Source organism: Reinekea marina (genome assembly GCF_030409715.1).
GTDB lineage: Bacteria > Pseudomonadota > Gammaproteobacteria > Pseudomonadales > Natronospirillaceae > Reinekea > Reinekea marina.
In genome coordinates, this window is the sequence record NZ_JAUFQI010000001.1 from 515,678 (window position 1) to 573,348 (window position 57,671).

Annotated in this window: 58 protein-coding genes and 2 pseudogenes (1 of these 60 cut by a window edge); 43 read left to right on the plus strand and 17 right to left on the minus strand. The window is 44.0% G+C overall.

Going from position 1 to position 57,671, the window contains the following annotated elements; all coding sequences use genetic code 11:
- Nucleotides 1–210: 210 nt before the first annotated feature.
- From QWZ13_RS02850 to glpK, 7 genes are all read left to right on the plus strand, one after another.
- Entirely contained in the window at nt 211–1,311 is a 1,101-nt protein-coding gene (locus tag QWZ13_RS02850) for an ABC transporter ATP-binding protein (RefSeq protein ID WP_216001024.1), read from the plus strand.
- Nucleotides 1,304–2,404 carry an ABC transporter ATP-binding protein gene (locus tag QWZ13_RS02855; protein WP_290280450.1) on the plus strand — a complete coding sequence of 367 codons (1,101 nt, stop codon included), beginning with the start codon at nt 1,304–1,306 and terminating at the stop codon, nt 2,402–2,404. The genes QWZ13_RS02850 and QWZ13_RS02855 overlap by 8 nt, the downstream gene beginning before the upstream one ends.
- Complete coding sequence (locus QWZ13_RS02860; protein ID WP_216001026.1) at nt 2,401–3,267, plus strand: carbohydrate ABC transporter permease; 867 nt, start codon at nt 2,401–2,403, stop codon at nt 3,265–3,267. Before QWZ13_RS02855 ends, QWZ13_RS02860 begins: the two co-directional genes overlap by 4 nt.
- A gap of 8 nt (nt 3,268–3,275) precedes the next feature.
- Nucleotides 3,276–4,082, plus strand: coding sequence for a carbohydrate ABC transporter permease (locus QWZ13_RS02865; RefSeq protein ID WP_216001027.1), 807 nt, complete (start codon nt 3,276–3,278; stop codon nt 4,080–4,082).
- Between the two features lie 31 nt (nt 4,083–4,113).
- A complete protein-coding gene (locus QWZ13_RS02870) occupies nt 4,114–4,386 on the plus strand; it encodes a DUF2160 domain-containing protein (protein WP_216001028.1) in 273 nt (90 codons plus the stop codon).
- 195 nt (nt 4,387–4,581) lie between these two features.
- A complete protein-coding gene (locus QWZ13_RS02875; RefSeq protein WP_290280451.1) occupies nt 4,582–6,306 on the plus strand; it encodes an ABC transporter substrate-binding protein in 1,725 nt (574 codons plus the stop codon).
- 112 nt (nt 6,307–6,418) lie between these two features.
- On the plus strand, nt 6,419–7,921 hold the full coding sequence (gene glpK, locus QWZ13_RS02880; protein ID WP_290280452.1) for a glycerol kinase GlpK: 1,503 nt from the start codon (nt 6,419–6,421) through the stop codon (nt 7,919–7,921).
- Here the strand turns inward: glpK and QWZ13_RS02885 are convergent.
- Nucleotides 7,918–8,796: a LysR family transcriptional regulator gene (locus QWZ13_RS02885; protein ID WP_290280453.1), complete on the minus strand. Its 879-nt coding sequence runs from the start codon at nt 8,794–8,796 to the stop codon at nt 7,918–7,920. The two genes, glpK and QWZ13_RS02885, sit on opposite strands and share 4 nt — an antisense overlap.
- Before the next feature lie 80 nt (nt 8,797–8,876).
- Here QWZ13_RS02885 and QWZ13_RS02890 point away from each other — a divergent pair, with 80 nt between their 5' ends.
- Nucleotides 8,877–9,473 (plus strand): FMN-dependent NADH-azoreductase, encoded by a 597-nt coding sequence (locus tag QWZ13_RS02890; protein WP_290280454.1) that lies wholly within the window; start codon nt 8,877–8,879, stop codon nt 9,471–9,473.
- Between the two features lie 10 nt (nt 9,474–9,483).
- On the opposite strand, the gene QWZ13_RS02895 is transcribed toward QWZ13_RS02890, so the two are convergent.
- A complete protein-coding gene (locus tag QWZ13_RS02895) occupies nt 9,484–9,972 on the minus strand; it encodes a TetR/AcrR family transcriptional regulator (protein WP_290280455.1) in 489 nt (162 codons plus the stop codon).
- Nucleotides 9,973–10,051: 79 nt separating this feature from the next.
- Between QWZ13_RS02895 and trpB the strand changes: the two genes are divergently transcribed.
- The 7 genes from trpB (at nt 10,052) to QWZ13_RS02930 (ending at nt 17,502) form a co-directional block, all read left to right on the plus strand.
- Nucleotides 10,052–11,314, plus strand: a complete 1,263-nt coding sequence (gene trpB, locus QWZ13_RS02900) for a tryptophan synthase subunit beta (RefSeq protein WP_290280456.1) — start codon at nt 10,052–10,054, stop codon at nt 11,312–11,314.
- Nucleotides 11,314–12,081 (plus strand): tryptophan synthase subunit alpha, encoded by a 768-nt coding sequence (gene trpA / locus QWZ13_RS02905; RefSeq protein WP_290280457.1) that lies wholly within the window; start codon nt 11,314–11,316, stop codon nt 12,079–12,081. The genes trpB and trpA overlap by 1 nt, the downstream gene beginning before the upstream one ends.
- Before the next feature lie 23 nt (nt 12,082–12,104).
- Nucleotides 12,105–12,398: a DUF3817 domain-containing protein gene (locus QWZ13_RS02910; RefSeq protein ID WP_290280458.1), complete on the plus strand. Its 294-nt coding sequence runs from the start codon at nt 12,105–12,107 to the stop codon at nt 12,396–12,398.
- Between the two features lie 13 nt (nt 12,399–12,411).
- Nucleotides 12,412–12,885 (plus strand): NUDIX hydrolase, encoded by a 474-nt coding sequence (locus QWZ13_RS02915; protein WP_290280459.1) that lies wholly within the window; start codon nt 12,412–12,414, stop codon nt 12,883–12,885.
- A 121-nt stretch (nt 12,886–13,006) separates the two neighbouring features.
- The gene (locus tag QWZ13_RS02920) at nt 13,007–14,836 is read left to right on the plus strand and encodes a diguanylate cyclase (protein WP_290283255.1); all 1,830 of its coding nucleotides are present in this window, start codon (nt 13,007–13,009) and stop codon (nt 14,834–14,836) included.
- Between the two features lie 107 nt (nt 14,837–14,943).
- Nucleotides 14,944–16,095 carry a cytochrome-c peroxidase gene (locus tag QWZ13_RS02925; protein WP_290283256.1) on the plus strand — a complete coding sequence of 384 codons (1,152 nt, stop codon included), beginning with the start codon at nt 14,944–14,946 and terminating at the stop codon, nt 16,093–16,095.
- Between the two features lie 24 nt (nt 16,096–16,119).
- A complete protein-coding gene (locus QWZ13_RS02930; RefSeq protein ID WP_290280460.1) occupies nt 16,120–17,502 on the plus strand; it encodes a parallel beta-helix domain-containing protein in 1,383 nt (460 codons plus the stop codon).
- Between the two features lie 74 nt (nt 17,503–17,576).
- Here QWZ13_RS02930 and hutH read toward each other — a convergent pair whose 3' ends face one another.
- Nucleotides 17,577–19,106, minus strand: a complete 1,530-nt coding sequence (gene hutH / locus QWZ13_RS02935; RefSeq protein WP_290280461.1) for a histidine ammonia-lyase — start codon at nt 19,104–19,106, stop codon at nt 17,577–17,579.
- 1 nt (nt 19,107) lies between these two features.
- Complete coding sequence (hutU, locus tag QWZ13_RS02940) at nt 19,108–20,763, minus strand: urocanate hydratase (protein WP_290283257.1); 1,656 nt, start codon at nt 20,761–20,763, stop codon at nt 19,108–19,110.
- Between hutU and QWZ13_RS02945 the strand changes: the two genes are divergently transcribed.
- Nucleotides 20,687–20,851, plus strand: coding sequence for a hypothetical protein (locus tag QWZ13_RS02945; RefSeq protein ID WP_290283441.1), 165 nt, complete (start codon nt 20,687–20,689; stop codon nt 20,849–20,851). The two genes, hutU and QWZ13_RS02945, sit on opposite strands and share 77 nt — an antisense overlap.
- Here QWZ13_RS02945 and hutC read toward each other — a convergent pair.
- Nucleotides 20,818–21,561, minus strand: coding sequence for a histidine utilization transcriptional repressor HutC (gene hutC / locus QWZ13_RS02950; protein ID WP_290280462.1), 744 nt, complete (start codon nt 21,559–21,561; stop codon nt 20,818–20,820). The two genes, QWZ13_RS02945 and hutC, sit on opposite strands and share 34 nt — an antisense overlap.
- 104 nt (nt 21,562–21,665) lie before the next feature.
- On the opposite strand from hutC, the gene hutI reads away from it, so the two are divergent.
- The 4 genes from hutI to QWZ13_RS02970 all read left to right on the plus strand — a co-directional run bounded on the left by hutI (nt 21,666) and on the right by QWZ13_RS02970 (nt 25,748).
- A complete protein-coding gene (hutI, locus tag QWZ13_RS02955) occupies nt 21,666–22,949 on the plus strand; it encodes an imidazolonepropionase (protein WP_290280463.1) in 1,284 nt (427 codons plus the stop codon).
- Nucleotides 22,946–23,923: a formimidoylglutamase gene (gene hutG / locus QWZ13_RS02960; protein ID WP_290280464.1), complete on the plus strand. Its 978-nt coding sequence runs from the start codon at nt 22,946–22,948 to the stop codon at nt 23,921–23,923. The genes hutI and hutG overlap by 4 nt, the downstream gene beginning before the upstream one ends.
- A 460-nt stretch (nt 23,924–24,383) precedes the next feature.
- A complete protein-coding gene (locus QWZ13_RS02965; RefSeq protein WP_290280465.1) occupies nt 24,384–24,584 on the plus strand; it encodes a hypothetical protein in 201 nt (66 codons plus the stop codon).
- Between the two features lie 225 nt (nt 24,585–24,809).
- Nucleotides 24,810–25,748 (plus strand): hypothetical protein, encoded by a 939-nt coding sequence (locus QWZ13_RS02970; RefSeq protein WP_290280466.1) that lies wholly within the window; start codon nt 24,810–24,812, stop codon nt 25,746–25,748.
- Nucleotides 25,749–25,870: 122 nt separating this feature from the next.
- Here the strand turns inward: QWZ13_RS02970 and QWZ13_RS02975 are convergent, their stop codons facing one another.
- From QWZ13_RS02975 to QWZ13_RS02985, 3 genes and pseudogenes are all read right to left on the minus strand, one after another.
- Nucleotides 25,871–26,080, minus strand: coding sequence for a hypothetical protein (locus QWZ13_RS02975; RefSeq protein WP_290280467.1), 210 nt, complete (start codon nt 26,078–26,080; stop codon nt 25,871–25,873).
- Nucleotides 26,081–26,100: 20 nt separating this feature from the next.
- Entirely contained in the window at nt 26,101–26,769 is a 669-nt protein-coding gene (locus QWZ13_RS02980) for an RloB family protein (RefSeq protein WP_290280468.1), read from the minus strand.
- 248 nt (nt 26,770–27,017) lie between these two features.
- Nucleotides 27,018–28,049: pseudogene (locus QWZ13_RS02985) on the minus strand (AAA family ATPase); the annotation flags it as partial.
- A 247-nt stretch (nt 28,050–28,296) separates the two neighbouring features.
- Between QWZ13_RS02985 and QWZ13_RS02990 the strand changes: the two are divergent.
- From QWZ13_RS02990 to QWZ13_RS03040, 12 genes and pseudogenes are all read left to right on the plus strand, one after another.
- Nucleotides 28,297–28,719 carry a nucleotidyltransferase domain-containing protein gene (locus QWZ13_RS02990; protein ID WP_290283258.1) on the plus strand — a complete coding sequence of 141 codons (423 nt, stop codon included), beginning with the start codon at nt 28,297–28,299 and terminating at the stop codon, nt 28,717–28,719.
- A gap of 58 nt (nt 28,720–28,777) precedes the next feature.
- Nucleotides 28,778–29,215: a hypothetical protein gene (locus QWZ13_RS02995; RefSeq protein WP_290280469.1), complete on the plus strand. Its 438-nt coding sequence runs from the start codon at nt 28,778–28,780 to the stop codon at nt 29,213–29,215.
- 119 nt (nt 29,216–29,334) lie between these two features.
- Complete coding sequence (locus QWZ13_RS03000; protein WP_290280470.1) at nt 29,335–29,958, plus strand: hypothetical protein; 624 nt, start codon at nt 29,335–29,337, stop codon at nt 29,956–29,958.
- 127 nt (nt 29,959–30,085) lie between these two features.
- Nucleotides 30,086–30,247, plus strand: a complete 162-nt coding sequence (locus QWZ13_RS03005; RefSeq protein ID WP_290280471.1) for a hypothetical protein — start codon at nt 30,086–30,088, stop codon at nt 30,245–30,247.
- A gap of 177 nt (nt 30,248–30,424) precedes the next feature.
- Entirely contained in the window at nt 30,425–30,772 is a 348-nt protein-coding gene (locus QWZ13_RS03010) for a hypothetical protein (RefSeq protein WP_290280472.1), read from the plus strand.
- A gap of 76 nt (nt 30,773–30,848) precedes the next feature.
- A complete protein-coding gene (locus QWZ13_RS03015; protein WP_290280473.1) occupies nt 30,849–31,070 on the plus strand; it encodes a hypothetical protein in 222 nt (73 codons plus the stop codon).
- Nucleotides 31,054–31,185 carry a hypothetical protein gene (locus QWZ13_RS03020; RefSeq protein ID WP_290280474.1) on the plus strand — a complete coding sequence of 44 codons (132 nt, stop codon included), beginning with the start codon at nt 31,054–31,056 and terminating at the stop codon, nt 31,183–31,185. Before QWZ13_RS03015 ends, QWZ13_RS03020 begins: the two co-directional genes overlap by 17 nt.
- Before the next feature lie 6 nt (nt 31,186–31,191).
- The gene (locus QWZ13_RS19890) at nt 31,192–31,590 is read left to right on the plus strand and encodes a glycosyl-4,4'-diaponeurosporenoate acyltransferase CrtO family protein (protein ID WP_353958965.1); all 399 of its coding nucleotides are present in this window, start codon (nt 31,192–31,194) and stop codon (nt 31,588–31,590) included.
- Nucleotides 31,591–31,626: 36 nt separating this feature from the next.
- Nucleotides 31,627–32,130: a 2'-5' RNA ligase family protein gene (locus QWZ13_RS03030; protein WP_290280476.1), complete on the plus strand. Its 504-nt coding sequence runs from the start codon at nt 31,627–31,629 to the stop codon at nt 32,128–32,130.
- Nucleotides 32,131–32,227: 97 nt separating this feature from the next.
- The gene (locus QWZ13_RS03035) at nt 32,228–32,770 is read left to right on the plus strand and encodes a GNAT family N-acetyltransferase (protein ID WP_290280477.1); all 543 of its coding nucleotides are present in this window, start codon (nt 32,228–32,230) and stop codon (nt 32,768–32,770) included.
- Nucleotides 32,771–33,107: 337 nt separating this feature from the next.
- Nucleotides 33,108–33,305: pseudogene (locus tag QWZ13_RS19895) on the plus strand (hypothetical protein); the annotation flags it as partial.
- 39 nt (nt 33,306–33,344) lie between these two features.
- Nucleotides 33,345–33,596: a hypothetical protein gene (locus QWZ13_RS03040; RefSeq protein ID WP_290280478.1), complete on the plus strand. Its 252-nt coding sequence runs from the start codon at nt 33,345–33,347 to the stop codon at nt 33,594–33,596.
- On the opposite strand, the gene QWZ13_RS03045 is transcribed toward QWZ13_RS03040, so the two are convergent.
- Nucleotides 33,532–33,687, minus strand: coding sequence for a hypothetical protein (locus QWZ13_RS03045; RefSeq protein ID WP_290280479.1), 156 nt, complete (start codon nt 33,685–33,687; stop codon nt 33,532–33,534). The genes QWZ13_RS03040 and QWZ13_RS03045 overlap by 65 nt on opposite strands.
- A 13-nt stretch (nt 33,688–33,700) precedes the next feature.
- Here QWZ13_RS03045 and QWZ13_RS03050 point away from each other — a divergent pair, with 13 nt between their 5' ends.
- Both QWZ13_RS03050 and QWZ13_RS03055 read left to right on the plus strand, forming a co-directional pair.
- Nucleotides 33,701–34,249 carry a GNAT family N-acetyltransferase gene (locus tag QWZ13_RS03050; protein WP_290280480.1) on the plus strand — a complete coding sequence of 183 codons (549 nt, stop codon included), beginning with the start codon at nt 33,701–33,703 and terminating at the stop codon, nt 34,247–34,249.
- A gap of 42 nt (nt 34,250–34,291) precedes the next feature.
- Nucleotides 34,292–34,594 (plus strand): DNA polymerase beta superfamily protein, encoded by a 303-nt coding sequence (locus QWZ13_RS03055; protein WP_290280481.1) that lies wholly within the window; start codon nt 34,292–34,294, stop codon nt 34,592–34,594.
- Here the strand turns inward: QWZ13_RS03055 and QWZ13_RS03060 are convergent.
- The 4 genes from QWZ13_RS03060 to ptsP form a co-directional block, all read right to left on the minus strand.
- The gene (locus tag QWZ13_RS03060) at nt 34,591–34,722 is read right to left on the minus strand and encodes a hypothetical protein (RefSeq protein WP_290280482.1); all 132 of its coding nucleotides are present in this window, start codon (nt 34,720–34,722) and stop codon (nt 34,591–34,593) included. The genes QWZ13_RS03055 and QWZ13_RS03060 overlap by 4 nt on opposite strands.
- Before the next feature lie 199 nt (nt 34,723–34,921).
- Nucleotides 34,922–36,307: a fructose-specific PTS transporter subunit EIIC gene (locus tag QWZ13_RS03065; RefSeq protein WP_290280483.1), complete on the minus strand. Its 1,386-nt coding sequence runs from the start codon at nt 36,305–36,307 to the stop codon at nt 34,922–34,924.
- A gap of 125 nt (nt 36,308–36,432) precedes the next feature.
- Nucleotides 36,433–37,395 carry a 1-phosphofructokinase gene (pfkB, locus tag QWZ13_RS03070; RefSeq protein ID WP_290280484.1) on the minus strand — a complete coding sequence of 321 codons (963 nt, stop codon included), beginning with the start codon at nt 37,393–37,395 and terminating at the stop codon, nt 36,433–36,435.
- Nucleotides 37,392–40,277, minus strand: a complete 2,886-nt coding sequence (ptsP, locus tag QWZ13_RS03075; RefSeq protein WP_290280485.1) for a phosphoenolpyruvate--protein phosphotransferase — start codon at nt 40,275–40,277, stop codon at nt 37,392–37,394. Before ptsP ends, pfkB begins: the two co-directional genes overlap by 4 nt.
- Before the next feature lie 18 nt (nt 40,278–40,295).
- On the opposite strand from ptsP, the gene QWZ13_RS03080 reads away from it, so the two are divergent.
- The 4 genes from QWZ13_RS03080 to QWZ13_RS03095 all read left to right on the plus strand — a co-directional run bounded on the left by QWZ13_RS03080 (nt 40,296) and on the right by QWZ13_RS03095 (nt 43,438).
- The gene (locus QWZ13_RS03080) at nt 40,296–40,442 is read left to right on the plus strand and encodes a hypothetical protein (protein WP_290280486.1); all 147 of its coding nucleotides are present in this window, start codon (nt 40,296–40,298) and stop codon (nt 40,440–40,442) included.
- 81 nt (nt 40,443–40,523) lie between these two features.
- Nucleotides 40,524–41,531: a LacI family DNA-binding transcriptional regulator gene (locus QWZ13_RS03085; protein ID WP_290280487.1), complete on the plus strand. Its 1,008-nt coding sequence runs from the start codon at nt 40,524–40,526 to the stop codon at nt 41,529–41,531.
- Nucleotides 41,532–42,436: 905 nt separating this feature from the next.
- On the plus strand, nt 42,437–42,592 hold the full coding sequence (locus tag QWZ13_RS03090; protein WP_290280488.1) for a hypothetical protein: 156 nt from the start codon (nt 42,437–42,439) through the stop codon (nt 42,590–42,592).
- Nucleotides 42,593–42,913: 321 nt separating this feature from the next.
- Complete coding sequence (locus tag QWZ13_RS03095; protein WP_290280489.1) at nt 42,914–43,438, plus strand: OsmC family protein; 525 nt, start codon at nt 42,914–42,916, stop codon at nt 43,436–43,438.
- Nucleotides 43,439–43,484: 46 nt separating this feature from the next.
- Here the strand turns inward: QWZ13_RS03095 and QWZ13_RS03100 are convergent, their stop codons facing one another.
- Nucleotides 43,485–43,625 carry a hypothetical protein gene (locus QWZ13_RS03100; protein WP_290280490.1) on the minus strand — a complete coding sequence of 47 codons (141 nt, stop codon included), beginning with the start codon at nt 43,623–43,625 and terminating at the stop codon, nt 43,485–43,487.
- Nucleotides 43,626–43,676: 51 nt separating this feature from the next.
- Here QWZ13_RS03100 and QWZ13_RS03105 point away from each other — a divergent pair, with 51 nt between their 5' ends.
- A complete protein-coding gene (locus QWZ13_RS03105) occupies nt 43,677–45,878 on the plus strand; it encodes a pilin (protein WP_290280491.1) in 2,202 nt (733 codons plus the stop codon).
- A gap of 365 nt (nt 45,879–46,243) precedes the next feature.
- On the opposite strand, the gene QWZ13_RS03110 is transcribed toward QWZ13_RS03105, so the two are convergent.
- Complete coding sequence (locus tag QWZ13_RS03110; RefSeq protein ID WP_290280492.1) at nt 46,244–47,452, minus strand: YbfB/YjiJ family MFS transporter; 1,209 nt, start codon at nt 47,450–47,452, stop codon at nt 46,244–46,246.
- 270 nt (nt 47,453–47,722) lie between these two features.
- Between QWZ13_RS03110 and QWZ13_RS03115 the strand changes: the two genes are divergently transcribed.
- Both QWZ13_RS03115 and QWZ13_RS03120 read left to right on the plus strand, forming a co-directional pair.
- Nucleotides 47,723–48,292 (plus strand): P-loop NTPase family protein, encoded by a 570-nt coding sequence (locus tag QWZ13_RS03115; RefSeq protein ID WP_290280493.1) that lies wholly within the window; start codon nt 47,723–47,725, stop codon nt 48,290–48,292.
- Between the two features lie 250 nt (nt 48,293–48,542).
- Nucleotides 48,543–49,343 (plus strand): class I SAM-dependent methyltransferase, encoded by an 801-nt coding sequence (locus QWZ13_RS03120; protein ID WP_290283259.1) that lies wholly within the window; start codon nt 48,543–48,545, stop codon nt 49,341–49,343.
- A gap of 231 nt (nt 49,344–49,574) precedes the next feature.
- Here the strand turns inward: QWZ13_RS03120 and QWZ13_RS03125 are convergent, their stop codons facing one another.
- Nucleotides 49,575–50,273 (minus strand): CPBP family intramembrane glutamic endopeptidase, encoded by a 699-nt coding sequence (locus QWZ13_RS03125; protein WP_290280494.1) that lies wholly within the window; start codon nt 50,271–50,273, stop codon nt 49,575–49,577.
- A 471-nt stretch (nt 50,274–50,744) separates the two neighbouring features.
- A complete protein-coding gene (locus QWZ13_RS03130) occupies nt 50,745–52,916 on the minus strand; it encodes an alpha-amylase family glycosyl hydrolase (protein WP_290280495.1) in 2,172 nt (723 codons plus the stop codon).
- A 282-nt stretch (nt 52,917–53,198) separates the two neighbouring features.
- Between QWZ13_RS03130 and QWZ13_RS03135 the strand changes: the two genes are divergently transcribed.
- Complete coding sequence (locus QWZ13_RS03135; protein ID WP_290280496.1) at nt 53,199–55,154, plus strand: family 14 glycosylhydrolase; 1,956 nt, start codon at nt 53,199–53,201, stop codon at nt 55,152–55,154.
- Between the two features lie 169 nt (nt 55,155–55,323).
- On the plus strand, nt 55,324–57,671 hold the 5' portion of the coding sequence (gene malT / locus QWZ13_RS03140) for an HTH-type transcriptional regulator MalT (protein WP_290280497.1). 319 nt of this gene lie beyond the right edge of the window; 2,348 of the gene's 2,667 nt are visible here — the first part of the coding sequence; the start codon lies at nt 55,324–55,326; its stop codon lies beyond the right edge, outside the window.

Genomic DNA, 57,671 nt, shown 5'->3' on the forward strand with positions numbered 1-57,671 from the left:
CGTCTGAACAGACTGAACATAACAACACTAGTTTTCTCTCAGTGAACAGTGTGTTCATTTTATAGATATCCCTTTAAAAACAATAGCTTATAATTTCTTATGCACACCTTTTTTAGGTTGGCACAGTTATCGCTATCCTTCAAAGACAAAAATAAAAAGTGTTCAGTGTTCAACACTGTGCAAAAACATTAAAAATCACAGGACGGTATTATGTCCCTCAAATTAGAAAATGTCAGTCTCGTGGTAGAAGGGTGCGATTACTTAAGTGACGTCAACCTTAATCTAGAGCCTGGCTCATTTAACGTGTTACTGGGCCGGACCGGCGCAGGCAAAACGTCATTGATGCGTGTCATCGCGGGTTTAGATAAACCGACGCGCGGACGACTAATCATGAACGGTGCCGATGTAACCGGTATGGCTGTTCAAAAACGCAACGTATCAATGGTTTATCAGCAGTTTATTAACTACTCCAACTTAACCGTGCGAGAAAACATTGCTTCGCCACTGCGGCTGGCCAAAATATCCGAAGCAGAAATCACCAAGCGAGTGGGTGAAACAGCCGACATGTTGCAAATCTCGCAATTCCTAGATCGCTACCCGTTAGAGTTATCAGGAGGGCAACAACAACGTACCGCTATGGCAAGAGCTCTAGTGAAAGATGCCAGTATCTTGTTATTTGATGAACCGTTGGTGAATTTAGATTACAAGCTCCGTGAAGAGTTGCGCGTAGAATTACGTGAATTGTTCAAGGCACGAAATGCCATTGCCGTGTATGCCACTACCGAGCCAAATGAAGCCTTGGCGTTGGGAGGCACCACCTCTTTATTGCACGAAGGCAAGTTAATTCAAAGCGGACCATCGGCCGAAGTTTATCGTGAGCCTGTCGATGTTGATGCCGCCGACCTGTTCAGTGAGCCGCCCATTAACTTGATTGCAGGGGAAGTGACCGAAAACGAAGTCACCTTCGATGAAACGGCGCATTTCCCACTGAACCAAGATTTAAGAGGTTTAACTCCGGGCGGTTATAAATTTGGTATCCGCCCTAGCCACATTGGCTTAGTACCGCACAACGATGATGATCTTGAATTATCAATGAAAGTGGAGCTCGCCGAAATCAGTGGTTCTGAAACCTTCATCCATGCCAAGAACAACCACTTTGAAATAGTGATGCAGCTTTCTGGCGTTCATGCGTATAAAACAGATTCCACGATTAACGTGTATCTACCAACCCACAAGCTTTTTGTCTTTGATCTTAACGGCAAGATGATTCAATCCCCTTCTCGGTTAGTAAGAGGTCAAACCAATGGCTGAAATACATTTGAAATCATTAGCGCACAGTTATGCTAAAAACCCGCAGGGTGAAGACGATTATGCGTTAAGGGAAATGAACCATGTTTGGGAGCAAGGTGGTGCGTTTGCTCTACTAGGGCCTTCAGGCTGTGGCAAAAGTACACTGCTCAATATTATTTCCGGGCTTTTAACGCCTTCTGATGGCGAAGTGTTGTTTGATGGCAAACCTGTAAATCATTTACCGCCACAAGAGCGCAACATTGCGCAGGTGTTTCAGTTTCCTGTTATCTACGATTCGATGACGGTATTCGATAACCTAGCGTTTCCGCTGCGTAACATGAAAGTTTCCGAAGCAAAGGTGATTAGCAAGGTTCATGAGATTGCCGAAATTTTAGATTTACACCCAGTGCTGAAGAAAAAGGCGAAGAATTTATCAGCTGATGAAAAGCAAAAGGTGTCAATGGGTCGTGGCTTGGTACGTGATGATGTCTCGGCGATTTTATTTGATGAGCCGCTCACGGTGATCGACCCTCAATTAAAATGGAAGTTGCGACGTAAGCTAAAGCAGATTCATGAACAATTTAGCATCACCATGATTTACGTAACACACGATCAGCTAGAGGCGTCTACCTTTGCCGACAAAATTGCTGTGATGTATGGCGGCCAAATCGTTCAATTTGGTACGCCAAGAGAGCTATTTGAAAACCCAAATCATACCTTTGTTGGTTTCTTCATTGGCAGCCCAGGTATGAACTTTTTTAACGTGACGCCAAATAAAACAGGCGTGGAGTTCGAAGGGTTTAATATTCCGTTAGAAGAAAATGTTAAAAAAATAGTCGATCAAAGTACCAGTGAAAACATCAAAGTTGGTATACGCCCAGAGTTTGTTCACGTTTGGAACAAGCCAACGGAAGATGCCTTCGCATGCGATGTGAAGCATGTTGAAGACTTAGGCACCTATAAAATTCTTACCTTAGCCTTAGGCAGCTATGTCATCAAAGCTCGCTTAGACGAAGACGATTTTATTCCAGAGCGAAAAGCTTACGTCAGCTTCCCTGAGCAGTGGTTAAAAGTGTACATCGATGAGTATTTGGTTGGGGGGTTAGAAGAATGAGAAAAGTAGAAAACAATAAAGCATGGTGGTTAGTACTGCCGGTATTTATTTTGGTTGCTTTTTCAGCTGTGATCCCGCTGATGACGGTGGTGAACTATTCCGTTCAAGATATCTTTGACCAAAACAACGCTTACTTTGTGGGCGTGGAATGGTACAGAGAAGTATTGCTGGACACGCGTTTACAAGAATCACTGATTCGCCAATTTATATTTTCGTTCACAGTCCTTGCCATCGAAATTCCATTGGGAATCGCCATTGCCCTAATGATGCCAACGAAAGGCCGCATGGCATCGGTGAGCTTAATCATTGTGGCAATTCCGCTATTAGTACCAGGAAATGTGGTCGGGACGATTTGGAAAATCTTTGGTCGTGCCGATGTGGGTTTACTCGGCTGGGCACTGAACAGCCTGGGGATCGACTATAACTACGCCGCGAACCCAATGGACGCTTGGTTTACAGTGGTGCTTATGGATGTATGGCATTGGACTCCACTAGTGGCGTTGCTGTGTTACTCCGGTTTGCGTGCTATTCCCGATGCTTTCTATCAAGCAGCAGCGATCGACCGAGCCTCGAACTGGGCGGTGTTTCGATACATTCAATTACCGCGCCTTAAAAGTGTTCTCGTCATTGGTACCTTGTTGCGTTTCATGGACAGTTTCATGATTTACAGCGAGCCCTTTGTATTAACCGGTGGAGGTCCAGGTAGTTCAACAACCTTTTTAAGCCAGACCCTAACGAAAATGGCCATCGGTCAATTTGATTTAGGACCTGCGGCCGCATTTTCACTGGTCTATTTCTTAATCGTGCTACTGGCGTCGTGGTTGTTCTTTACCACGATCACCGAAATGGATAAGGATAAATAAGGGCATTTATGATGAATAGTAAACGAAAAATAATTGGTTTAAGTGTCTACGTTGTGTTCTTGTTGGTGCCTATTTATTGGTTGTTGAACATGTCGTTTAAGCACAAAGATGAAGTGCTCAGCGGGCTAACCTTATGGCCAAAAGATTTTACCTTTTCTAACTACGTGACCATTTTTTCAGATCCGAGTTGGTATATGGGTTATGTGAACTCGCTGATTTACGTCGGCCTAAACATGATCATCACATTAACGGTAGCGTTACCGGCGGCTTATGCCTTTAGTCGTTATAAATTTATTGGTGACAAGCATTTGTTCTTTTGGTTGTTAACGAATCGAATGGCTCCGCCAGCGGTATTTTTATTGCCATTTTTTCAGCTGTATTCATCGGTGGGTTTATTCGATACACATTGGGCCGTTGCACTATCGCATTGTTTGTTCAGTGTTCCGTTAGCGGTTTGGATATTAGAAGGCTTTATGTCGGGCGTGCCGCGAGAGATTGATGAAACCGCCTTTATTGATGGCTACAGTTTTCCGAGATTTTTCATCCGAATTTTCTTACCGCTGATTCGTTCGGGCATTGGTGTAACAGCGTTCTTTAGCTTTCTGTTTTCTTGGGTTGAGTTGCTGCTGGCAAGAACACTAACCTCTGTAGAGGCCAAGCCCATTGGCGCTGTGATGACACGAACCATCTCGGCCGAAGGTATCGATTGGGGCTTGTTAGCCGCCGCGGGAGTGCTCACTATTTTACCAGGCTTGATGGTGATTTGGTTGGTTCGAAATCATGTAGCGAAAGGCTTTGCACTCGGTCGAGTGTAAGCGTTAAGACGACTGTATTAGGAGATTAACAATGGGCTGGATGGCATGGACCACCGTTACCGCAGGTTTTTTTATATCGATCGCCGTCATTCTAATAGGTATGACGATATGGGAAATCAAGAGTCCTAACGTTGAACGTAAAGGCTTTTTACCCATCGCCACAACACGGGGCGATCGCCTGTTTATTGGCTTACTCAGCAGTGCATATATTCATTTAATGTACGTCGGCTTCTTTGAAGCAACGCTGATCATACCCTTAGTATTTTGTATCGCTTGGGTGGCAAGCCTGATTCGTTGGGGATAAAAACTTTTTTAACAGTGAGCTCAAGAGTTCGCTAAACAGAATCTTAAATGACCGCGTTAGATGAATTGCTAGGTGCGCAACTAGTGCTCATTAGCTAGGCATTTGAGCTAAACGTCAGTTCGCTGACAAAACGCAATTGGGACTACCTAGGCACAAACGTAGATCACCATTACGGTTAACCAAAAGAGGTTGAAGATGAAAAATAAGAAAAACCAACCAGCTAAGATACTGCTCACAGCAGCTATCTCTCTGGCAACTTTAGGTGTTGTGCAAGCCGATCAATATTCGGACGCGGCACAAAAATGGATTGAGCAAGAGTTCAGCGTTTCGACACTGACCAAAGCTCAACAAGAACAAGAAATGGCATGGTTTGCAGAAGCGGCCAAACCGTTTCGTGGTATGACCATTAATGTAGCATCAGAAACGATTGCCACGCACGAATATGAATCGAACGTTCTTGCAAAAGCATTTACAGAGATTACCGGCATTAATATCGTGCACGATCTGATTGGCGAAGGCGATGTCGTTGAAAAACTTCAAACGCAAATGCAATCAGACCGTAACATTTACGATGCATACATCAATGACTCTGACTTAATTGGTACTCACTTCCGTTACGGTAAGGTTGTGCCAATTTCTGACATGATGGCCGGCGATGGTAAAGACTACACGCTTCCAACATTAGACTTAGACGATTTCATTGGCCTAAGTTTTACGACAGGTCCAGATGGAAAAATTTATCAGCTACCCGATCAACAGTTCGCTAACCTTTATTGGTTCCGTGCCGATTGGTTTGAACGTGCCGATCTTAAACAGCAATTTAAGTCAATCTACGGATATGATTTAGGTGTGCCGGTTAACTGGTCTGCCTATGAAGATATTGCTGAGTTCTTCTCAGTGCATGTAAAAGAGATCGATGGTGAACGTGTATACGGCCACATGGATTACGGTAAAAAAGACCCGTCTTTAGGCTGGCGTTTCACCGATGCCTGGTTCTCAATGGCGGGAGCAGGCGACAAAGGCATTCCAAACGGTTTACCGGTTGATGAATGGGGCGTGCGTGTAGAAGGGTGTAATCCAGTAGGTTCAAGCGTAACGCGTGGTGGTGCAACTAACGGCCCAGCGGCCGTGTACGCAACCACTAAGTACGTTGATTGGTTGAAAAAATATGCGCCACCAGAAGCGCAAGGCATGACATTCGGTGAAGCTGGTCCTGTACCTGCTCAAGGTGCCATTGCTCAGCAAATTTTCTGGTACACCGCATTCACAGCGAGCATGAACTCAGAAGGTTTACCGGTCGTCAATGAAGACGGCACGCCAAAATGGCGTATGGCGCCTTCGCCTAAAGGCCCATACTGGGAAGAAGGCATGAAACTTGGTTACCAAGATACGGGTTCTTGGACTTTCCTAAACTCTACGCCAGATAAGCGTCGTTTAGCCGCTTGGTTGTATGCACAGTTCACGGTATCTAAGACAGTTTCTTTGAAGAAAACATTGGTTGGTTTAACGCCAATTCGTGAATCGGATATTAACTCTCAAGCCATGACCGATGCCGCACCTAAGTTAGGTGGTTTGGTAGAATTCTACCGAAGCCCTGCACGTGTTCAGTGGACACCAACTGGTACTAACATTCCTGATTATCCTAAGCTAGCTCAGTTGTGGTGGCAGTATATTGCTGAAGCCGCAAGTGGCGATTCAACGCCACAAGAAGCGCTAGACGGCTTAGCTAAAGCACAAGATAAAGTTCTGGCACGTTTAGAGCGCTCTGGTGTGCAAGGTGAGTGTGGACCGAAACTTAATAAAGAATCGGACCCAAGCTTCTGGTTAAATCAGCCAGGTGCACCGAAGGCTAAGTTGAAAAATGAAAAGCCACAAGGTGTAACGATAGACTACGCAACTTTATTAGAAAGCTGGAAGTAGTTTGCTTTAACCGCTCACCATAATTTATGAGCGGTCGTTCATTGAAAGCTGAGGGCACCTTATGCCTCAGCTTTTTTTATAGATTTAGATTTCAGTTGTAAAGGGCAAAACGATGACCGATTACATTTTATCCATTGATCAAGGCACTACCAGCTCGCGTGCTATCTTGTTTAATCGCGACGGAGAATTGTGTGCAACTAGCCAGCAAGAGTTTCCACAGCATTTCCCTAACGATGGCTGGGTAGAACATGAACCGGATGACATTTGGAATAGCGTGTTATCAACCTGCCAAGGCGTCATTAAGCAACACAACATTAACGCAAATCAGATTGCAGCCATTGGTATAAGTAATCAACGAGAAACAACGATGATTTGGGACCGCACAACCGGAGAGCCCATTCATCGCGCCATAGTGTGGCAAGACCGTCGCACCGCAGCAACCTGCAGCGAATTAGAATCGGCAGACTCAAAAAACGAACAAACCATAAAAGATAAAACAGGGCTCTTAATAGACCCGTATTTTTCAGCCACAAAAATTAGCTGGATATTAGACAACGTACCGGGCGCACGTGAAAAAGCGGAACGTGGTGAACTTGCCTTTGGTACGGTCGACACCTTTTTAATATGGAAACTCACCAACGGTGCATCGCATACAACCGATGCCACCAATGCAGCCAGAACCAGTTTATTTAATATTCATACCCAGCAATGGGATGATGACCTGTTGGCACTGTTTAATGTGCCCAAATCTATATTGCCCACCGTGCTTGATTCTTCCGCAAACTTCGGCACGGTAGATCCGCAATGGTTTGGTGAATCAATTTGCATAGGTGGTGTGGCAGGTGATCAACACGCCGCTCTATTCGGCCAAGCCTGTTTTGAAGCCGGCATGGCAAAAAGCACCTACGGTACTGGGTGCTTTTTAATGCTCAATACGGGTAAAAAAGCGTTGTCTTCGCAAAACCGATTATTAACAACGGTCGCGTATCGGTTAAATGGCGAAGTGACTTACGCGTTAGAGGGCAGCATTTTTGCCGCTGGCACCACCATTCAATGGTTAAGAGACGGGTTAAAGTTAATAGGGGATGCCAAAGAAACAGAAGCTCTGGCTTTGCAAACACCTAGTGAGCATGGCGTCTATTTAGTGCCAGCCTTTATTGGGTTAGGAGCACCCTACTGGGACCCAAATGCAAGAGGCGCAATTTTTGGTTTAACACGAGACACAGGCATTAAAGAAATTGTCACGGCTGGTTTGCAATCGGTTGCCTACCAAACAAAAGACCTACAAAAAGCGATGGAGCTGGATGGCGTTCGTCCAACCGCATTGCGGGTAGATGGCGGCATGGTTGCCAACAATTGGTTGATGCAGTTTTTATCCGACATGTTAGGTGCCACGGTAGATCGCCCTACCATTACCGAAACCAGTGCGCTGGGAGCTGCCCAATTGGCGGGGTTGCAGGTAGGCTTTTACGATTCTTTAAGCCAGCTCAGTGATTTATGGCAACGAGATCGGTTGTTCGAGCCGAGCTGGGCAAAAGAAAAACGTGATACCTATTATGATGGTTGGTTAGAATCGATCGAAAAGGTTAAACAAGGTGAAACCAGCAGCCTTTAACGCATTTGCTCTCGAACATATTGCATAAAAGCTGAAATACGAGCGGCGTGAATTAGGTCTGGGTGCGTCAGTATCCACAAGCCGCTTTCAAACTGAATTTCCGGGAAGCGCAAGGTCACTAAGTTTTCGCCGCCATCGTCGAAGGGCAGTAAGCCCAGCCCTAAGCCTTTTCGCGCGGCGTAACGAACCGCCTCTAAATTATCGACTTCAATGGCAAAGGTTCTGTTTGGCAAGTAACGTTTATACAGCTCCGCTAAAATGCTGGGTTTACTGCCGTTGTAACCAATCCAAGGCAATTGCAGCGCCTCTTCAAAGGTATCAGGAACGCCAAATCGCTCCAATAAATCAGGGTTCGCGACAACGCCCCAGTTCATTCTAGACAGTTCCGAGCCTACTAAATGTTCGGGCGGTGTCATGGTGGCTCTAATGGCAATGTCGGCTTCACGTCGATTCAGGTCGGCGTGGCGCAAGCTTGAATCAATACTGAAGTGAACGTTGGGATGAATGGCCTGAAAGCCAACAATCCAATCCACCACCTGTGTTTCAATGCGTGCGCCAGGAACGGTTATGCGAATATTGCCTTCCAGATTTTGCTCTTTCCCCATCAGCTTTAGGCTAATGGCTTGTATATTCTCTTCTGTTTTATCGAGATAGCTGAGTATCTCTAAACCCGTTGGGCTTAATTCATAGCCATTGTTGTTACGAATAAATAGGTTTGTACCGCAACGTTTTTCAAACTGATTCAATCGTCTAAACACGGTGCTGTGATTAACACCGAGCTTACGCGCGGCGGCGGCTATCGAGCCTTCTTTTGCCACATGGTAAACATACCGTAGGTCTTCCCAATCAAAATTCAGTTCTTTGCTTTTTTGCATAGAAGGCTTGCTTATTTTGCTAGTTTATTTGCGAATTAGCATAGCCTATAGTGGGTTTATATCAAATAGGAAGCACCGAAATGAAATCATTACTTATTATTAAAAGCTCAGTTATGGCTGGGCAATCTAAATCGGGCGCATTGGCCGATGAATATCAACGTATTTGGTTAGAGAACAACCCAGGCGGTAAAGTGACTCAGCGAGATCTAGCGGCAAGCCCCATTGCGGCACTCGATGGCCATTTAGCTGGCGCGTTTTTTACGCCTGAAGACCAGCGAACTGCGGAGCAGGAGGCGTTAGTGGCGCAATCGGATGCACTCATTACCGAGCTAAAAGCGCACAATGACATCGTGATTACCGCACCCATGTATAACTTTACCTTCCCGGTGCAGCTAAAAAATTACTTTGATTCTATTGCCCGTGCAGGAATCACCTTTAAATACACCGATAAAGGCCCCGTGGGATTATTAACCGAAAAGCGCGCCTTAGTCATTGCTTCACGCGGTGGCATTTACCCAGAAGGTGCCGATAACCAAACGCCGCTACTGCGTCAGTTCTTGGGCTTTATAGGTATTCAAGATGTTGAGTTTGTGTATGCCGAAGGGTTAAACCTTGGTGAAGAATCAGCCAATGCCTCTATGGCGCAAGCCAAGCAAGCGCTCACAGAGTTAGCATAAGTACTAAAAGCTAAGCCATTAACTTATTCAGTAAGTAATGGCTTACTTTGTCTTCTACGCGCAATGCGTCTATGCCTTGCTGAGCACACCAATCTTTTAAGTCGGCTCGCCACACAGCATCGTAATGTTGTTTAAACAATTGAGTTGCTTCAACGGCTCGATTCCCTTCACCAATGATTAGCCTGTAAAAAGTAATCGCTTCTGAATGCAACCAAGCGTTTTGTAGTTCCTCAATGAGCGCTTGCTCGGAGCTCGATGTTAGCGAAACCGCACTTTGCTGCGCCAACCAAAGCGACACAACGTGATAAAACAAAGCGCTTTTATCGGGAAAGTGGTTGTAAACCGTAGGTTTAGATACCTTGGAAGCTTTGACAACCATGTCGACAGACGTACCCTTTATGCCGTGCTCAAAAAACAGGGGTCGAGCGCTTAAGGCAATGTGATCTTTTTTAGAAGGCTGAGCCATAAAATACTTGATTCTATCAGTTGATTGCAGCAAACTTTACTAAACCGTTTAGTTTATGTCTAGTTGAAGTTATCTAAAGGGTTCCCTAATTAGATTAGCAAGAGGATTCATCATGATACGCAGTGACAATGGATATTTCGGCGAATTTGGCGGCCGCTACGTTCCTGAAATTTTATTACCCGCATTAACCGAGCTCGAAGACATGTTCTTCGCATTGCGTGATGACCCAACTTTTTGGCAAGAATATTTAACCCTTACGCAAGAATTCAGTGGTCGCCCAACGCCACTCACACCGCTGCGTCGATTATCTAAAGAACTGGGTGGCGCGCAAATTTGGCTCAAGCGAGAAGACCTAAACCACTCCGGTGCGCACAAGGTGAATAACGTGCTAGGCCAAGGGTTGTTAGTGCAACGTATGGGTAAAAAGCGCGTCATTGCCGAAACGGGTGCCGGCCAGCACGGCTTAGCCACCGCCATTATGGCTGCGCGTTTGGGTTTAGATGCCACCATTTATATGGGCGCCGATGATATTGAACGTCAGTATTCGAATGTATTTTGGATGCGTCAGCTAGGCTCCAAAGTCGTCGGCGTTGAAACCGGCGCTCGTACTTTAAAAGAAGCACTCGATGAAGCCCTGCGTGATTGGGCGGGCAGTGTGGAAAACACCCACTACGTATTAGGTACGGCTTGTGGCCCTGCGCCATTCCCTGAATTGGTGAGCTATTTCCAAGGCGTTATCTCGCAAGAAATTAAGCAGCAAGCCATGGCGCAAATAGGCCGATTACCCGATGAAATCGTGGCCTGCGTAGGCGGCGGTTCTAATGCCATGGGCGCGTTCGGAGCCTTTTTAGAAGATGACAAGGTCGGGTTAGTGGGTGTAGAGGCCGGTGGCTTAAGCTTTAAAGAAGGTGAACACTCGGTTCGTTTATTACCCGATACCGCCACTCCTGGTATTGCTCAAGGCTACAAAACCTTGTTCTTACAAAATGAAGACGGCCAGTTAGGCGATACGCATTCAATTGCGGCCGGGCTAGATTATGTCGGCGTTTCGCCAATTTTGGCGCACCTGACTCAAACCGGGCGAGTGACACCAGAATCGGCGCAAGATCACGAAGTGACCGATGCCTTTAAACTCCTGATGAAAACTGAAGGCATTATTCCAGCACTGGAATCTTCGCACGCCTTAGCCGGTGGTTTTAAACGTGCGAAAACCATGCGCCCTGATCAACACATTGTGATTAACTTAAGCGGCCGAGGCGATAAAGACATTTTCAACATTGCCCGAGCCTTCCCACAACCCGAGTGGTCAGATTTCTTACAGCGTGAATCTGAGCGAGCCAAAGAACTGTTTGAAGCGACTCAAGGAGAGAAATAATGTTTCCGACGTTAAATGATAAATTACAAGTGATGTCGCACGCGGTTGTTGGCTTCCCAAACTTAGAAGAGAACGAAAAGGCCATTGCAGGGCTAGTTGAGTCGGGCGTTAAGCTGATTGAGTTGCAGGTTCCGTTCAGCGACCCAGTGGCCGATGGCCATACTCTAGTGAACGCCTGTTACGATGCGTTAAAACAAGGCGGTTCAGTACGAGCCACCTTAGCGTTGGCCGAAAAAGTTTCCAAGAACCACCCAGATGCGACCTTTATATTAATGAGCTACTTAAACCCATTGTATAAATACGGCTTAGAGCAACTGTTTGAAGACGCCGCCGCCGCCGGAATTAAAGGCATGATTATACCAGACATGCCGGTAGAGCAGTTTGAGCCATTTATGCCTAAGCTAGACGAGCTTGGCATAGCGCCTATCTTGATGGTCACGCCAAATACTCCCGATGAACGGGTAGAGCGTATTGCGAAATCAGCACGTGGAATGATATATGTGGTATCACGCATGGGCGTTACTGGGTCGCAAACGATGTGGGGTGAAGAGTTTCATGCTTACATTAAGCGCATTCGTAGTCATACCGATTTACCGCTGTCGGTTGGGTTTGGTATTCGCGGCGCAGAAGATTTAAAAGCCTTAACGGGCACTGCCGAGGTTGCAGCCTTCTGCTCAAAATACATAGAATGGCAGCGCCATGAAGGCAGTGATGCCGCCGCGGCGCATATGAAAGCACTGTTAGCCGATGCTAATTTAAGTGATTAACTCACCAACGACATAGGTAAAAAATGTTAAAAGCGTTCCGAGCCATCAGTGTTCTCGAAGGGTTATCTTATTTAGTCATTCTAGGCGTAACATTTGGGTTTATCAGCCGCGAATGGGTGATGGTTCTAGGGTTAACGCACGGTGCTTTGTTTACCTTGTATTTTGTGGCTTCTTTGATTGTTACGCATAAAATGGCTTGGCCAGTTTGGGGTTGGCTGCTTTTGCTATTGGTTTCTATTGTGCCGTTTGCGTTTATTGCGCTTGAATGGTTTTTACGCCAACGAGAGCACAAGCTGGCTAGCACGGTCAAACCCTAATGTGGCCAGCTAAATGAGCCTAAATAGCTTAAGCAAATTAAAGCCATGCGATCTTTCAGCGATAGAGTTAGCCCAATACCCGGCTAACAACATGGCGAATTCACAACTGCATTGGGCGGTTATTGTTGCTCGATACCAAAACCAATGGGTGTTTGTAAAACACAAAGATCGCACTACGTTAGAGTCGCCTGGTGGCAAGCGAGAGCCAGGTGAAACCATTGGCGAATGCGCTCATCGAGAGTTATTTGAAGAAACGGGTGCAACCAACTTCAACTTAGAACCCATGGCCACCTATGCCATAAAATTACCCCATGGTGAACTCAGTTACGGTCAGCTGTTTTTTGCCAGTATTGATTCATTGGGACCTCTACCCAGCAGTGAGATTGAAAAAGTGGTGTGTTCTTCGAAGTACCCAGATGCGCACACCTACCCGAATGTTCACCCCTTTTTACTGGATCAGGTAAAAAACAAACTCAACCTGGCTTGAATGTTACAAAATGTATCTTAAGGCCTGCTTTTCACATCGAAATACTTTCCTACACAATTCGCGCAATGATTGAAAATTGAACTAAGCTCTTAAAAATAAACACCTACTTGAGAGTTAATTGGTGAAGGTAATTGTTCGGAATTTGGCTGGGTTAATTCTGTGGCTTTTTTTTTCAACCACAGTGTCTGCGTTAGACGTAGGGTCAGATTTTAAGCGCATCAACATTAAAGATATATGTGAAGCCTTTGTAGCGAATGAGTCTTTTCTCAATTCGCCTGACGTTGCGCGTGAGTTAATAACGTCTCAACAATGGCAGCCTTGTTCCGAGGTCAAATTATCCAGAGGTTATACCAAAGACAGGCTTTGGATTAAAATTGATTTCACTAATCATAATCTAGAGGTTGAGACGGCCTACCTAAATTTATTCCCAAGTTGGATTTCCGAAATTAGCCATTATCACTTTGAAGGTTCAACATTGAAAAGATGGAAAAATGATGGCATCGCCTTCCCATTTCATCATCGTGAAATACCTTCTTCAAACATAGTACTGCCATTAATCAACGAACCTGGTAAGCCAGCAACAACGCTGTTACATGTTCAAACAGACCTAGCATTTCTTATTGGTGGAACCCTTCTAAGTGAAACAGAAGCTTTGAAGTCTGGTGTAACCGTAAATCTCATTAATGGTATTTTAATCGGCGCTATAGTGATGATTGGACTCTATAATTTGTTCATATACTTTAGCCTTCGAGACAGTAACTACCTCTATTATTTTTTATATAATGCCTCCATGCTTCTCATGCTATCTGTGATCTATGGCTTTGGTTATCAATTTATATGGCCAGACGCCGTTAAATTTAATACTTTTTTAGAATCCGCAGCTGGACCGTTTTTGGGTATTTTTATGTCGCAATTTGTAAGGCGATTTTTAGATTTATCAAACGTGTCTAAAGCGCTCGATAGAATATTAGTGTTTTTTATTGCGGGCTCGGCACTGGTTGTCGTGTTAACGATGTTGCCCTCACTGAATGACAAAACATCGGTCTGGTCTGGTGTTCTGGCTATCATCGGCGCACCGGTGGTTTTGCTAGCCGGTGTAAGGGCGCTGTTAAAAAAACAAGTGTCGGCTGGCTATTTTTTAGTTGCTTGGGCGTTATCTCTCATTTCAATAACCCTGTTTGGGTTAATGATCACAGGTTTGTTAGAGTTTAACCTTATTTTGTTCTATAGCTTTGGTATCGGGGCTGTATTGGAAATGTTGCTATTGTCTTTTGCTCTAGCCAACAAAATTCACGTATTGCAAATTGAAAAAGCGCAAGCCATTGATGCCGTGCTACAAGCTGAAAAAGAAAAATCGCGAAGTATCGCTTTGGCCGCCGCACAGCTCGAACATAAAGTGTCAGTGCGGACTCATGATCTAGCACAAGAAAAAAGGCGTGCCGAAGTGCTAGCGAGAACCGATCCACTCACAGGGCTAAATAATCGTCGGGCATTTTTTGAAAAAGGTGAAAAGATGTTTTCCGGCGTCCGGTTAAGTGCAGGCGGAAAATCACTAGCGGTCATCATGGCTGATATTGATCATTTTAAAAAAATTAATGATCGTTACGGTCACAGTGTTGGTGATGTAGTGATCACCTCTGTGGCGCTAAAATTGCTTCCATGCTTTTTAGGAAATTCTGTAATTGGTCGAATAGGCGGTGAAGAATTTGCCATTGCTATTGAAGGGTTCCACTTCGAGGAAGTTGTAGCTAAGGCAGAGCACGCGCGCCAAATGATCAGTCAAACCTTAACCGAAATCGCAAACGGAAAAGATGTTACTGCGACCATTAGTCTAGGCGTGGCACAGTTCAGTAGCGAAGACCAAAATATAGATGAAACCTTAGCTCGGGCTGATATGGCTCTATATCAAGCAAAAGAGCAAGGCCGTAATCGGGTCGTATCGATCCCCTAGTTGCAGTCCAATTTTATTTTTTGTTTATGCATTGGTAGTTTTCACTTTCTATTTGACCATCAGTCAGTTAATGTGAGCTGAGTGACAGACTTGATCGATAATTGACCATGATGAAGATACTAATAATAACAACCGCTGTGATGATGTATGCTTTGTTAGTTGGCTATGCGACGGCTGACTCTTGGGTGCTTTCAACCCAATGCCCACCCAGTTTTGAACTCACCAAACAAAACCAGTGCAAACTGGTGTCTCTTTACCAGCAGTATGAATCGTTACAGGACCAAGGTGTTGGTGGGCTTAAAACAGCATTGCCTGAAAACCGTGATGGCTTTAGCCCCCAGCAAATAGATCTTGGCCGCTATTTGTTTTTTGATCCGTACTTATCGAAAGACAACACCATTTCCTGTGCTTCGTGCCACAACCCCGATTTAGGCTTTGCCGATGGCGCCGCTTTAAGTGCCGGAGTAGGCGGGCAACTTGGCACACGTTCTGCGCCCAGCTTGTGGAACGTTGCCTTTAAAGAACGCCTGTTCTGGGATGGCCGCGCCGACTCGTTAGAAGCACAAATAGAAGGGCCCTTGTATCACCCGACCGAAATGGGGCTTACCCGAGTAGAGCTTTTAAATAAGCTCAACGCATCAGAAACCTATGTATCTTTATTTAAACAAGCTTTTGATATTCAAAGAACTGGCTTAATACAACTGCCCGATATTTACAGCGCAATTATTGCCTTTGAAACCTCGCTCATTTCGCTCAACAGCCGTTACGATTGGTACGCACACGGCTATGCCGATGCACTCACTCAGCCAGAGCTAGAAGGGTTAAACATTTTTAGATCGTTTGTTGCGCGCTGTGCCGAATGCCATACACCGCCCTTGTTTACCAACCAACAATACGCTGTTATAGGCTCACCCGAGTTAAAAGGCATGCCCTTTGATATTGGCGCGCAAAGCCATTTAGAGTTGCCCGACTTACGCGGCGGCTTCCAAGTGCCTAGCCTAAGAAACATTGAGCTAACCGCGCCTTATATGCACAACGGCGCCTTTAGTGATTTACGCAGTTCTGTAGTCTTTTACACCGAAGGCCGTGGCCATGCAGTACCAGAAGATGAAAACTTAAAATTACATTGGCACATTTGGGAGCCAAACTTAACCGAAACCGAAATCGATCGCTTAGTCGATTTCTTAAAAACGCTGACCGATGAAAGTTTAAAACCGGTGAAACCAGAGGCTGTACCTTCTGGCTTAGCGGTACCTTAAATCGTGCGCAGACCAGGGGGAACTATGCGAATACAAAAACAACTCATAGCCGCATTGGCCTTTAGCTTAATCGGGTTTTCCGCTTACGCCGAGGTGATCAACGTAAAAAAAGGCAAGTCTATTCAACGTGCCGTGCATGAAGCACAACCGGGTGACATTATTGAAATTCAACCGGGTGTGTACAACGAAACGGTGTTTATCGATAAAGACGACATCACCATTCGAGGCATCGTCAAAAAAGGTAAGTGGCCTATTTTAGATGGTGAGAAAAAACTCAACGACGCTATTTTATATTCAGGCAACGGTATTACCATTGAGAGCCTAACCATTATTAACTACAAAGGTAATGGCATTATGGGGCAGGCGGGTAACAACTTTACTATCCGAAATAACTTTATTCACGATGCCGGTGTGTACGGCATTTTCCCTCAGTATGGTCAAAACGGTCTCATAGAACACAATGTGTTAAGCGGTATAGAAGACGCGGCTATTTATGTGGGCATGAGCGATAACATAGATGTACGCCACAACGAAGTGTATGAATCGGTCGCCGGTATAGAAATTGAAAACTCGCGCCATGCGTTAGTAGAGAGTAACTACGTTCACGATAACGCCGGCGGTATTTTAGCCTTTGCACTACCTGGCTTACCGATCAAAACCGCATACGACATTATTATTCGAGATAACTTTGTTGTAGATAATAACCACGAAAATTTTGCTCCCGAAGGCGCGATAGTAGCGACGATTCCATCGGGCACCGGCATCATGATCATTTCAGCCGATGACGTCGTGCTAGAAAACAACATCATCACCAACAACGGCAACGCCGGCATTACCATTGTGGATGCAAAGATTTCTGGCATAGGCAGTGACCCAGATCATGATCCAGACCCAGACGGCATTAAAATTTACAACAACCTCATGAAAAATAATGGTCACTCGGTAGCCGGTGACATGAAAGCCCTAATGAAATTGAAGTTTACCAGTACAGGCCCCGATATTTTCCAGTTTGGCGGGTCTGAAGGCAGCTGCATTTTAGATGAAAAACGCTACACCGTGTTTGGCTTAAACAAGTTTGATGAATGCGAACCGGGCAGCAATACCGATGATATTCTGACTAAAATGTTAGACGAACCCGTACCGCCAAGAGACACCACAGGCCAAGAACTTGGTAAGCGCACCTTCTACGCTGTGTGCTCGGGTTGCCACACTTATGAAAACCGTATTATTGGTCCACCGATTACGCAAATTCAAGAGCGTTGGGGTAATAATGCTGAAGCCGTAGCCGCCTATATTATTGCACCAGGCCGCATAAACGAAGGCTACCCAGAAATGCCACCGCAGTATTACTTATCAGAAGAAGTTCGATTAGAGGTGTCTAAATATATGCTGGAATTTAATAAGTAAAACGTAAGTTTTTTTAAACAGCCCTAAACTAAAAAGCACCGAATTACGGTGCTTTTCTATTGCGGGAAAAACCCTTAAGCGCTGATGCGAATAGCGTTATCGACAAAGCTTTGCAATGCATCTTCACGAATAAGTTGCGCGGCCTTTTCAATATCGGGCGAGAAGTAACGGTCTTTATCGTAAAAGGGTACTTCACTGCGCAATACGGCTTTGGCTTTTTCTAACGTTGCTGAACTGGTGAGCGGTGCTCTGAAATCTAAACCTTGGCAAGCCGAGAGCAGTTCTACCGCTAAAATACCGACGGTGTTTTCATGCATATCACCCAAACGGCGCGCCGCAAAGGTAGCCATAGACACATGGTCTTCTTGGTTAGCCGAGGTGGGTAGGCTGTCTATTGAAGCCGGGTGTGCATAGGTTTTGTTTTCACTCGCCAACGCCGCAGCGGTCACTTGCGCGATCATAAAACCAGAGTTCACGCCGCCGTTGTTTACTAAGAACGGTGGCAAACCACTGAGCTGGCTATCAATCATTAACGCCATGCGGCGCTCTGAAAGCGCACCAATTTCGGCAATCGCCAGTGCCAAGTTATCGGCCGCCATTGCGATAGGTTCGGCGTGGAAATTACCGCCCGATAAAATATCGTTTTGCTCAGCAAACACCAAAGGGTTATCTGAAACGGCATTGGCTTCGGTTAAAATAATATCAGCCGCGTTACGAATTTGCGTTAAGCACGCACCCATCACCTGTGGCTGGCAACGCAGTGAGTAGGGGTCTTGCACTTTTTCACAATCTTCGTGCGATTGTTCGATAGGCGAGTGGTCTAACAGTTTACGGTAAGCCAATGCCATATCGATTTGCGATTGGTGCCCACGTGCCTGATGAATGCGATCATCAAACGGAGCGCGAGACCCTTTCGCCGCATCAACTGTCATGGCACCAATCACTGTTGCCGCAACTAAGACATTTTCGGCCGCTAACAAACCTTGCACCGCCAACGCGGTAGACGCTTGTGTACCGTTTAATAACGCCAAGCCTTCTTTCGGTGCCAACACAATGGGTTCAATGCCTAAAATTTCCAGCGCCTGTTTAGCGGGGATAATTTTGCCTTGGTAATGCGCTTCACCTTCGCCTAACAAAATAGCGCTCATGTGTGCTAACGGTGCTAAATCACCCGAGGCTCCTACAGAACCTTTTACAGGAATGCACGGGTAAATTTCTTTATTGACCAACGCCATTAACGCTTCGATCACTTCTAAACGGATGCCCGAGAAACCGCGTGCCAATGAATTTATTTTTAACACCATCAACAAACGCACCGTCGAAGGCTTCATAAATTCACCAATGCCCGCCGCGTGGCTGAGCACAATGCTGCGTTGTAAGGTTTCAAGTTCAGCCGGTTCAATGCGCGTGTTGGCCAATAAACCAAAGCCCGTGTTAATGCCATACACCACACGGTTTTCATCGATCACTTTTTTAACCGTCGCCGCCGAACGTTCAATGCCACTTATGCAGCTTTTATCCAATGTTAACTGCACCGGGTGGTGGTGTACGGTGTATAAATCGGCGAGCGTTAATTTACCTGGATTAATGTGTAATGTTTTCATCTTATTGGCTCTTATTCGGTGTATTAATCATCGGGAGATCTAAGTTATGTTCTTTGGCGCAGTTAATGGCAATGTCGTAACCGGCATCGGCATGGCGCATAACACCCGTGGCAGGGTCATTCCAAAGTACACGGCCAACGCGCGCGTGTGCATCTTCGGTACCGTCACACACAATCACCATTCCGGCGTGCTGACTAAAGCCCATGCCGACGCCACCGCCATGATGTAAGCTCACCCAAGTGGCGCCGCTGGCGGTGTTTAACAAGGCGTTGAGTAACGGCCAATCCGATACCGCATCGGAGCCGTCTTTCATGCTTTCGGTTTCACGGTTGGGAGACGCCACTGAACCGGAGTCTAGGTGATCTCGGCCAATAACGATGGGCGCTTTTAGTTCACCATTGGCAACCATTTCATTAAAGGCTTGGCCAATACGAGCACGGTCTTTTAATCCAATCCAACAAATTCGTGCAGGCAAGCCTTGAAACTGAATACGCTCACGCGCCATGTCTAACCAGTTGTGCAAATGCGGATCATCGGGGATCAGTTCTTTAACTTTTTGATCGGTTTTATAAATATCTTCTGGGTCGCCAGACAGTGCCGCCCAACGGAAAGGGCCCACGCCCTCGCAGAACAACGGGCGAATATACGCCGGTACAAAACCAGGGAAATCAAAGGCATTTTCTACGCCTTTTTCAAGCGCCATTTGGCGAATGTTGTTGCCGTAATCTACCGTAGCCGAGCCCGCTTTTTGCAATGCAAGCATGGCTTTTACTTGTACGGCCATCGCTTCTTTTGCAGCATCGACCACTTCATCGGCATGGCTAATACGTTTGGCTTTGGCTTCTTCCATGGTCCAACCTTGCGGTAAGTAACCATTTAACGGATCGTGTGCGCTGGTTTGGTCGGTCACTACATCGGGCACAATGTTTTTATCAACCACTTCGGTGAACACATCGGCTGCGTTGCCCAACAAACCAACGCTCACCGCTTTACCTTCTTGCTTGGCTTTTTCAATGATGGCGAGTGCTTCATCGAGCGATGTGGCTTTGTGATCGACATAGCCGGTACGTAAACGGAAGTCGATGCGCGATTCATCACACTCAACGGCGATCATCGAAAAACCAGCCATGGTTGCGGCTAACGGTTGCGCGCCACCCATGCCACCTAAACCACCGGTAAGCACCCATTTGCCTTTCGCATCGCCATTAAAATGTTGGCGCGCCATGGCACCAAAGGTTTCGTAAGTACCTTGCACAATGCCTTGCGAACCAATGTATATCCAAGAGCCGGCTGTCATTTGGCCGTACATCATTAAGCCTTGCTTATCGAGCTCGTTAAAGTGCGCCCAGCTACCCCAGTGCGGCACCAAGTTAGAGTTGGCAATTAACACGCGCGGTGCGTTTTCGTGGGTTTTAAACACGCCCACAGGCTTACCACTTTGCACTAATAAGGTTTCATCGGTTTCTAATCGCGTCAGCGTTTCAACAATTTTATCGTAACTTTCCCAATCGCGTGCGGCGCGGCCAATACCACCGTACACCACCAGTTCATGCGGGTGCTCGGCGACATCGGGGTGAAGGTTGTTCATTAACATGCGCATTGGCGCTTCGGTTAACCAACTTTTTGCGGTGAGCTTGGTGCCCGTGGCCGCAGCGATATTACGAGTGGTGTCTAAACGTGTCATACGATTCTCCAATGTTGTGAGCGTTGATCAAGAAGCCATTAGGTGGCCGCCTAAGCGGTAACCTGGCCCTGGGTGATACAACACAGCAAAGTTGACGATAAATTTTTGTTTTTTGGTGGGGTTTTGTCTAAAACTGTAGGTTCGCCGAGACAACTTTAAGCACGGCGTACCAGAGGAAATTTCCAATTGCTGCTCAACATCGGCCGGCGCCAAAATAGCCTCTACCCAATGGTCGGCTTGGCTCAATGGCGACACCGAGGTTAAATAAGCACTGGGTGTTATTTGGGTAAAATCTTGCTGCAAATAATCGGGCGCGACTTCGCTATTCACGAAACGCTCCTCGAACTGAATCACTTCTTGGTGGCCCAAGGTATCTTCTTCAATGTGCTTCACTTGGCTGTAAAAAAACGCAGCGCCAACTGGCAAACCAATCAACTTAGTTTCAGCTTCGGTTACGGTGCGCTGTTCTAAACAAATAACGTGGGCAATGTGCTTATGACCGCGTTCGTGAATTTCATCAGCAATATTGCGTATTTCTAACAGTGAGCCAGTGGGCAGTTGCTCGGCCACAAACGTACCCGCGCCTTGAACGCGTTCTAAAACACCTGCTTCGGTTAAATCGGTAAGGGCGCGCCTTGCCGTCATGCGGGATACTTCAAACTGTTCGGCCAACTGGTTTTCGGATGGCACGGCATCGCCTGGTCGCCAATCGCCTTGTTCTATGTATCCAATAATGTGTTTTTTAATCACTTCGAATCTGGGCGTTGCCATAAATTACCATCCTAAAACGTTGTGGGTTAACGAGTGGTTTTTAAGTGGCCGACAGCATAGTTGCTAAAAGTTGTATATACAACTAAAATTGTCCACATTCTGAAATGACAGGTCGAATTTTTATGGCAAACTTGGTGAACACAGCGCAACCCATTCAAGCCGATGGTGTAGTGCACAATGTGAATGTCATTACCCCAGCCCGCGAGAACACGATCGATAACACGCAGGGTTGGTCGGTGTTAGAGAACGCCACCGTGGCGTGGCAAAACGGCAAGTTTGTGTATGTAGGGACAAGCCAAAGCGAGCCCAAATTTGAATCGACTCAAACAATTGATGGCCAACAACAATGGCTAACGCCCGGGTTAATAGATTGCCACACTCACCTCGTTTACGGCGGCAACCGAGCCGGCGAGTTTGAACAATTGCAACAGGGCGTACGTTATGAAGACATCGCCAAAGCGGGCGGCGGCATAAAAAGCACCGTAGCCGCCACGCGTACACAGAGCGAAGATGAACTATACGCCTCGGCCGTGCAACGCTTAATACCGCTGATCAACGAAGGCGTGACCACGGTAGAAATTAAATCGGGCTATGGCCTAAATATAGACACCGAACTAAAAATGCTGCGCGTGTCAAAACGCATTGGAGAACAGTTGCCGGTAACCGTTTCGGCCACTTGCTTAGCCGCCCACGCCGTACCGCTAGAATACCAAGGCAAAGCCGACGACTATTTAACCCTGATCATTGAAGAGCTTTTACCGAAAGTGAAGCAAGAAAACCTAGCCCAAGCGGTGGATGTTTTTTGTGAATCGATTGGCTTTAGCGCCGAACAATCTAAACGTTTATTCGCCGCCGCCAAAGCCCTGGGTTTTGCCATTAAAGGCCACGTAGAGCAGTTATCCGATTCGCAAGGAACCGAAGCCGTGTGTGCGTTTCAAGGCTGGTCGGCCGACCATGTTGAATACGTTAACGAAGCCCAAGTGCAGCAAATGGCCAGCGCTGATGTAACCGCGGTAATTTTGCCCGGGGCGTATTATTATTTAAAAGAAACCCAAAAGCCGCCCATAGAACTGTTCAGAAAACACCAAGTGAACATGGCTATAGCCACCGATTTAAACCCCGGCAGCTCTCCGCTAGGGTCACTATTAACCGCCGCTAACTTTGGCTGTGTGTTGTTTGGCTTTACCCCAGCCGAAGCCTTTAACGGCATTACCCAAAACGCCGCCAAGGCATTAGGGTTAGCCAACAGCAAAGGTAAAATAGCGGTAGGGTACGATGCCGATTGCCTGTTGTTTCAATGCGAACACCCACGCCAACTGATTCATGAAATTAACCTACACCGGCCCACGCTATCGTGGCACCAAGGTAAAGAGCGAGCGCCCTTATGAGCACACCCGAAGCACACAAAAACTGTTGGCAAGGCCGAGTAGACACAGAAGACGCCAGCACCAGTATTCGCTTACACCAACAAGTGATACTGGAAAAACAAACCGACTATAAAAACGCACTCGTGTTAGTGGGTTTTGAAAGCGATGAAGGCGTAGCCCGCAACCAAGGCCGACGCGGCGCCGCCCAAGGCCCCAACGCATTGCGCAGTGCTCTGGCCAACTTAGTCAGCCCAAAAAACGTGCAACTGTACGATGCCGGCAACATCAGCTGCGAAGGCCAATCCCCAGAACAAAAACTAGAGCAAGCCCAACAACTATACGCCAAAGAAGTAGAAGCCATACTCACCGCAGGCGGCCAACCCATAGGCTTAGGTGGCGGCCACGAAATTGCTTGGGCCAGCTTTTTAGGCACCCAGCAATACCTACAAAAACACCAGCCCAACACACGCCTAGGCATACTCAACTTCGACGCCCACTTTGACCTACGCAACCCCAAGCCCATCACCAGTTCAGGCACACCCTTCCGGCAAGCCCAGCAATGGAGCAACGCCAACAACCAACCCTTCCAATACAAGGTAATAGGCCTAAACCCCAGCGCCAACACCCAAGCCTTATTCGACTTCGCCCAAAGCCAAAACGTACAGTGGGTAAACGACACCCACTGCGGCGAAACCGACATAGAAACCATAATGAGCAACCTAGAAACATGGTTGCACACCATAGACGCCCTATACCTAACCGTATGCCTAGACGTATTCCCCGCAGGCGACGCCCCAGGCGTAAGCGCCCCCGCTGCATTGGGTGTGCAACCCTTAGTAGTGCTTAAACTGATTAGCCGCATAAAAGCGCTGTTAAAAACAATGAAAAAGCCACTGATAATGGCCGATGTAGCCGAGTTAAACCCAGGGTTAGATGTTGATGGGAAAACAGCGAAGTTGGCGGCGCGGGTGGTTTATAGTTTGATCTCGGGGTGACTTTTAAGGGGTAGCGCCGGGTTTTTAGTGGGTTTGCCGCATGGAAGGTGTTTTTCTCGGTGCCCAAATTGACAGGTAGGCTGTAACGCGCCATTATGATTGTGGATTCGGGTTTTTCGCCAGATTTGAATAAGATATTACTGCATCGAAGAAAACCGCTGTAGCGGTATAAGTATATGTAGTTGTAAAGTATAAGGAGTATCGTTCTTTGAAAATTGAGCATCATGAAGAACTCTTTCCATATCTTAAAGGTAAAGTTTTTCATGTTACGCCTTCTGTAAATATGCAAGCAATTAGAGATGCTGGCGCTCTACTTCCAAATCATCGCCTTACTCAATCATCAAGATTTGGAAATACTGAGAATGGGTTTTTTAGGCTTCGGGACTGTGTTTCTTTTTTTGATTATCGTGGTTTCGGTTCTCGTGAGTGGAAGGAACATGCCTATAAATGTCTTCCAACAATGATCCTGAAGCGAAACACTCCAATCACAATACTTTTTCTTTGCGAAAGTCAGTTCCATAAGCTGGAGTCTTGGATGGCATGGAAAGAAGAAGAAGCCTGGCATCAACGCGTTATACCGCATGTTGAGACTGGATATAAAGGAAGGGTTTCGCTTGAGTGTATTAAAGAAGAGCTTGTCGTTGAGTCCGATAACAACTAACAAACGTTGTCATTTGGACAAAATCTCCGCTTCGCTACAATTTCTTCCGTGCTACGGGCGTTACATACCAAAAGCTAAATATAGGGACTTCGAATGAAGGTTTTTTTCGATACGAATCAGAGCAATACTGTTCTAACTAAATTCAAGCACAAAATTGATGGGATAACCCCTTCCGATGATTTCGAGAAACAAAGAAATGCTCTACTTCGCTTGGTTGTTAGCTCAATGGAAAATAAACCGGAACAATGGGATAGTCTTTGTCAGATAAATATTGGGTGGATTGGGGATCAGTTTATAAGCAGGCTTTCTGATGAAGAGGAAGAACTATCTAAAGAAAGGCTAGACGATATTTGTTCAATGTGCTTCAGGTTTCTGTTTGAGCTATATCTTTCGATGAAAAATGATCTAGCCATGGAATTTGAGGCTGCAAGGAAATTCGTTTTTAATAATGTAGAGTTATTTGAGGCTAATGCAAAAGAACAGATTGAGTATGCTATTCGTGATATGCCAATTAACATATTCAAATCCATTGTAAATAGTGACTCTATAGAAAGCATTAAGGACTTTAATGCAGTTTCATCAAAAGCCGAAAAATTAAAAGAAGAATGGGAGCAAGATTTATCAGCGAGAGAGACTCGTGTGGATAGGCTTAAGAAGTCCTTATCAGAATATGAAAACGGATTCAATTTTGTAGGCTTATATCAAGGCTTTGACGACCTCGCAGAAGCCAAATCCACTGAGCGCGATAACATACTATTTTGGCTCAGGATTCTTTCGGTTATTATAGTTTTTCCTATTCTGGCAGAGTTGATCGTAATTTATCAGAACCTTGATAACATTTCTGGCATAAGAGACGGACTGATCGTTTCACTGTTTCCTACATTGTCTCTCGCAGCCATTGCTATCTATTATTTTAGGGTTCTTCTTTTTAACTACAAATCAGTAAAATCTCAACTTTTGCAAATTGATTTACGAAAAACACTTTGCAGATTTATCCAACATTATTCAGAGTATTCTAGCGAGATTAAAAAGCAGGATGCTGATTCTCTAGAGAAATTTGAAAACATTATTTTTTCCGGAATAGTAACAGAAGATGGAAGTCTACCATCTACATATGATGGTATAGAACAGCTTGGAAAGCTAATAAAATCTGCTAAATCATGAATCGGCATGTAAAAACTGTTACAGTTAGTAGTGCATTAAAAGTTAAATATTAAAGCCCGCATCAATACTTAGCTTTACTCTGTATAAATTTTTGGTAATAAATTAAACAGTTAATAATGTTTTCAGGCTAGCGTAAATGCAATAGCCATAGCTCCCAAGCTAGAGTAAAGTGAATATCCAGCCTCGTTCAGCTGGCAAGCAAGCTTAAATACTTCACCAATGGTAATGCTTGAAGGAAAACAATAAATATTTAAGCACGTAGGTACGTGATAGTTAAGAGCCACAAGCCACAGTTGAATCGAGCCTACGGCACTGGACTCACTGTCGTTCACCGCAGTGCTTTGCGTTTAACCTAGAGTTTTTTCAAATTTTGCAGATAATCAATTAGGTTATGAACGCAGGTAGAGGGGTTGTCAGTATGATTGTCTTTTGCATGTTTCAAGGCTCTATCAGCATTATTTTTCGCAAATTCAATTTGCTGAGACAATGATGAAAATATATTGTTATTTCCTTTTTCATAATCAGGCATCACCTCTTTAAGCTCTTCCAAAACCTTACCGCCAACACTTAACTTTCCTGTGGCCGCGTATGGGCTTGTTGTATATTTAAAGTGCAAAAGAAGCCAATATTCAAAGCAAGGTACAGATACAGCTGCATAAAAAACATCTTCAGGAGCGTGATCAGTTATTCTTTTTACTGTTTCGTCATAGTTATCATGATTGTCCCTATCAAAAACACAGTAAACTCGATCATAGGGATCTCCCTTTCTTTCTTCGATCTCCCAAAGCTCGATGGCTCTTTCATAAACGCTCTTGGGGCTTGACCCGCATGTACCATCAACTTCAACATTTGCAGTATTTAATTTATAAAACTGGATGCACTCATTAAAATAATTAGGCTCCGTTTTTTCCCCTTCGCAGACGATTAATACCTTTTCATATGATGAACGCTTAGCTCTTCGTCTCTCTAATTGATCAACAGCTTTTGCTTTACGCCTATGAAATAGATTGTCGGTACCCATACTTACATAGCTTCCGGATCAAAAGGTCTGATGAATGGAAGAGCCCCATAACGACCTGACAAATATCCAAGTCCAATATTTTCTCTATCTTTTCGGGGACTAAAATCAGTCAGAGGGTACAACGAAGAGGCTTGACTAACATCTTTTTCACAAAACCAGATCTGATCACGCCTAAAGTCATTCTGAGTTAAAATTGACGTTTCATGCGTTGTAAAAATCAATTGTGCGTTATTTGGGTTTGTCTTGTTGCTATGGAAGAGATTTACCAAATATTTTACCATCTTTGGGTGAAGATTATCATGAAGCTCATCAATTACGAGCACGTAGCCTTTGTTTAGGGTGTCAATCCAAGGTCCCGCGAATGAGAAGAATTTCTGAGTGCCATCTGATTCCTCATCAAAATCTAGTGGAACTAGATTTCCAGATTTTGACTTATGAATCGTCTTAATATCAATAATCTCTTTGTCCTTCATCTCCTTAACAATCTTTTCTTTAACGGAATCAGGAATATCTTCAGGCAAAGATTCAGCGTCGAACTTTTCTTTATCAATTTTAATGTCATGAATGTCAAAGTCTGCTGCTTTTAAAAACTCTAGGACTCTAGCTTTAGAGATTTCTTTATCACATAGTGAGGCAGTAAATCCTGGGCCCCAACCGCCAATTTTTGCAGGCCGAAGGGTTTCTTTAAACCAATTAAATACTGGCTTAAGCTGGTCGCTATTCAATTGAACGGCGGTAGATAGGAACAGAGCATTAGATCGAGTGGCGTTCTGCCATACGGACTTTTGACCTAACAGAAAATCACTAAATTTGTATTCAGATGTATCTTTTTTCTTATTGTAGCATCTTGAATACCATCTTTGAGCACGACCTTTGGGGTAGGCAATTAGCCACTCCTCAACGATATGAGTTTTCGTCGCGCAAAACCCAAATTGAAATCTCACGCCTTCACTGATGAAGACCATCTCAAACTCAGTAGGCTCAGAACACGACGACTCATCAAATAAGAATGGAGTAACTGAAATTTCATCTCCTTCTTGGCTAGACGAAGCTGAGGTGCGAACGATTGACTCCATCTCCATCATTGCTCGAATAATATTGGATTTTCCAGCGGCGTTTGCACCATAAACTGCTGCAGACCTCAAAAGAGCAACGCTTGCAGGGGCGCTAGGCTGAAAGCTATTAGTACTTTCCAGCTCCCCGCCTGTCGCCTTAACCATACTAAAAACTTGCTCTTCTTTAATAGAGCGATAATTTTTTACTGTAAATTCAACTAGCATAAAACCCCCTCTCAAGGGTGATTTTGGTAAATTGGGTAAATATTAGCACTTAAAAACGGTTTTGCCATGGATTAAATTAGCTATTTTGGTAAATTCTGGCAGAATTACCCCTGAAATAGGTTAACGAGTCGGTACTGGAGGAGAAATATTCCGCTGCGCTCCAAATTTTCCGGAGAGCGCGACGTTATACGGGGAGAACATGAATAGTCCAATAGTCTACGATAAAGGCATCTTCCGTGAAGCTGCCTTGAACCTCTTGCCAGAAATCTATTCTCCTGAAAAAGGTATCTACCATTATCGAAGTATGGCGAAAACTAACTATCGTGGTTATTTAAAAGAGGATATGGTTCCTCTCAAAAAGTACTTTTACGTGTTACGGCCGCTATTCTCAATTTTGTGGCTTGAAAAATATGGTACAGCAGCACCGATAGAATTCGAGAAGGTATTATCACTGGTAACAGACAATCAAATTCTTGATGAAGTGAATTTGCTATTAGAGCGTAAAAAGGTGAGTGAAGAGAAAATGCTGGCACCTGCAATTCCTGCTCTGAATCGCTACATTGAGAACCAGCTTAGTAGATTGGAAGATATTAAAGTTCCTAAGACCGATCGTAATTCAGAAATGGAGCAACTTAACGGCCTTTTCCAAGCAGTTCTAAAAAATAATTAATTTTACACTGTAACGGACTAGGATAAATTTCATTGTCGATGAATAAAATATTATTAATTTGGAATTTCATAGGAATACGCAGCAGGTCAATTCTTATCAAGTTAAGGTTTTCAAACATAGTATGTACTTAAGATTCGAAACGAACTTAAAATTTAGTGAAAATGAATGCCCGAAAGGGATATTTTCCGCGATGGGCGATTGCAAACGGTCAGGTAAAATGACGCTCAGAGGTCATATTTGGTATATCGGTATAGCGACATGGTTTAATAATAACTTAGACTATCCAACATGCTTTCTCCAGCCAATTTTAACCTCAGTAAAATTTAAGGCGTTGAGCTGGTTTAGGTTTTCAATGAACCATTTTTATTATAGAGCGATAAAAGTAGTGGAGTTTCTACGCTTTAACGGGTTTGAAGTAAATGCACTTTTGAGTCATGACCCAGGTATAAAGCTGTATGAAAGCAAAAACCAAGTGGTTGTGATTCCGCATGCTTAACAAGTGAATTTGTCAAAGGGGCCGACCTAATCTGCCTACGAAAAGGGGCTTCCTAAACCGAACTCTAGTGATTTATTGAAATACAATTAAATATAAGACCAATAAAGGTTGTAGAAATTATGAAAAATCTAGTTTATCTAGTCGTCAGTTTAACGTTTTTGCTTACGTCATGTGCAACGCTTAAGCCCATTGATAAAGCTAACGCAAGTGGGTATCTACTCGCACCAACCAATACAAAGGTGCGTCTGTATGACAATGCAAAAGCAGATTATCGCTTCTCCTTTCGATTTGGGGTTATCGATAAAGAAAATGGAAAGGTTAGGTATTTTTTTGTTAAAGGCAATGACCCAAAACATGCCGTTATAAAATCTTTGCCTGCTGGTAATTATCGGCTTTACTCCGAGCAGCGGCGATACAAGGGCGGTGGTGGAGATGATGTAGAGTTGCTACCAGACACCATATATCCGCTTTACGAGCCATTTGAATTTACCATCGCATCAGGTGAAATAACTGTTTTACCTTGGTATTTTGGAATAGAAAAGGTCGTAACGCCAGCATATGATATTGATAGCGAAGCTGCTGAGTCCCAGCCGCTTAGTCAAGCCGACTTGTGCATTACAATAGCCGAAAACCATGAAAACTGGGTAACAACCTGGCAAAACAATATCGAAGGTTTTGAAGACTATTTGAAAGCAGACAGAGTTAAGATTGGTGGAGTCTCGGTTAAAGATATTTGTAAGTAAAGTTGTGTGGCTAACTTAAACCTTCCGCCGAGTTAGCCACACTATACTTACTCGGTAATCGTTCAAGCAGAAGACTAAACTCCAACTAGCCCATGCTTTGGTCTAAATAGACGTAGCTCAAAGCTAAATGCCTTCAACGCCTATAGTCCCCGATCATCAAAAATGTGCAGACCTACGCGCCAACGCAATCCGTGGCGATATTAGCAAAACAACCGCATCAGAGCAGACTTATCAGACTTGCATCGCAAAATCCCGAACAATGGCCCAAAAAACCAAAAAGATCACTTGAAAAAGTCAATTAATCTGTCAAATTGGTAGGCAATAAAATAATTGAGAAGCCTGTTGAGAGTGCTCGGTAGAATTGAGTTAATCTACAGGCTCATTATGGGTAAATATGACTGAAACTATTCACGACATTTCTCTTGATAGTGGATTTGGTCCAATTAAGTTCGGCAGCCCTCCTAGTGTGGCTAAGCAGGATTGGGGTGAAGAACGTTGTTATGAGGAATGGATGGGTGGAAACCTTGAAAACTTTCTGTATTTCAGGGGGCTACTTGTCGGTTTTAGAGTTGAATGTACGGACCACCCTACGGAAAATTCTCAAGTTTGCATGTTTCAAGTTAAAATTGTTAATCCAATTCGGTTATTTGGTAAGGAAATTAGCAGAGTATCGAAAGCGGAAATAGAAGACTTGTTGTTATCTAATAATCTCAAGTATCGTGAATTGCCAAATGGAACACTTCAGTGCAAAGACCGAAAACTTCAATTCCACTTTAATGATGGGAATCTAGATGAAGTTTACTTTGCTGGCTGATCCTCATAACAATCACAGGCAGTCGACGCGAAAAAGCCTGCGCAACTGCTGCAAGCGTTAATTTAAGGAAAGAAACTTGAAGGGAAAGTATTTTTGGTTGCTGATAGCACCTTTTATGATCTACGCGAAGGTTGCTGATTTCATTAATGAATCACGATTGGAAGAACCTTCGATAATCAGTCAAGGGTTCTACCTAATATTGATAATTTTATTTTTAGGGCTTTTCTCAGATTCGCTAGTCTCACTAGTTAAACAGATAGCTATTCGAAAAGAAAAATTGGATGCTTCCGAAAATTAACAATACACGGCAAGCAGTAAGCCCGCTAAAATCAGCTGTCGCGGTGGGCTATGGACTCGTTACGCTACGCTCCACTTGCCCCTTATTAGGGCGCAAGCAATCCAAGGAGTTATAAGATCAAATGAGCTCCTATTTTGAACCGAAGTCGTTTGAGAAATGTCGAGGTAAAAGCATATATAGCTATCTCGGGATTAAATTCTTTAAACGCTACCTATTGTTGCCGGATATTATTTTATTTAGTTTTAGTAACAAAGCGCAGTTAAACACCAGAGATAAAAAGCTGAAGGATGAGATTATAAGGCTCGAATGGCAAACTCGACGCGATGAAATCATCCACTTAGTTTTTATGGCGCTAATTGTGGTGATCTTGATTAAAAGCGGAAAAGATATGTCGATTTTTCAATGGGTGGCGGTGTTTGCAATAAATTTATTTGTAAATATATATCCCATCTTTTTGCAAAGACATAACCGTATGAGATTGTTAAAATTGCTAGTAAGTTTGTCAAAAAGACGCTCCTAGCGTCACGCCTTTTACAAAAAACATTAAGCATTAATTATGGCTAAGTACTTCGCCTTCTTGCTAGATAGGCATGAAGAAATTGAAAAGATTAGAAGCAAATATGATCATTTGTCTTCGAAAGTACCCGCTCATCTAACAATAGTGTTTCCGAACGACTTTGATGATTGCAAGGAAGATGAGGTTTTAGAGTTCTTAACTAATATACCCCCTGTTATTGTAGAGCTTGTGGGAGTTACAGGTTCACCTGATAATTTAATGTTTTGTACTTTGGCGAAAGGTAACGATGAAATAATATCGCTTCATAGGAGCTTGTATTTCAACTACTTTAAGGAATTCTTTGATCGAAATTTCACGTTTTATCCGCATGTGACTGTTGGGCGATTTGAATCCAAAAACAGTTTACAGGCGGCACTTAATGCCACCGATGATATTAATCCTATTAAGTTAAAGTTAAGCTCTCTAGCGTTAGTTGAAAGAACAGATTCAGGCGAACGAAGAATATTGAGAAAATTTAAATTGGGTGGGAATAGCCCTGCTTAACAGGGCGCGTCTGGTAAAAACCCGCCAAAATCCGCTACGCGGCGGGCTTGGGGTCGTGACCTCGGCCCACCGCTGAACGTTAATTTCTAGGAGGCTTATGCTTCGATATAAAGATATTGTTCTAAGGAAGCCCGCACAAAGTGAAGCTCAAAACCTTTATGAGCTGATGGTTTCAGATGAGAAATGGACCGAATTTAATGGTCCTTACTTTGGATATTCAAGACCAAGCTTTGAAGAATTCCTGAGTAAAACATTTAATCGTCTACAGGAAGGAATGTCGGCTCTAGCGATCGAATATGAAAATCGGCTTATAGGTACAGTTACATTTTATTGGGAAGATAAAAATACACGTTGGCTTGAAGCAGGTATTGTGATTTTCGACAGTACCTTGTGGGGCTTGGGTATTGGTAAGAAAGCTCTAGTTCCTTGGGTAACACATATTTTCGATACGCAAGAGTTAGAGCGAGTAGGAATGACAACGTGGTCCGGAAATCCAAGGATGATCTCAAGTGCCCAAAATGTCGGGTTCACTATTGAAGGTACGTTACGTAAAGTAAGATACCATGACGGCGTTTATTATGACTCCGTAAAGCTTGGTGTTACTAGAGACGAGTGGTATTCCACTGCGTTCCCAACCTGACGAAAATTCAAGCATCAATCCGCAAATGAAGTATTTTAGTTTTGTGGTTGCTAAAGCATTGGTTTCCTGTTTTTAGGCTGGGGCAGTAGCAGAGATAAAATATCTACTCTGCCTAGATTAAATTGGTAAAACTAAATTGGAAATAGAAGCGTAGTTTGGCCCAGCATTTAGAGTTGAAGGCTCACTATATAGATATGCCCCTTCCTTGGTATATGGTTTTATTTAGCGATACTATTAATGTTAGAAATTATGATAAATTAAAATTCACGTGATATTAGTTTTTGTGGGACCGTATAGCACATGGTTATGTGCAAGCGTTTCTCCCCTATCAATAGGAATGCAAGAGACGTTGTGGGTAATACAGAACGGAGTTGTCCTTAAAAACTCAGAACTTCTTGAAAAGTGGCGTTCTACTATTCAGTATCCACGTAGTATTCAAGCGAAAATAGTCGAATCACATCTCGAAGTTATTACTTCCTGTGATCTTCAATTGCATGCGCATCGAGGTGATGTTGCCCTACTTTTTGGATTGATTTCCGGGATGCAAAAAAGAATTGTCTATTTGCTTTTTGCATTGAACGGTTCATTTTCTATTGGTACTAAGAACATGGCTAAATCATTGAGTGCCTTCGAAATAAAACCACGTGACACTTGGCTGAGGTTTCAAGAGGCATACAAGGCACATCTCTCCTCATGTGTCGAAGAAACGGAACTATTAATTGATGAGGTTGTTGAACTCGTCCAAGAGCACTTGCCAGAAGTTAGTGTAACTGAATTGAACCGATTTCAAGCATTCCGTAGGTCGGCGTGGTCACCAACCATTTAAGCAGGTGCATAACAAGGCTTTTGGCACTCCCTTTGGTCGCCGGGAAGCATACACGGGGCGCTACGCGACTATAGCCCCGCGCCTGCGCCACTGGTATAACGTTAATGTTAGGAGGAAAATTGCTACCAACACTCGAATCTACAAGAATTGTACTTCGCCCCTATAAGGTCTCGGACTCAAAAAACGTTCAGAGGCTCGCTAGCGAGAAAATCATTGCTGAGATGACTGCCAATATTCCGCACCCATATGTTGATGGAATGGCAGAAGAATGGATTTCTAAACATGAATATTGGTACCAAAAGAGAGCTGCAATTGTACTAGCGATTCAACTCGTTGAAACTGGAGAGCACATAGGCACAATCAGTATCACTCAAATCGATGGCGATTCAGGTAATTTAGGATATTGGGTTGGCGTTCCATATTGGGGTAAAGGTTATTGCTCCGAAGCTGCATATCTTCTCATTAATTATGGCTTCACTGAATATGGATTAGATCTTATATATGCAAGGCATCTACCGGAGAATCCTGCTTCTGGTAAAGTCATGACCAAAAATGGCTTCGTATATAAGAATGATGTATTGGTTGGTGGTCGTGAACTTTTACATTACGAATTGCCAGCTTACCAGTGGCAAAAGCTTAAAAACTTATACTAGTGAGGCACCTTAGCCAGCGCCCCTCTCAAAAAGTACTTTTACGTGTTACGGCAGCTATTCTCAATTTTATGGCTTGAAAATTATGGTACAGCAGCACCCATAGAATTCGAGAAGGTAATGTCACTGGTAACAGAAAACCAAATTCTTGATGAAGTGAATTTGCTATTAGAGCGTAAAAAGGTGAGTGAAGAGAAAATGCTTGCGCCTGCAATTCCTGCTCTGAATCGCTACATTGAGAACCAGCTTAGTAGATTGGAAAATATTAAAGTACCTAAGACCAATCGGATTTCAGAAATGGAGCAACTTAACTGGCTTTTCCAAGCAGTTCTAAAGAATAATTATTAATCCACGAAATTAAGTAGGACGCCCACTCTAATAAACCAGTCAAACAATTCCAAGTAATCACTGAGTTTAAACGGCAAGTCATGCGGCAAAGGGTAACGAGGGTTGCCTACAGACGGGAACAGCGACAAAGGTTGATTCGGAGTTTGAAAATCACTTCGCGTTAGTTCCGCTACACCAGTTGGTTAGGTCAACCTTTAAAGTATCTGCATAAAGCGAAGTCGAAATCTATTACCGGGATGGCTAAAGCCAAATTCTAGTTCCCAACAAAAAAGGTGAATGGATTCCCCACTCACCTTTTTTAGGCTGTCATTAGCGTTGTTTACACTCTCAATTTGCCTGTAATTGGCGACTCTCGAAACGCGCCTTCAACAAGAAGTAGCCAACACCGGTGACTAATGAACCGGCGACGATTGCTGCTACGTATAAAGCAACATGAGTTATCGCATTTGGAATAAACAAGACGAAGATGCCGCCATGTGGTGCCAATAACTCAGCATTGATCAACATCGATAACGCGCCGGTTATCGCACCACCGACCATCGCGACTGGGATTACACGCAATGGATCTTTCGCAGCAAACGGAATCGCACCTTCGGAGATAAAACATAAACCGAGTACAAACGATGCTTTACCGGCTTCGTGCTCCGCAGAGGTAAAATATTTCTTACCTAGGAATGTAGCAATACCCATACCGATTGCAGGCGTCATTCCCGCTGCCATAACCGCAGCCATAGGGGCGTAGGTTTGAGTCGCTAATAACCCTACTCCAAAGGTATAAGCAGCTTTGTTTACTGGGCCACCTAAATCGAAGCACATCATAGCGCCAAGAATCAAACCAAGACCTACTGCATTCGCTGATCCCATGCCAGTTAAGAATTCCGTTAGCGCGTTCATAATTGCCGCTACAGGACCACCGACAATGTAGATCATCACCAAACCAGTGGCCAAAGTGGCCAACAGTGGAATAATCAATATTGGTTTTAATGCTTCCATTGTTGCCGGTAAAGAAATTTTCTCAGCTAAAAACTTGGCACTGTAACCGGCCAAAAAACCAGCTGCGATACCACCTAAGAATCCCGCACCAATGGAACTGGCCAACATACCTCCGACAAGGCCGGGGGCTAATCCAGGCCGATCTGCAATTGAAAATGCAATGTATCCGGCGAGCACCGGAATCATTAATGCAAAGGCAGAACCCCCACCTATTTGCATCAGTGCGGCAGCGAGCGTGCCTTCAGTTTTGAACGCTTCAATACCAAAGATAAATGAAAGAGCAATGATCAAACCGCCAGCAACCACCACTGGCAACATGAAAGACACACCCGTCATTAAGTGTTTATATGCTCCAGTTTTTTCTTTTTTGAATCCACTCGCCGCATCTGCTACTTGAGTACTTTCAACGGTAGCTTCATTAATCGCGTTCTCAATCACCGCATCGGATTTTTTAAGCGCATTACCTGTACTGGTGCGGTAAATACGCTTACCTGAAAACTGTGTCGTATCTACCTCGATATCAACGGCCAAAATAACCAAATCAGCTTGAGCAATATCATCGCTGGTCAGTTTATTTTCGGCTCCAATTGAACCGCGAGTTTCAACTTTAATCGAATGTCCCTTCGCTTCAGCAGCGGTTTTTAAAGCCTCAGCTGACATAAAGGTATGTGCCACCCCTGTGGGGCAAGCAGTTACAGCGACAATATTTAACGCATCCATTGGAATTACCTCTTTTACTCTTGTTATTGTTGGTTTATGTTTTGTGTTAGAAAGAAACGCTTCGGTTCACGTTCCATTCGGTTTAAAAATATTTTAGTCAGTGATAGTTCCCAATATTGCATAGGTCACTCCCCAGCTAATGTTTCTAATGTCAGTGGCGTCAACGACACTTCACGCTGTAAATCCTTAAGGCGATTCATATCTACAATACCAACGCCCACTTGCTCCACGGCATGCGCTGAAATTGCCGCCGCCCGTTCCAACGTTTGTTCTGGGCTTTCGCCTCGAGCAAGACCATAAGCTAGACTGGCAACAAGACTGTCGCCCGCGCCGACCGTACTGACCATAGATACTTTTGGGGGCGTCACATGGTAAATGGCATTTTCGCCATACCAACGAAAGCCATTTTTACCATCAGACACAACCACCTGCTTAATACCATAGGACTGCAATTTTAAAGCGGCTCTCTGCTCATCTTGAACGTCATTGACTGGACGTCCGAGCCACTGTGCAAGTTCTTCACGATTCGGTTTCACCATGGTCGGACCTGCCTTTACGGCTTCAGAGAATGCTTCTCCGCTGGTATCTAAAATTGTTAAACAACCCAGCGCTTTTACTTGGCTAATTAAATCTGCGTAAGTAGATTGACTGATTCCGCATGGCAAACTTCCTGAAAAAACGACCACTTTGAACTGCTCGGCTAAATCAAAGACGGTTTGTCTAAATCGCGCTAAAGTAGTCGAGCTGATATCAATACCAGGCAAATTGATATCCGTTGTGCGCTGGTTACTTTCGGTCAATTTAACATTAATGCGCGTATTGCCCGCTTCGCGACAAAACGCATTCTTAATATTTTTTTCGCGAAAAAGATCTGTGAACGGCTGCTCATTATTTGCGCCTAAAATACCTGTCGCCGTCACATTCATCTGCAAGTCAACTAACACGCTAGCAACATTGATACCTTTGCCAGCGGCATGAAGTGTGCCGTGCTGTGCAATATTCACTTCGCCCAATTGAATAACCTCAGTGCTTACTGTGAGATCGAGCGCCGGGTTAAGCGTTATGGCCAATATCTTGTTGTGATTCATGCTGTCACTCCCGTACGATCTAAAGCTCGGATCGCCTCGGTACTTTCCGCTTCCAACGCTGCCGTCGCAAGTGCCTTAGCTTCGGAACTATCTATGCTGCGAATCTGCGCTTTAATTTGAGGAATGGCCGTTTGTGACATACTCAATTCACGTACACCTAATCCCAGTAAAATTACGGCCGCTAATGGGTCTGCAGCGAGTTCACCACAAACACCAACCCAAATATCGTTACGTTTGGCTGCATCAACCGTGGTTTTAACTAAACGCAAAATTGCTGGGTGAAGTGAATCGGCTTGCTTAGACAATACCGGATGGCCGCGATCTACCGCTAAGGTATACTGAGTTAAGTCGTTGGTACCTACAGAGAAAAAGTCTAATTCTTTCGCGAACACGTCAGCCATCAATGCGGCACTGGGTACTTCAATCATCATGCCTAGCTCTAGTTGAATTCCTGGAAATTCGTCAGCAACTTCGTTGTAGATTTCTTTGATTGCACGCCATTCGGTAATGTCAGAAAGCATCGGAAACATGACCCGCAATAGTCCTCGGTCTGCTGCTTCAAACAAAGCACGTAATTGGCGCTTCAACATATCAGGATATAACAACGATAAACGAGCACCACGTACACCTAAAAATGGATTATCTTCCTGAGGCATTGCTAAATAGGGTAGCGGCTTATCACCACCCACATCTAAAGTACGCACAATCAGAGGTTGATTTTCGGTCGCCATGGCGTCCAAGGCTGCTTTATATTCAGCGACTTGCTGCTCATGAGTTGGCTCCTGGGGGTGAGCCATATATAAAAATTCAGAACGGAATAGACCAACACCTTCGGATCCAAATTCCAAGGTGTCCTCTACTTGACTAGAGCTTGATATATTTGCGACCACTTCAATATTGACACCATCAACCGTAGTTGCCGGCAGAAAACGATCCTCGTAAGCGCGTTCATAATCAGCTTTACGCTGCGCCTGTTCCTCACGTAAATCGTCAAGGGCTGAGTCGGATTCAACCACCATAAAAAAACGATTGTCACAGTCGACGACCAAAGGTGTGCCATCGGCAATGTTTAAAACGATTGGACCACAACCAACCAACAACGGAATACCTGCAGCTCTGGCTAGAATAGCCGCATGTGAAGTCACTCCTCCTTTAGCAGTAACAATGGCTTGAACAATATTTTTATCAAACTTCACTACATCCGACGGATTGATTTCATCGGCAATTACAATGTGCGGCTGAGTGTCTGTCAATTGCTCTTGCTGTCCAGTTAAAATCATCATCAACTGGTAACCTAAATCGCGATAATCACTGGCTCGTTCAGCGAGTAACGCATCCGAATGTTGCTCCAACGACGATGCAATTTGTTCAACCGATGACATCCAAGACCATTCTGCAGTTTTGCCAGAGGAAATGAATCCCTGTGTCGCTTCAACAAATTCAGGATCATCCAATAATTCAATATGCATGGTTAGAATTTGTATCTTGGCTTCATTCGTTTCTTGTGCCAGAGAATCATTCAATGCTTTACTTAGTTGGTGCAAAGCATCTTGAAACCGATGTGATTCGCCGGGTCGGTCTTTACTGTTTTCGGGATAACTAAAATCTTGTTTGATTTTTGTGCGTGCAGTACCTAAGGCCAAGCCAGGTGCGCCACACAATCCAGAAATCTTTTCATTGTATTCAACACTTTCTTGAGCCGGTGCTTCAACAGCGGTCGGAAGAATCTGGGGGGAATGTGTCGCTGTAATTGGTTTAACTTCGTCGCCCAACCCTTCAGAGACGGCTGTACTTAATTGGTGCAACACAGATAGCGGATCATCACACTTAGTAACAGTAAATCGCATGAGATCACCATGTGAAAAACCCAAACCAATTAATCGCGCAACGCTGGTACCAAGTACCGCACCGTCGTTACCATCAAGATTCTCTACCCATATGTCGGCGTTCAATTGTTTAATGAGTTTTGCCAAATGCGACGCTGGTCGTGCATGTAATCCTTGCTCAATCGGTAGGCGTATTTCAATAGACTCGCCCTCCAAAGCCTCCATTTTTAGCAAACGTAATAACTTGTCAGCATTTTTCTCATTCGTCAATTGGGACAGTTTTCCATCCCGCTGTAACTGTAAAAGACGATCATATAAGGGCTTGTGAGCTTTGCCGTTTGATGTAAGTGACAAGAGGATATTAAACGGCCCTGATGCCTCTTGAACCGTCGATTGACTTGAAACAATGGCCAGTGCAGGTCGCGAATTTGTAGTTTTGACTGTGTTAATCCAGACACCATCACCAAAATCTAGTGCTTCACTGTTAATCAATTCGTCACGCTCTTGCGTTGAACAGAGCCCTTGCGCAAACAATGCAGAGGCGGCCAATGAAATCGCTTCGGTCACATACTGGATATCCACATTGGTACGAATTAAATGAGTATCCATGTGCAACGTTGGTTCGAACTGCTCGCCCTTTAAAATGCTTAGCACTTCGGCGACTTGCTCAGTTTTATGCAGTCGTTCTGACAGTTCATCATTCACGATGACATGGGTTAATTGACGCAATATCGTCAGGTGTTCATCCGATTTCGCGGCTATACCAATGGCGGTATATACGATTTGGCCATCGCCCCAGTCGATGCCCTGCTTAAAGCGTAGAACTTTTATGCCGGTTTTTAAAACCTGGTCTTTCGTTTCAGGGGTTCCATGCGGAATGGCTATTCCATTACCCAAGTATGTCGATGTTTGAGTTTCACGAACGTGCATCCCCGCCTCATAGCCAGGTGCCACCATACCATCGGCAACCATGTCCGCTACGATCAGTGAGATCGCTACCGATTTATCTGCAGCATCCGCATCGAGCCTGATATCCGAGCTTTTTAGTTCTAACATAATTTACTCACTTGATTCTTGTTTTGCTGTATCGATTTAGCAAGCATACTGAATCCATTTAGCAGAAATTTCAACCGATATTTCGTAACAAAACGTATGAAGTACCTAAAAGCACTGATACATATCACCTTTCATCATCATTTAAGTCTGTACATGGTCAGTTGATATGAAAATAGGGTTTGTCTTGCTGAATGGATTCAGTACTATTAATACTCTTTTTGTATGACATTTGAGAACCTATCAGTAATGGCCAACCCATTGAATCTAGACGATATCGCCAAGCTCGCTGGCGTTTCTAAAACCACGGTCAGCAGTGTACTGAACGGAAAAGCCGATAAATATCGCATTAGTAAAGCGACTCAAGCTAAGGTATTGGCTGTAGCTGAGCAAAACAATTACCAACCCAACCATTCTGCAGCCGCACTAAGACGCGGTAAGAGCCATTCTGTTGGCTTCATCGTGCCAGATTTCGAAAACCGCAGTTATTTACGAATAGCCTCACGGCTCGAGAAATTAGCACGCCAAAATGGTTTTCAGCTCATCATTGCTTCTTCAGATGACAATCCTGAAAATGAACTGCAAGCGGCGAAAATGTTGATATCTCGTGGCGTTGATGCACTTTTAGTATCAACTTGCTTGAACGATTTCACCCCTTATCGACGGTTTTTAGCCGCTGGTACGCCGATCATCTCTCTTGATCGAGCCATGACAGATGAATTCTCAAACGTAATCAGCGATGACCGCCAAGGTGCACGCGCTTTAACCCAAGCCTTAACGCTAAAAGATACGACGAGTGTCTGCCTTATTGGCGCTATGAAAGACCTAGAAATTAGCCAATTACGCCAATCTGGCTTCTACGACGCACTCACAAATACACCAGAAATAAAAGGCCGTTGCTTTTATGGCGAACATTTTGATGCCGCCAGTGGCGTGGACGCGTTTGCTCAAGCGTTAGAGGCACATAACGGATTACCATCCGCCCTTATTTGCACTTCCTATAGCTTGCTTGAAGGTGTTATTGAAACCTTGCAGCGAGATTTTCGTGAAGTTTTTAGTATACAACCTACGCCCATCCAATTAGCGACCTTTGGTAACAGCCGTTTACTCGACTTCTTACCAATTCCGGTTGTTTCACTACCCCAACAATATGAACAAATTGCCGAGTCTTCTTGGATGCTGGTTCAGCAGGCAATTGAAAATAGCTATCAACCGCAAAAAATAGTTATTCGTCGTAAACTAGTGGTCCGTGCGTGAAATAAGGTAAGTGAAGGCGTTTAGTAAAATTTACAAGCCCAAAAAACATTGGAACATAAAGAATTATCTTAGAGCCCACCCTTGCGCCTGCAATCCCTGCTCTGAATCGCTACATTGAGAACCAGCTTAGTAGATTGAAAGATATTAAAATCCCTAAGACCGATCGGAATTCAGAAATGGAGCAACTTAACGGTCTTTTCCAAGCAGTTCTAAAAAATAATTATTAATGCACTGTATCGGAATAGGGTGATTTCCCTATCCTGTGAATAAAGACTTTAAGGAATGAAAATTGAGAAAATTACTATTAATTTTATTAGCAAGTTCGAGCTACACTTTTAGTGATATTTATCTAGAAAATAACTTCGACGATAAAAGTATATCGATTGGATACAAAGAGCAAAGTGAAACAATTTATAGTTTTGAAGAAAACTTACCCCCTATAGTTAATGGATTAGTCGCAATCAACCAGGGTCAGAATCAAGGGCTATTTCTTCAATTAGATTTAAGGGGTGGAAACTGCGGCTATAAGGGTTTCTTAGCCATTGCAAAAGATTCAACGTTCGAACTTAAAAAGCTAGATTGTACTTATTGGAAGAGCATAGGGGATAGCTTGCTTCTTTCCTTTGATCGTACGAAATTTATAGGGCTATGCGGTCTACCAACCTCACGTTCAATGTGGCCATACTTTCCTGTTATAAACAAAATAGATTTGGCGTTAGAGGAGCCTATTGTTAATGCACCTCCTAAAGATTTGCTTCAAAGTGCTGCTGCAAAGGAAGAACTAGAGAAATTTAGATCTTTTGTTCTAGAACATATGAATTTGGATCAGGTTCAAGACGAAACCCAGCGTAAATTTTGTCGCCGGCTGGAATCTATACCGCTCCCTGAGTTATTAGAGGAAATCGATGTATATACGGAGTAGCTTTGTCTTCTTTAGCAAGGCAATGGACCATGACAACTGGATAGCAATCTGGCAAAACAATATCGATGGTTTTGAAGACTATTTTAAAGCAGACAGAGTTAAGTTTGGTGGAATCTCGGTTAAAGACATTTGTAAGTAAAGTTGTGTGGGGCTAACTAAACCTTCCGCCAAGTTAGCCGTTCTGGATAATTTTGTAATTTAAACACCCATTCTATCTAAATAGCCTTGTGGATTGACCTGGTCCTAGTAGCGCACTAAACCTAGTAGTATTGAGTTTGTATTCGACTAATTCGGCTTACAAGCTATAGTGCTATGAGCCTCGCTTTTGAATTACTACATTGCGTCCACCTTGAGCTCTTATCTGTTTGGGGATTCACTGGGATCCTGTTTTTGCATAACGAGAAAACTTGGCTCTAACTTATTGGCTGCGATCATGGCCTGACAACGTAGGGATTTAAAAATGAAATCGAATGTTTATGAGTCACAAAAGCCCTTAAAAGAAAGTTATCGTATAGATCCAAGCCTCGCCATGGTCATTGACCACGCCAAAACTACGGGAAAAAATGCCAGTGATCCATTTCATTCGATCGTTGAGCCTATGGCTGGTTGTGGTGTTTCGGTACCTGTAGGAGTGCATGCCGCAGTTGGTGGTTTGCATGATGCACCTACACCAGGGGATCTTTTGTGTGCAGCGTTGGCGGCTTGCCAAGATTCAGCTATAAGAATGGTCGCTAACTTAATGGAAATTGAGCTAATTGAACTTGAAGTGAGTGTTACGGCAACAGCTGATGTGCGAGGTGCGCTGATGATGGATAAGTTGGTTCCTGTTGGATTTCAACAAATGAAATGCGAAGTAAAGATGAAGGTCAGTGATGGCATTGAGTTGGAAAAAATAGAACGGCTTCATTGGGCCGCTCAACAATGTTGTGTAATACAACAAACGCTTAAGTCGCCCCCACGGGTAGATACGATTTTTGTTATGTAACGCAACGCACATGAGTTCAATTATTTAGGGCGTTTGCTAAAGTTTATCAACCTGCATTGCAATAGAATATACACGCAATGCACTGGTGCTTTAGGGTGTTTTGAAATAAAGTAACACTCGACTGAGGCTGTTCGATTGCGGTGATATCCGCACAGTAAGCCATAGAGAGGTGCGAGCTATAAGCCATATCCTCTCAAGAGCAATCTCCAATTATAAATACCAATAAAGGAAGTTAATCATGACTCGACCGCTACTGATAGCAGCGATTACTGCTATTTTAGCCCTCAGTGGATGCGCAACGAATACGGTAAAGCAAACTCCCATTAAAACTGAACTATCGTCTCTTGTTAGCGGACCGAGATTAAATAAAAAACTGCCCGACTCAGCCTACGGTTACGTCCGCATACCTAATACTTGGAGCTTTTTCAGCGCAAGTGACGATTCCTTTAACCTAGCGCAAGGCAACGAGGCCCACGTGTCTCAATTGCAACAACTGCAAAAAGCCTTTGTAGCGGTGTTGGGCGAAGAGTTTCAGGCTGAAGGTAAGTTAGTAGCCAATCTATTCAGTGAAAAGCTAACATCGCCTTTAGAAGTAATGCTATACCCTGCCGATGGCACACCGTTGCCATACGCTCTAGCCTCCGCAACGCTTATCTATGATTCGGCAGAACAGTTAAACCCTGTATTGGATGAAATTCAAAGCCTTGTTTCAGGCTTGCGTATTGCTAAATACTTTGGTGATAGCGGCTTCGCTACCCTTATCATGGGCTCGGTCAAAATAGTAATGCAATACAACAACGAACAAGTACTGACCGTGTTTGCCGGAATGGTCGCCTCGGAAAAACTACTCACCGACCAACTAGTCGCATTAGAGCCTACAACCAATACTGATTTCTTAACGATAGAAAAATCTATTGATACCGCCGGAAATGGCTCGCTGGTATGGGTAAATACGAAAGCGTTAATGCCTGTGGTTTATTTGTTTGCACCCGAGCAAGCTAAGCAATTAACAAAACTGGGTCTAGCAGACATTAGCAGCTTAGCCGCTGGAATGGGTGCCGCCAATGGCAAAGGTAGGCTTCGAATTGCCATAAACACCTCTGCGCAAAGTAAACTGTTCTTACAAGCCCCATCACAAAATGCCCAACCCGATTTTAAAACTGTAGGTAAGCCAAGTTTTGTTTCTCAAATGCGGTTACCTAATGAAAACCAGATAAACGGCATCGTCAAACAACTGTCTAAAAGCAATGAAGAAATTGAATATATATACGATGAGCTGAATGCCGAAATCAACAGCGCTGGCTTTGATGCACTCGGCTATTTCAACAATTTCGGTCATGTTATTTTTTACAAGGATGACATAGGTACCTTCGCGGCACAGCATATCCGTGATAAAGAAAACTTCTCCACCTACGTTAAAAACATTTTAACGTCATCGTCTGACTTAGTCGCCTCTGACGAATTTAAAACGCAGGCAAATGAAAACGATAGCATGAATGCCTTTATAAAGGCCGTAAACAATATTACTCTTGAACGTCGAACCTATGCAGGCCAAGAAATTTTTCACTTAACGGTTCCAAACGTTTTAAACAACCTAATGTACCAAGATCTGGCCGGTGAAATACCGCTGGCCTTGCTAAAAACTATTGGTGGTGGTGACGAGCATTTGTATTGGACGATTGAAGACGACTACATTGTTTACGCCAGTCTGCCGCAATTATTGATTGAACGCATTCGCAACAAAAAAACAACATCCATACAGCAATGGTTACTCTATAATGGGTTAGACCAGCAACACACCTTCCTGTCTGCCAGCGGCGTATTTGAAGGTGGCAAAGTAAAGCTTTATCACCATTATTTAACACTGCTGAAGCTCATGGCCGATGGTCTAGAGTCTGAATTTGACATATTCGCATTCCCAACGGCATCTGAACTCGCACTAAGTGACCCAGGTTTAACGAGCGCACAGCTCGATTGGGCCCCAACGGGCATTGCATTAGAGTTCACCTATGAAAAAACTCCGATAGACTTGTTACTCATGAGCGATAGTAGCTTAGCTGCCATAGCCACAGTGGGCGTATTGGCGTCTGTCGCGATACCGCAGTATCAAGAATACACAGTGCGTTCAAAAGTTTTAGAATCCTATAACGAAAGCAAAAAGCTGCAGAATGAACTAATAGAGTATTACTTAGTTAACGAAAGCTTCCCAGATAGCGAGGCCGTGGAAGAACTGTATTTTGCCGACCTAAGTAGCGAGTTTATTTATTACACCGAGATAGAGGCGGGCACAGGTATTGTTACGATTTACTTAGACATAAATCCGACCCTTTCTGATGAAATCATATTGTTAACGCCCCATCAAGATGGCTACGGCAATGTTGTATTTTTGTGCGAATCAACCTTAGACTACAATTATCTACCTGCTCACTGCCAGCAGTAAAGCAGCGGTATTTAACAAAGAAGAAGGCACCTAAGAGGTGCCTTTATTTTGGTAGCAAACACAGAAGGAGCGCGCGTTGTGATTAACAATGATGAAGCCAGATTATAGGTAACGAAAGTGTTTAAGCTTATAGAGGCGGCAGAGTTTGCAAACTTGGCTTAAAGCCCAGTAATGTCGTTAAAAAGTCGGTACCGACAGCACAATAATAGAAACAACAAAGTTTCCAAGGGATAAATGTTTAAACATTCATGGCATGATGTAAGTTGATTAATCGGGTGTTACGGAAGTCGGCCCAGTTTGCCAATGCAATAATGGCAATGTTCAAAACAGTTGCGTTAAATGAGTCGTTTCTAACTACAGTCTAATCACCTTTCCACTAACACATTCCGATTCATAAACATCAACACAGCGCCTAATGAAACCATCGTGGCTGTTAATAGCAAAGCAGCATTGTAAGAACCGAAGTAATCGGTTAAGGCTACCGAGTAAAGCGGACCGGCTACTTGGCCAATGCCGTAGGCGGTGGTAATTGCGCCCATTAGAACAACAGGTTTGTCGCCGGCCAACTTGCCACCCAGTGTCATAAAGAGTGCAACGAGTGCGATAAACGTTCCGCCGAATAAAATACCTGCGAGTAGGTTGAAGTAAACGTTATTGGTGATTACAGGAATAAGCAAACCAACCACTTGCAAACCCATGGTGACAACAATAATGTTGATGCTGCCGTATTTGTGCGCCGCTCGCATCCATAAAATACAGGATGGAATGCCCGCTACGCCCACTAAAGTCCACGCATAGCCGCCGAAACCTTGTAAGCCTTCTAACGAGTTAACGATATCGGGTAAGAAGGTGCCTTGTACCACCATGCCTAAGCCTTCCGTAAAATAGGCAAAAATTAGGATTAAAACGAAGCCGGTAAACATACGCATATCTATCGCAGTAGCGGTGCTCTTTTGGTTTTTTGAATCATCAAACGTTAAGATGTAAATCGAATAGCAAGTCATAAGCGCGACAACAATCGCAATGGCCAGCCAGGCTTGTGCCCAGGTACCACCAACCCAAAATACCAGTCTGCTTAGTAAGTCGGTGATTAATATAGAAAACCCAATGCCAGAAAAATGAATGCCCATGGCCTTGGTTTTATCGGTCATATTGAGCTTACTCATAACAATGGCCGAGCCAACGACTAAGGCCATGGCTGATCCAAACCCGGCGATGACCCTTGATACTAACCAAACTACTTCGTGAGTGGTGGTTGCCAAAATAAAGGTGGTTAACACACACAGCACCGTGCCAATGCGAAACAGCCTAACCTTGCTGTGATTGGTTTTAATGACTATTGAGACTATAGAACCCGATAAGTAACCTAAATAGTTTACGCTGGCTAACACTCCCGAAAAGGTAAGCGTTAGCGTATCTGCCAGCATGGAAGGCAGTAAAGAAGTAAACGCGAACCGGGCTGCACCTACGCCCACAATTAATGCACAAATACCCGCCAGCAAAATTGCGGCATTGCTGTTGCGATCCAGTAAATTCATAAGAAATAGTTTCTCTTTATTGTTAAAGCCATACATTTAAGTACTTGTAATCGCGCGTTTTCGAATTCTATATGATGGGGTTCAATATTCAGGGAAATGGCGTTTTAGTCAATCAATCAAACGTCTTAGAATGGTGATAAGCATGAGTGGAGGGTTGGTGGTAACAATTGACAAGCTCGCACTGTTCTAGCACGATAACCCGTATGAAAAATTACCAAACGCACACCGTCTTGCACATTATCATCATTCCTTAGGAATGGTGGGGTTGTTGATGCGCGTTTTTTAGATCAAACCCACCCTAACGAGGTGGGTTTTTCAGTTCTGCCTCATGGGAATACAACAGAAACAGGAGGCCCTATGAACAAAGTAGCCGTATTTGGTAAACCCGGCAGCGGAAAATCTACCCTGAGTAAAGCGCTGGCACAGGCCACTGGGTTACCGTTGCATCCGTTAGATTCCATCACCTATCAGCCTAATGGCGAACCGGTGAGCCGAGAAATGGTTGCGGCGGCTCATGAAGGTATTTTGTCTTCTGATCGCTGGATCATCGATGGTTTAGGGCCGCTTGGTTTATTTTACCAACGCTTAGAAGCCGCTGATACCTTGGTGTATATCGATTTACCCTATTCAACCAGTTATTGGTTTGTCACCAAGCGGCTTTTAAAAGGCTTGTTCGTTAAACCCGAAGGTTGGCCAAAAAGCAGCTCGGTCTTAAAAGGCACGTTAGCCAGTTATAAAGTGTTACGAATGTGTCCGCAATTTTGGAATGAAGCGTTTGATGCTAAGTTAACCGCGCTAGCAAGCAATAAAACTCTTTACCGAATAAAGTCTGTTGCTGAACTGAAAAGGTTTGTAGGTGAAATGAAGGGTAAGTGACTCTACCAACTGGGGCTAGAGTTGATAGGCCGACTTTGCTAAGCTGGCTAACAGGTTAAAAAAACGCCAACCTAAAGTCGCGCCTTGAGCGATAAGATTGGTAAAAATAATAACAATAAAGCATTTAGCCACGTTATAGCTCAACCCAATCTATGGTCTATTCATTTAATATAGCTGTATCGTGTCGTTTGCTTAGAACTCGCCCGTGCAAGCCGAAGAGCATTGCATTGGCTGGCAAAAAGGAACGATCATGAGTAAGAAAAACGATAGAGCCCTTCGATTTTATGACGAAGTGTTAGGTTTGGATAGATTGCATTATGGGCTTTGGTTGCCTGATGACGATCTTACCTTCGAAAAGCTGAAATTGGCACAAATCCGATATGAAGATTACCTTGTCGAAAAATTGCCTTCTACAGTAAAAAGCGTTCTAGACGTAGGTTGCGGTACAGGAATACTGGTAAAAAAGCTGCTTGATCAATCATACCTTGCCGAGGGTTTATCCCCTGATATAAACCAGAAGAAAAGGTTCGAGGAAGCCTTAAATGCACCCTTTCATCATATGCCTTTTGAAGAGTTATCTATAGAAGATACGTTTGATTGCATCATTATGAGTGAATCCTGCCAATATATTAAGCTTGATAAATTATTTAAAAATGCAAAGCGCGCGCTTAAAGCGCATGGCTATTTGATGATTTGTGATTACTTTGTTTTGAATAATGCTGAAGGGGAACTGAGCAAAAGCGGCCATCGCTACGATGAGTTCATGAATCGTATTGATCAAGAAGGCTTTAGCGTGGTGGTAGAAGAAGACCTTACCCAAGATGTGACCAAGACGCTCGACCTAGGAAAAGACTTCGTAGAAAAATCGATGAAAGCGCTCTCGATAGGCACCGAACGAATTAGAAGTAAGCACCCGCAGTTAAGTAAATTTGTTTTATGGCTATTTAAGAATAAAATAGCCAAAGCAACTAAGCAAACCGACTTACTCGATTCCGACAAGTTTAAGCAGTATAAGTCTTACCGGTTTATTTTGCTGCAAGCCAATAGTTAGCCAATGTAGCAATGGCTCTGTTGTTTCAGTTTTATGACAGGCCTAATACAGGTCTAGGTTACTATTATCTAACCACCTAGTCGTGAGTTAAAAAACCAAAGGAACCGACTGGAAGCATTAACTCCCAGTCGGTTCGCAGTCTGTATTAAGGTTGGTACAAAACTTTTACCGCCGTTCCTTCAACTGTTAGAGAACCCGATACTTGTCTGTGATTGCCGCCATTCGGGGTGTCTAAGTTAAATATCTCGATCTAGCTATGTAATAAATGCTAATGAGCGGCACAAAGACAAGAAGGTTGCCAATTAAATACCGAATAAAAGAGTCTTCTGTGTAGTCAATAGACATAATTTCCATCGATCTAACTAGAATCACATCTAGGTCGAAGCCTATGATTAATAAACCGAATATATTGAATAAAATATGAATAATTATGGCTGGGTAAAGTGATCGGCTTTTAAGTGTTATAACAGAAAGTATGATAGAAAAAAGAGCAGAGCCTAAGACATCTGGATGGGGTAAGGCAAAGATAATTGCAACAATTACTGTACTGAATCTTAAACCAAAATATTTATAAAAAAAATGTAGCAAATACCCCCTAAACAATAATTCCTCGAACAAGGGTGCTATAAGAACTTGTTCCATTATCAGCATCGATTTCACGAGGACGTTTAAATCATTCGAAAAAACGTTTATTGGTTCAGATCCAAAATTACTAGACAATAATTCTGATAAAAAAATTGTCCAAGAAATGGGTATAAAGTACAGCCCACCAAAGCTGGATATGATCAGTAGCATAGATACAAGAGTAAAATAAGGGATGCTCGCCATTTTTGGAGGATTTATAAATAACGATAAATGATTAAAGTACTTAAACAAAATTAAACTTGCAGCACTAAAAAAAATAAGGCCGATTAGGGCATAAGCGAACAAAGGCTCTAACCCTGAAAAATTGCTAATACGGAAAGCTGTATCAGTCCCGATTAATCCAAAAGATAAAGAAATTAGAAATATGTAGGGAATAATATGTTTTATATCTTTGAAACAGGTTTTTTTAAGTAACATGAGAAAGTATTTTAAACTATGATTGATTCTTAAATTTAGTTTAATTTAACGTGTAAAAATATTAGATAATAATGAATCAAATAATAGTGTCTGGCAATGTATAAGGTCATTAACACTTAAGTTTGTGATTAAGTTCGCAGTGAAGGCTGCGCCGTCATCCTTACATTAAAACACTGATCTAGCACCAAACTTTGCAGAAAACCATCAATGAAAAATCCATCAATCTAACTAAAATCACATCTAGATCGAAGAGAGTGATTAGAAATCCGAGTACATCACTTAGAATGGCTCACGGAAAGATATTTACCCGTGAGCCATAACAGTTAGTAACTTTTTACATTAAGGCTGATATAAAACGGTTACCGCCGTTCCTTCAACGGTTAGAGAACCCGATACTTGTCTGTGGTTGCCGCCATTCGGGGTGTCTTTTTCTACGGCGACATACCAGTTACCACTGGGCAGGTTGTAATTAAAATTACCGCCCGAGGCATAGATCACTAAAATACGTTGCCAGCTGTCGCCATTGGCTGCGGCATTGATGTCGGTTACCAGTACATCATCGGCGTAACGAATGGTGGTGACGTTGTTGTTTATTTCATCCCACGTATTCATACGAAAGCCAGGGTGTGCTTTACGCAATTGAATTAAATCTTTGTGGTATTGATAGGTGTCCGCGTTGGTGATTTTCCAAGACCAATCAATTTTATTCACCGAATCGGGAGACCGGTACGAGTTGTGATCGCCATTTTTATCACGCAACATCTCTACACCGCCGTGTAGAAACGGAATACCTTGAGAGGTGAGCACTATACCATTCGCGAAGTTTTGAATGCGCTTTAAGTAACTGTTGTTTCGAGAAACGCCGTTTAAATCGGCCCACTCTAAAATTTTATCGCGTAGGCTTAGGTTATCGTGTGCAGAAGTGTAGTTGATGCTTTGCTCCGGATCAGTGGTAAACATTGGATCCCACAGATCAATCACTTGATTGGCATCGTTGTTATAACGGCTGCCCGCTCGGCTGCCAAAATCTAACTCCCAAATATTGCCTTGGTTAAACGCAAAGCCACCTCCGTAACCGCTGTCGTTGTCTCCTTTAATCGCTTCACGAAATTTTGGATTAAACACACCCACATGCGCACTTTGCTGGCGCGCGATAGTGCCTAAACGAACTCGCTCTGGCTCGCGTGAATCGGTTGCGTAACCATTCCAAGGTTCGCCATAGATTAATAGGTTGCGGTTAGGAAACGTAGTATTAAGGTGACGACCCCAGTCACCAAAATCTTGATGGTCAAAAATGCCCACTAAATCAAAACGGAACCCGTCTAAGTTGTACTCGCGAGTCCAGTACTCTAACGAGTCTTGAATCATGCGCGCTACCATAGGCACGGTGGCATCAATTGAGTTACCTGTGCCGCTTAAATCGGTTGCGGTATAGTATGAAGTTGAAATATTTTCGAACATTTCATAATCGAAAGTATGGTTGTACACCACATCCATAATCACGCGAATTCCGGCTTTATGAAATTCGTTTACCATGGTTTTTAGTTCACGAGCACGGTCTTCATAATCTAACGAAACCGAGTAACGTTCTTCAGGCACGTTAAAGTTTCTAGGGTCATAACCCCAGTTATAACAGGCCGTGTCGTTAACATCGGGGCACGATGCAAAATCGTAAAATGGTAAAATCTGTACATGGGTCACGCCCAGCTCTTTTAAATGATCTAAACCCGTAGTCACACCTTGATAACGTGTGCCTGATTCAACCATACCAAGAAACTTTCCGCGTTTTACACTGGCAACTCCAGAGCTTGGGTCAATAGTGAAGTCACGCACATGCATTTCATAAATAATGGCATCTTCGCGCTCTATGAGTGCAGGTCTGGGTGCCCAGCCTTGCGCTAAGTCGGTGCGAGACATATCCATCACTATGTTCACGTCGGCGTTAGGCACGGCCATTTTACCGTACGGGTCTCTAACCACCACGCCATTAACTTTGAAGTAATAGGGCTTTAGGTGAAGGTCGCCATTGATGCGTACGGCGTAAATATCGGTGTAGCCATTTTGATCCGATACTTTAGGTACGCTGTACTCTATGCCATCTACCACCAGTGAAACGTTAGAAGTATCGGGCGACCAAATAGCAAAGGTAGTTCCGTTGCTATCGTATTCTGCTCCGAGTGTATTGACCGGAGTCGAGGACAGCGGTATTTCATTGACCGAAATTTGTTTGTTTTGCGCGTTGATGCAAATTTCGTAGTGCGTGTTGGCATTAACGTAATAATCTGCAGCAGGGTAGCTCTCTGTCCAATCGCCATAGCGGTCTATTTTAAAGCGCGGACCGCCACTGGCATCACCTGAATTAAACTGTTGTTGCGAGCAATAATTGATGTTGTCTGTACTTGCCATTGCGGTTGAACCCCACTGATTAGGGGTGCCTCTAAATTGCCATTGCGCTGACGCGCTGGTGGCAACGACCGAACATAGTAATAGTATTTTAAACCCGTTTTTCATGGTCTAGCCTCTTGTCATTGTTTTTATTAGGTCTGAGTAGTGTACAAGCTTATATAAAACTGTATTCCTCCTATTCGGACGTAAATTTCTAATCAACCAAATCTGAAGGCCACACCTCGTGGCATAAAATGAGCGCTTGAACAGCGCGCTAAGGCGCGTGAATACAGTGCATCATTAATTTACGCCCCCTAGGGAGGAATACATTTCCGCCTGGTTTCAAGACACTATTGAGTGATGTAATAAACTTATTGAACAATAAAAACTAACAAAAGGTTTTTTAACATGAAAACGCACATGAAAAAGATTGCGTTGGCAATGACTCTCGCCGTAACGGCGACCGCCTGGGCCGACAACGCTACAAGCGCCGCCGTAATGGCACCATTAGAAGTTAACAACTGGAGCGAATTTGAAAACCAGCTAGCCTCGGTTAAGAGCATTGGCGTTACTGGAGTATCGGTCGATGTTTGGTGGGGCAAGGTAGAGGCCAATGGTGATCAACAATTTGATTGGAGTTACTACGATACAATTTTCCAAAAAATCGAAAACGCGGGTTTGCATATTATTCCCATCATGTCGTTTCATCAGTGTGGCGGTAATGTGGGTGATGATTGCAATATTCCCATTCCTAGCTGGATATGGAACAAGTACACCAACCAAGGTGTTAGTGCCAGCGATCTAAAATATAAGAGTGAATATGGGAATGAATCGGTAGAAACGGTTTCATTATGGCGAGACGATTATGTGCTGTCTGAATACAAAGAATTTATGGAAGCCTTCGAAGCTCACTATGCCAGTAAGGCTAATTTGATCGATGAAGTGAACGTATCTATGGGGCCTGCCGGTGAGCTGCGCTACCCATCTTATAATGCACACGATGGTGGCTTAACCGGGTACCCGACCCGAGGAGGTTTCCAAGCTTACAGTGAACCTGCTAAGCAAGATTTCCGCAACTGGGCTATTGCCAAGTACGGCAGTGTATCGGGCGTAAGTAACAATTGGGGCGTTGCACTAAACAGCGCAAATGACATCAACCCGCCTTCGAATGCTGGCAGTTTTATTAATAACGGTGATCAATACAACACCGCTTATGGACGCGATTTTATTCGTTGGTACCACGATGCATTAATGGATCACGGCTATCGCATGATGGATAACGCAATACTCGCCTTTGACGGTGCCTTTGCGAATGTTGAGTTGGGTTTTAAAATTCCTGGCATTCATTGGAAAATGTCGGCCAGCGATAACACTAAGCGTAGTGCTGAAATGGCGGCGGGTCTTATCCCTAGTGATGTTGATTTAAACTCAGCCTCAACCGGTTATGGTTATGGCGATATAGTGGGTGTTGCAGCATCGTACAACAATCACCCAAGAGACGTAGTATTGCACTTTACCGCTCTTGAAATGAACGATGATCCAAACGGCGGTGGTCAGTCTTTAGCGCAATCTTTGGTGTTTTGGGTTGCCAATGAAGCCGCGGCACAAGGTGTGAGCATTAAAGGTGAGAATGCGTTGTCGGGTGGTGTCACCTACGATGGCGGTTGGGACAACATAGTAAACGCCTTTACCTACGCATCGTACTCCGGCATGACCGTTTTGCGCATTAACCAAGTGGCCAGTGGAACCGGTAATTACCGCTACCAGCAGTTCATCAACCAATTTTTAGTGGAAGCACCCAACGGTGGTGATTGGCAGCGCACGGTTATCTTTATGTTTGGTACCACCACCACAGGGCAAGACATGTTTATTCGTGGCGGTTTAGATCATAACTATGCCAACACTAATTTGGGTAAAAACTGTTCCACTTCTAACTACGAATGCGCAATGCCGATTCGCCACAACAACCTTCGCAACAGCACCACAGCGGGCTGGAAAGGCGGTGACCAATATTTAGATTGGTACGGTATCGAAGCATCTCAAGGATCGGGCGCCGTTGGCACCGCATTAGATTGGACGACCAATAATGCCAGTAATAGCGCAACTGTTGCCGCCGATGGTTATGGGTATGAGCCACTCAATACTTATGGCGATCATTACTGGATGCTTGATGTTGAAATGGATTGTTCAGCCACCGTGAATGGCTGGTTCGAACTAAAATCGTATATTTCGAATGGACCAGGCTGGGAAGCCGACGTTGCACAAGCTGGAACGCCTTATAATTCGGGCAACCACTTTGCGCAGTGCGGCAAAATCAACGTTTTTCAACGTAACAGCAGCAGTGCCACTATCGGTACTTTTTAAGTAAGAAACTGCTATCTCCCTTGGGGCCTTCGTGGCCCCTTTTTTGGTTGGAGGTCAAAATGTTCTCCACCGCCGTTTACTGAATATCCTCCGGTGGGCTTTTTGCGCCTGTCTTTTAGTTTCTGTTCACTTATAAAATGAACGTCACTTTTGAAATGTGACGTAACCGATGCCTCTGTCAAACAACAATAATCAGAGTCTCTGGGTACAGCCGTATAAACTCATTAGTCCTTCTATTAATCAAAAGCTGATTAAAAGAACGCGATTATTTGAATTATTGTGCCAGAGCCAATACTTGCCCATTACCTGCCTAGTGTCGCCTGCGGGTTTTGGCAAAAGTACGCTGGTGGTCAGCTGGTTACAGCATGAATCGCATTCTTTTGGTTGGTATTCGTTAGACATAAACGACAACGATGCCAGTGTTTTTGCGAACCATCTAATTTACGCCTTACACGAGGCCAGTGGCGGTGCCTGCCCACAAAGTTTGGCGTTAGTGCAGCAGCAAGAGTATGCCGATTTGCATGGGCTTATTTCGAAAGCCATGATGGAAATTGCTCAAGTGTCGCATCCGTTTTATTTGGTGTTGGATGATCTACAAGAGCTCACCAACCCCGAAATCATTTCGGTGGTTCGGCATTGGTTAAAATTGGTGCCAGCACAACTGCACATTATTTTATGCTGTCAAAACGAACCGCCCGTGCCGTTAACTAATTTTCGGGTCCGGGGCCAGCTATTAGAAATTGGCGCGCTGCAATTAGCTTTTGATGCTGATGAAACCAAAAAGTTTTTGGCGAATAACCATGGCTTTGACCTAAATCCACAAACACATTTAACGTTGTTTGAACGCACTGGCGGTTGGCCAGCGGCATTACAACTCGTGTCTCTCAATAAACAATCTGAAGAAGAATTGTTATATGCCGCTCAACGGCTCGGCCAGAGCGCTAACGATGTTGAAGAATATGTACTGAATGAAGTTTTTGACCAACAGCCCGATAAATTAAAGCAATTTTTGTTCGACATTTGTATTTTTGAAAAATTTAACGCCGCTCTGTGCAATGAACTCATCGGTCACACAAAAAGCGAAGAATTAATTTCAGAAATTGAACACCGACAACTGTTTCTGACCCGTGTAGAAGGGGAGGTGCGTTGGTATCAGCTGCAAGATATTTTCCGTGGTGTTTTATTAACTCGGCTAAATCAAAGTGATGCACAAAGATTACAACAAAACCGTGTTAAAGCCGTAGAAGCTTATTTAAAAACAGGTATGGCAATAGAAGCCATCCAGTTGTCGTTACAACTGGCCGACGAGACACTCATTCTCTGTGTGCTTAAACAAGTAGGTTTTGGGTTATACAAAAATGGACAGTTTAATACATTAGCAAAATTGTTTTCGAGCGTGGGTGAAATAAATTTAGCCAGTGAGCCTAATCTAGCGTTGTTGAAGTCTTGGCTGTTACTCGCTACCTATCGCGAAGAGGAAGTAAAGTTTTTACTGCCCGATCAACACCTGCAAGCAGAAGCTCACCCATCTACAAGTGAGTTATGGGCTGAACAAGCCGTTGCTCAAGCGCAGGCATCGGTGAACGCCGAAGATTTTGATCGCGCGCATGCTCTAGCGGAGCAAGCCATTACTTTTCTAAAGCCAGAAAGCTATGTCTCTCGAACTGTCGCGTATTCGGTGTTAGGTCAAAGTGCTTTGTGTCGTGGTGAGTTAGATAAGGCGCAGAATCGATTAGAGGAAGCCGGCAAACTCGCGTTTGATCATCGTCTGTTTCAGCAGCGGTTGTGGTCTATGTGTCTGATTTCAGATGTTTTAACCGCCAAAGGAGAACTCACTCAAGCGTTGCAGACGCAAAAAAATACCATCGACATGGCGCACGATGCGTGTGTAGATAACTTGTTGCACATGGAATTTCTATACCGTAATCGATCTCGCTTATTTATAGAGCAGGGTGATTTGAATCAATCGGAACGCTTGCTGTTGATGAGCGAAAAAATCATGGAGCCATTAGGCGGTTATGGGTTACTCAATGTACATATCTTGAGGGGCTTTATAGCCCTATGGCGGGGCCAAACCAGCACGGCCCGAGGACTGGCGTTCCAAGTAAATTACCTAATGCAGCAACACAGTTATCACACCGATTGGCAGGCACACGGGTACGAATTTCTATTGGCTTGCGAACAATCCAAAATTTTAGACTTTAAACCCACCTACCGATGGCAACAAAAACTATTGTCGCTGCCCGCGTGTAATCACTTTTATCAGCACTACCAGCGGGTGCACGCCATTTCGCTTTATTTGTCGGGCGAGGAACAGGAAGCAAAAAATAAAATTACAACGTTAGTTGAAGTAGCCAAAAAACACGGTTTAACTTTTCAGAGGTTCAAAGCAAAGCTGCTGTTAGCGCTTTGGCAAAACAATGCCGAAGGTGAGCAGCACTGGTTAGATATTTTAGAGAGCATGGGTAAGCTTAAGCCCATTCAATCTCTATGGTTAGGGCAGGTGTTTTGCTTAAG

What these genes read in the sequence shown, in the direction of transcription:
- QWZ13_RS02850 (WP_216001024.1), top strand. Translation starts at nt 211, where the DNA reads ATGTCCCTCAAATTAGAAAATGTCAGTCTCGTGGTAGAAGGGTGCGAT.
- QWZ13_RS02855 (WP_290280450.1), top strand. Translation starts at nt 1,304, where the DNA reads ATGGCTGAAATACATTTGAAATCATTAGCGCACAGTTATGCTAAAAAC.
- QWZ13_RS02860 (WP_216001026.1), top strand. Translation starts at nt 2,401, where the DNA reads ATGAGAAAAGTAGAAAACAATAAAGCATGGTGGTTAGTACTGCCGGTA.
- QWZ13_RS02865 (WP_216001027.1), top strand. Translation starts at nt 3,276, where the DNA reads ATGATGAATAGTAAACGAAAAATAATTGGTTTAAGTGTCTACGTTGTG.
- QWZ13_RS02870 (WP_216001028.1), top strand. Translation starts at nt 4,114, where the DNA reads ATGGGCTGGATGGCATGGACCACCGTTACCGCAGGTTTTTTTATATCG.
- QWZ13_RS02875 (WP_290280451.1), top strand. Translation starts at nt 4,582, where the DNA reads ATGAAAAATAAGAAAAACCAACCAGCTAAGATACTGCTCACAGCAGCT.
- glpK (WP_290280452.1), top strand. Translation starts at nt 6,419, where the DNA reads ATGACCGATTACATTTTATCCATTGATCAAGGCACTACCAGCTCGCGT.
- QWZ13_RS02885 (WP_290280453.1), bottom strand. Translation starts at nt 8,796, where the DNA reads ATGCAAAAAAGCAAAGAACTGAATTTTGATTGGGAAGACCTACGGTAT.
- QWZ13_RS02890 (WP_290280454.1), top strand. Translation starts at nt 8,877, where the DNA reads ATGAAATCATTACTTATTATTAAAAGCTCAGTTATGGCTGGGCAATCT.
- trpB (WP_290280456.1), top strand. Translation starts at nt 10,052, where the DNA reads ATGATACGCAGTGACAATGGATATTTCGGCGAATTTGGCGGCCGCTAC.
- trpA (WP_290280457.1), top strand. Translation starts at nt 11,314, where the DNA reads ATGTTTCCGACGTTAAATGATAAATTACAAGTGATGTCGCACGCGGTT.
- QWZ13_RS02910 (WP_290280458.1), top strand. Translation starts at nt 12,105, where the DNA reads ATGTTAAAAGCGTTCCGAGCCATCAGTGTTCTCGAAGGGTTATCTTAT.
- QWZ13_RS02915 (WP_290280459.1), top strand. Translation starts at nt 12,412, where the DNA reads ATGAGCCTAAATAGCTTAAGCAAATTAAAGCCATGCGATCTTTCAGCG.
- QWZ13_RS02925 (WP_290283256.1), top strand. Translation starts at nt 14,944, where the DNA reads ATGATGAAGATACTAATAATAACAACCGCTGTGATGATGTATGCTTTG.
- QWZ13_RS02930 (WP_290280460.1), top strand. Translation starts at nt 16,120, where the DNA reads ATGCGAATACAAAAACAACTCATAGCCGCATTGGCCTTTAGCTTAATC.
- hutH (WP_290280461.1), bottom strand. Translation starts at nt 19,106, where the DNA reads ATGAAAACATTACACATTAATCCAGGTAAATTAACGCTCGCCGATTTA.
- hutC (WP_290280462.1), bottom strand. Translation starts at nt 21,561, where the DNA reads ATGGCAACGCCCAGATTCGAAGTGATTAAAAAACACATTATTGGATAC.
- hutI (WP_290280463.1), top strand. Translation starts at nt 21,666, where the DNA reads ATGACAGGTCGAATTTTTATGGCAAACTTGGTGAACACAGCGCAACCC.
- hutG (WP_290280464.1), top strand. Translation starts at nt 22,946, where the DNA reads ATGAGCACACCCGAAGCACACAAAAACTGTTGGCAAGGCCGAGTAGAC.
- QWZ13_RS02965 (WP_290280465.1), top strand. Translation starts at nt 24,384, where the DNA reads ATGATCCTGAAGCGAAACACTCCAATCACAATACTTTTTCTTTGCGAA.
- QWZ13_RS02970 (WP_290280466.1), top strand. Translation starts at nt 24,810, where the DNA reads ATGGAAAATAAACCGGAACAATGGGATAGTCTTTGTCAGATAAATATT.
- QWZ13_RS02980 (WP_290280468.1), bottom strand. Translation starts at nt 26,769, where the DNA reads ATGGGTACCGACAATCTATTTCATAGGCGTAAAGCAAAAGCTGTTGAT.
- QWZ13_RS03000 (WP_290280470.1), top strand. Translation starts at nt 29,335, where the DNA reads ATGAAAAATCTAGTTTATCTAGTCGTCAGTTTAACGTTTTTGCTTACG.
- QWZ13_RS03005 (WP_290280471.1), top strand. Translation starts at nt 30,086, where the DNA reads ATGCCTTCAACGCCTATAGTCCCCGATCATCAAAAATGTGCAGACCTA.
- QWZ13_RS03020 (WP_290280474.1), top strand. Translation starts at nt 31,054, where the DNA reads ATGCTTCCGAAAATTAACAATACACGGCAAGCAGTAAGCCCGCTAAAA.
- QWZ13_RS19890 (WP_353958965.1), top strand. Translation starts at nt 31,192, where the DNA reads ATGAGCTCCTATTTTGAACCGAAGTCGTTTGAGAAATGTCGAGGTAAA.
- QWZ13_RS03030 (WP_290280476.1), top strand. Translation starts at nt 31,627, where the DNA reads ATGGCTAAGTACTTCGCCTTCTTGCTAGATAGGCATGAAGAAATTGAA.
- QWZ13_RS03035 (WP_290280477.1), top strand. Translation starts at nt 32,228, where the DNA reads ATGCTTCGATATAAAGATATTGTTCTAAGGAAGCCCGCACAAAGTGAA.
- QWZ13_RS03050 (WP_290280480.1), top strand. Translation starts at nt 33,701, where the DNA reads ATGTTAGGAGGAAAATTGCTACCAACACTCGAATCTACAAGAATTGTA.
- QWZ13_RS03065 (WP_290280483.1), bottom strand. Translation starts at nt 36,307, where the DNA reads ATGGATGCGTTAAATATTGTCGCTGTAACTGCTTGCCCCACAGGGGTG.
- pfkB (WP_290280484.1), bottom strand. Translation starts at nt 37,395, where the DNA reads ATGAATCACAACAAGATATTGGCCATAACGCTTAACCCGGCGCTCGAT.
- ptsP (WP_290280485.1), bottom strand. Translation starts at nt 40,277, where the DNA reads ATGTTAGAACTAAAAAGCTCGGATATCAGGCTCGATGCGGATGCTGCA.
- QWZ13_RS03085 (WP_290280487.1), top strand. Translation starts at nt 40,524, where the DNA reads ATGGCCAACCCATTGAATCTAGACGATATCGCCAAGCTCGCTGGCGTT.
- QWZ13_RS03090 (WP_290280488.1), top strand. Translation starts at nt 42,437, where the DNA reads ATGTATATACGGAGTAGCTTTGTCTTCTTTAGCAAGGCAATGGACCAT.
- QWZ13_RS03095 (WP_290280489.1), top strand. Translation starts at nt 42,914, where the DNA reads ATGAAATCGAATGTTTATGAGTCACAAAAGCCCTTAAAAGAAAGTTAT.
- QWZ13_RS03100 (WP_290280490.1), bottom strand. Translation starts at nt 43,625, where the DNA reads ATGGCTTATAGCTCGCACCTCTCTATGGCTTACTGTGCGGATATCACC.
- QWZ13_RS03105 (WP_290280491.1), top strand. Translation starts at nt 43,677, where the DNA reads ATGACTCGACCGCTACTGATAGCAGCGATTACTGCTATTTTAGCCCTC.
- QWZ13_RS03110 (WP_290280492.1), bottom strand. Translation starts at nt 47,452, where the DNA reads ATGTATGGCTTTAACAATAAAGAGAAACTATTTCTTATGAATTTACTG.
- QWZ13_RS03120 (WP_290283259.1), top strand. Translation starts at nt 48,543, where the DNA reads ATGAGTAAGAAAAACGATAGAGCCCTTCGATTTTATGACGAAGTGTTA.
- QWZ13_RS03130 (WP_290280495.1), bottom strand. Translation starts at nt 52,916, where the DNA reads ATGAAAAACGGGTTTAAAATACTATTACTATGTTCGGTCGTTGCCACC.
- QWZ13_RS03135 (WP_290280496.1), top strand. Translation starts at nt 53,199, where the DNA reads ATGAAAACGCACATGAAAAAGATTGCGTTGGCAATGACTCTCGCCGTA.